51 protein-coding genes and 8 pseudogenes (2 of these 59 running past the window's edge) are annotated in these 56,247 nt (G+C 70.7%); 31 read left to right on the top strand and 28 right to left on the bottom strand.

Annotation, left to right across the window (positions count from 1 at the left end):
• Both AB0I23_RS11595 and AB0I23_RS11590 read right to left on the bottom strand, forming a co-directional pair.
• Nucleotides 1-178, bottom strand: the 5' end (the start) of a protein-coding gene (locus tag AB0I23_RS11595) for a FadR/GntR family transcriptional regulator (protein ID WP_359109037.1). It extends 476 nt beyond the left edge of the window; 178 of the gene's 654 nt are visible here — the first part of the coding sequence; its start codon is at nt 176-178; its stop codon lies off the left edge, out of view.
• 128 nt (nt 179-306) lie between these two features.
• Nucleotides 307-960: a TetR/AcrR family transcriptional regulator gene (locus AB0I23_RS11590; RefSeq protein ID WP_359109036.1), complete on the bottom strand. Its 654-nt coding sequence runs from the start codon at nt 958-960 to the stop codon at nt 307-309.
• Nucleotides 961-1,076: 116 nt separating this feature from the next.
• Between AB0I23_RS11590 and AB0I23_RS11585 the strand changes: the two genes are divergently transcribed.
• Both AB0I23_RS11585 and AB0I23_RS11580 read left to right on the top strand, forming a co-directional pair.
• Entirely contained in the window at nt 1,077-2,087 is a 1,011-nt protein-coding gene (locus tag AB0I23_RS11585) for a hypothetical protein (RefSeq protein WP_359109099.1), read from the top strand.
• Nucleotides 2,036-3,100: pseudogene (locus AB0I23_RS11580) on the top strand (IS701 family transposase); the annotation flags it as partial. The gene AB0I23_RS11585 and the pseudogene AB0I23_RS11580, both read left to right, overlap by 52 nt.
• A gap of 114 nt (nt 3,101-3,214) precedes the next feature.
• Here the strand turns inward: AB0I23_RS11580 and AB0I23_RS11575 are convergent.
• A pseudogene (locus AB0I23_RS11575) lies at nt 3,215-3,469 on the bottom strand (recombinase family protein); the annotation flags it as partial.
• On the opposite strand from AB0I23_RS11575, the gene AB0I23_RS11570 reads away from it, so the two are divergent.
• Together AB0I23_RS11570 and AB0I23_RS11565 are read left to right on the top strand one after the other, a co-directional pair.
• Nucleotides 3,470-3,802 carry an antibiotic biosynthesis monooxygenase family protein gene (locus tag AB0I23_RS11570; RefSeq protein ID WP_359109035.1) on the top strand — a complete coding sequence of 111 codons (333 nt, stop codon included), beginning with the start codon at nt 3,470-3,472 and terminating at the stop codon, nt 3,800-3,802.
• 75 nt (nt 3,803-3,877) lie between these two features.
• Entirely contained in the window at nt 3,878-4,027 is a 150-nt protein-coding gene (locus AB0I23_RS11565) for a hypothetical protein (protein WP_359109034.1), read from the top strand.
• Nucleotides 4,028-4,216: 189 nt separating this feature from the next.
• Here the strand turns inward: AB0I23_RS11565 and AB0I23_RS11560 are convergent, their stop codons facing one another.
• The gene (locus tag AB0I23_RS11560) at nt 4,217-4,867 is read right to left on the bottom strand and encodes a GntR family transcriptional regulator (protein WP_359109033.1); all 651 of its coding nucleotides are present in this window, start codon (nt 4,865-4,867) and stop codon (nt 4,217-4,219) included.
• Between the two features lie 152 nt (nt 4,868-5,019).
• On the opposite strand from AB0I23_RS11560, the pseudogene AB0I23_RS11555 reads away from it, so the two are divergent.
• Together AB0I23_RS11555 and cynS are read left to right on the top strand one after the other, a co-directional pair.
• Nucleotides 5,020-5,503: pseudogene (locus tag AB0I23_RS11555) on the top strand (carbonic anhydrase); the annotation flags it as partial.
• Nucleotides 5,504-5,515: 12 nt separating this feature from the next.
• A pseudogene (gene cynS, locus AB0I23_RS11550) lies at nt 5,516-5,869 on the top strand (cyanase); the annotation flags it as partial.
• A 374-nt stretch (nt 5,870-6,243) separates the two neighbouring features.
• Here the strand turns inward: cynS and AB0I23_RS11540 are convergent.
• The 4 genes and pseudogenes from AB0I23_RS11540 to AB0I23_RS11520 all read right to left on the bottom strand — a co-directional run.
• Complete coding sequence (locus AB0I23_RS11540) at nt 6,244-7,509, bottom strand: amidohydrolase (RefSeq protein WP_359109032.1); 1,266 nt, start codon at nt 7,507-7,509, stop codon at nt 6,244-6,246.
• Between the two features lie 38 nt (nt 7,510-7,547).
• A complete protein-coding gene (locus AB0I23_RS11535) occupies nt 7,548-8,819 on the bottom strand; it encodes an amidohydrolase family protein (RefSeq protein ID WP_359109031.1) in 1,272 nt (423 codons plus the stop codon).
• Between the two features lie 510 nt (nt 8,820-9,329).
• On the bottom strand, nt 9,330-9,788 hold the full coding sequence (locus tag AB0I23_RS11525) for a YchJ family protein (protein WP_359109029.1): 459 nt from the start codon (nt 9,786-9,788) through the stop codon (nt 9,330-9,332).
• A 30-nt stretch (nt 9,789-9,818) separates the two neighbouring features.
• Nucleotides 9,819-9,965, bottom strand: a pseudogene (locus AB0I23_RS11520) (AraC family transcriptional regulator); the annotation flags it as partial.
• A gap of 70 nt (nt 9,966-10,035) precedes the next feature.
• Here AB0I23_RS11520 and AB0I23_RS11515 point away from each other — a divergent pair.
• Nucleotides 10,036-10,452 (top strand): cupin domain-containing protein, encoded by a 417-nt coding sequence (locus AB0I23_RS11515; protein ID WP_359109028.1) that lies wholly within the window; start codon nt 10,036-10,038, stop codon nt 10,450-10,452.
• A 60-nt stretch (nt 10,453-10,512) separates the two neighbouring features.
• Nucleotides 10,513-12,000, top strand: coding sequence for a membrane-associated oxidoreductase (locus tag AB0I23_RS11510; protein ID WP_359109027.1), 1,488 nt, complete (start codon nt 10,513-10,515; stop codon nt 11,998-12,000).
• Nucleotides 12,001-12,173: 173 nt separating this feature from the next.
• Here the strand turns inward: AB0I23_RS11510 and AB0I23_RS11505 are convergent, their stop codons facing one another.
• Nucleotides 12,174-12,416, bottom strand: a complete 243-nt coding sequence (locus AB0I23_RS11505; RefSeq protein ID WP_359109026.1) for a DUF397 domain-containing protein — start codon at nt 12,414-12,416, stop codon at nt 12,174-12,176.
• A 3-nt stretch (nt 12,417-12,419) separates the two neighbouring features.
• A complete protein-coding gene (locus AB0I23_RS11500; protein WP_359109025.1) occupies nt 12,420-13,280 on the bottom strand; it encodes a helix-turn-helix domain-containing protein in 861 nt (286 codons plus the stop codon).
• A gap of 204 nt (nt 13,281-13,484) precedes the next feature.
• Here AB0I23_RS11500 and AB0I23_RS11495 point away from each other — a divergent pair, with 204 nt between their 5' ends.
• Both AB0I23_RS11495 and AB0I23_RS11490 read left to right on the top strand, forming a co-directional pair.
• Complete coding sequence (locus tag AB0I23_RS11495) at nt 13,485-13,943, top strand: ATP-binding protein (protein WP_359109024.1); 459 nt, start codon at nt 13,485-13,487, stop codon at nt 13,941-13,943.
• On the top strand, nt 13,937-14,380 hold the full coding sequence (locus AB0I23_RS11490; RefSeq protein ID WP_359109023.1) for a hypothetical protein: 444 nt from the start codon (nt 13,937-13,939) through the stop codon (nt 14,378-14,380). The genes AB0I23_RS11495 and AB0I23_RS11490 overlap by 7 nt, the downstream gene beginning before the upstream one ends.
• A gap of 191 nt (nt 14,381-14,571) precedes the next feature.
• On the opposite strand, the pseudogene AB0I23_RS11485 reads toward AB0I23_RS11490, so the two are convergent.
• From AB0I23_RS11485 to AB0I23_RS11450, 8 genes and pseudogenes are all read right to left on the bottom strand, one after another.
• Nucleotides 14,572-14,811 (bottom strand): annotated as a pseudogene (locus tag AB0I23_RS11485) (carbohydrate-binding protein); the annotation flags it as partial.
• Nucleotides 14,812-15,428: 617 nt separating this feature from the next.
• Nucleotides 15,429-17,522 carry an elongation factor G gene (fusA, locus tag AB0I23_RS11480; protein ID WP_359109022.1) on the bottom strand — a complete coding sequence of 698 codons (2,094 nt, stop codon included), beginning with the start codon at nt 17,520-17,522 and terminating at the stop codon, nt 15,429-15,431.
• A gap of 836 nt (nt 17,523-18,358) precedes the next feature.
• Nucleotides 18,359-19,705, bottom strand: coding sequence for a 6-phospho-beta-glucosidase (locus tag AB0I23_RS11475; protein ID WP_359109021.1), 1,347 nt, complete (start codon nt 19,703-19,705; stop codon nt 18,359-18,361).
• Between the two features lie 80 nt (nt 19,706-19,785).
• Nucleotides 19,786-21,393 carry a cytochrome P450 gene (locus AB0I23_RS11470; protein WP_359109020.1) on the bottom strand — a complete coding sequence of 536 codons (1,608 nt, stop codon included), beginning with the start codon at nt 21,391-21,393 and terminating at the stop codon, nt 19,786-19,788.
• Between the two features lie 68 nt (nt 21,394-21,461).
• Nucleotides 21,462-22,076, bottom strand: coding sequence for a GTP-binding protein (locus AB0I23_RS11465; RefSeq protein WP_359109019.1), 615 nt, complete (start codon nt 22,074-22,076; stop codon nt 21,462-21,464).
• Entirely contained in the window at nt 22,057-22,428 is a 372-nt protein-coding gene (locus AB0I23_RS11460) for a DUF742 domain-containing protein (protein ID WP_359109018.1), read from the bottom strand. The genes AB0I23_RS11465 and AB0I23_RS11460 overlap by 20 nt, the downstream gene beginning before the upstream one ends.
• Complete coding sequence (locus tag AB0I23_RS11455) at nt 22,425-22,832, bottom strand: roadblock/LC7 domain-containing protein (protein WP_359109017.1); 408 nt, start codon at nt 22,830-22,832, stop codon at nt 22,425-22,427. Before AB0I23_RS11455 ends, AB0I23_RS11460 begins: the two co-directional genes overlap by 4 nt.
• The gene (locus AB0I23_RS11450; RefSeq protein ID WP_359109016.1) at nt 22,829-24,457 is read right to left on the bottom strand and encodes a sensor histidine kinase; all 1,629 of its coding nucleotides are present in this window, start codon (nt 24,455-24,457) and stop codon (nt 22,829-22,831) included. The genes AB0I23_RS11455 and AB0I23_RS11450 overlap by 4 nt, the downstream gene beginning before the upstream one ends.
• A 260-nt stretch (nt 24,458-24,717) precedes the next feature.
• On the opposite strand from AB0I23_RS11450, the gene AB0I23_RS11445 reads away from it, so the two are divergent.
• The gene (locus tag AB0I23_RS11445) at nt 24,718-25,278 is read left to right on the top strand and encodes an SDR family NAD(P)-dependent oxidoreductase (RefSeq protein ID WP_359109015.1); all 561 of its coding nucleotides are present in this window, start codon (nt 24,718-24,720) and stop codon (nt 25,276-25,278) included.
• 68 nt (nt 25,279-25,346) lie between these two features.
• Nucleotides 25,347-25,568, top strand: coding sequence for a hypothetical protein (locus AB0I23_RS11440; RefSeq protein WP_359109014.1), 222 nt, complete (start codon nt 25,347-25,349; stop codon nt 25,566-25,568).
• Between the two features lie 40 nt (nt 25,569-25,608).
• Here the strand turns inward: AB0I23_RS11440 and AB0I23_RS11435 are convergent, their stop codons facing one another.
• The gene (locus AB0I23_RS11435) at nt 25,609-26,115 is read right to left on the bottom strand and encodes a MarR family winged helix-turn-helix transcriptional regulator (protein ID WP_359109013.1); all 507 of its coding nucleotides are present in this window, start codon (nt 26,113-26,115) and stop codon (nt 25,609-25,611) included.
• Nucleotides 26,112-27,797 (bottom strand): FUSC family protein, encoded by a 1,686-nt coding sequence (locus AB0I23_RS11430; protein ID WP_436846922.1) that lies wholly within the window; start codon nt 27,795-27,797, stop codon nt 26,112-26,114. Before AB0I23_RS11430 ends, AB0I23_RS11435 begins: the two co-directional genes overlap by 4 nt.
• 154 nt (nt 27,798-27,951) lie before the next feature.
• On the opposite strand from AB0I23_RS11430, the gene AB0I23_RS11425 reads away from it, so the two are divergent.
• A complete protein-coding gene (locus tag AB0I23_RS11425; protein ID WP_359109011.1) occupies nt 27,952-28,716 on the top strand; it encodes a VOC family protein in 765 nt (254 codons plus the stop codon).
• Nucleotides 28,717-28,826: 110 nt separating this feature from the next.
• Here AB0I23_RS11425 and AB0I23_RS11420 read toward each other — a convergent pair whose 3' ends face one another.
• The gene (locus AB0I23_RS11420; protein WP_359109010.1) at nt 28,827-29,300 is read right to left on the bottom strand and encodes a MarR family winged helix-turn-helix transcriptional regulator; all 474 of its coding nucleotides are present in this window, start codon (nt 29,298-29,300) and stop codon (nt 28,827-28,829) included.
• A gap of 406 nt (nt 29,301-29,706) precedes the next feature.
• Between AB0I23_RS11420 and pcaH the strand changes: the two genes are divergently transcribed.
• The 4 genes and pseudogenes from pcaH (at nt 29,707) to pcaDC (ending at nt 33,578) form a co-directional block, all read left to right on the top strand.
• Complete coding sequence (gene pcaH / locus AB0I23_RS11415; RefSeq protein ID WP_359109009.1) at nt 29,707-30,489, top strand: protocatechuate 3,4-dioxygenase subunit beta; 783 nt, start codon at nt 29,707-29,709, stop codon at nt 30,487-30,489.
• Nucleotides 30,489-31,057 (top strand): annotated as a pseudogene (gene pcaG, locus AB0I23_RS11410) (protocatechuate 3,4-dioxygenase subunit alpha). Before pcaH ends, pcaG begins: the two are co-directional and overlap by 1 nt.
• Entirely contained in the window at nt 31,054-32,406 is a 1,353-nt protein-coding gene (gene pcaB, locus AB0I23_RS11405) for a 3-carboxy-cis,cis-muconate cycloisomerase (protein WP_359109008.1), read from the top strand. The pseudogene pcaG and the gene pcaB overlap by 4 nt, the downstream one beginning before the upstream one ends.
• Nucleotides 32,403-33,578 carry a bifunctional 3-oxoadipate enol-lactonase/4-carboxymuconolactone decarboxylase PcaDC gene (gene pcaDC / locus AB0I23_RS11400; RefSeq protein ID WP_359109007.1) on the top strand — a complete coding sequence of 392 codons (1,176 nt, stop codon included), beginning with the start codon at nt 32,403-32,405 and terminating at the stop codon, nt 33,576-33,578. The genes pcaB and pcaDC overlap by 4 nt, the downstream gene beginning before the upstream one ends.
• A gap of 5 nt (nt 33,579-33,583) precedes the next feature.
• Here the strand turns inward: pcaDC and AB0I23_RS11395 are convergent, their stop codons facing one another.
• Both AB0I23_RS11395 and AB0I23_RS11390 read right to left on the bottom strand, forming a co-directional pair.
• Nucleotides 33,584-33,763 (bottom strand): hypothetical protein, encoded by a 180-nt coding sequence (locus AB0I23_RS11395; protein ID WP_359109006.1) that lies wholly within the window; start codon nt 33,761-33,763, stop codon nt 33,584-33,586.
• Between the two features lie 48 nt (nt 33,764-33,811).
• Entirely contained in the window at nt 33,812-34,069 is a 258-nt protein-coding gene (locus tag AB0I23_RS11390; protein ID WP_359109005.1) for a hypothetical protein, read from the bottom strand.
• 103 nt (nt 34,070-34,172) lie between these two features.
• Between AB0I23_RS11390 and AB0I23_RS11385 the strand changes: the two are divergent.
• Nucleotides 34,173-34,520: pseudogene (locus AB0I23_RS11385) on the top strand (transposase); the annotation flags it as partial.
• 2 nt (nt 34,521-34,522) lie between these two features.
• On the opposite strand, the gene AB0I23_RS11380 reads toward AB0I23_RS11385, so the two are convergent.
• Nucleotides 34,523-35,128: a TetR/AcrR family transcriptional regulator gene (locus AB0I23_RS11380; RefSeq protein ID WP_359109004.1), complete on the bottom strand. Its 606-nt coding sequence runs from the start codon at nt 35,126-35,128 to the stop codon at nt 34,523-34,525.
• 82 nt (nt 35,129-35,210) lie between these two features.
• Between AB0I23_RS11380 and AB0I23_RS11375 the strand changes: the two genes are divergently transcribed.
• Entirely contained in the window at nt 35,211-36,245 is a 1,035-nt protein-coding gene (locus AB0I23_RS11375; protein WP_359109003.1) for a hypothetical protein, read from the top strand.
• Nucleotides 36,245-36,964, top strand: coding sequence for a recombinase family protein (locus tag AB0I23_RS11370; RefSeq protein WP_359109002.1), 720 nt, complete (start codon nt 36,245-36,247; stop codon nt 36,962-36,964). Before AB0I23_RS11375 ends, AB0I23_RS11370 begins: the two co-directional genes overlap by 1 nt.
• Here the strand turns inward: AB0I23_RS11370 and AB0I23_RS11365 are convergent.
• Nucleotides 36,871-37,719, bottom strand: coding sequence for a phospholipid scramblase-related protein (locus tag AB0I23_RS11365; RefSeq protein WP_359109001.1), 849 nt, complete (start codon nt 37,717-37,719; stop codon nt 36,871-36,873). The two genes, AB0I23_RS11370 and AB0I23_RS11365, sit on opposite strands and share 94 nt — an antisense overlap.
• A gap of 103 nt (nt 37,720-37,822) precedes the next feature.
• Between AB0I23_RS11365 and AB0I23_RS11360 the strand changes: the two genes are divergently transcribed.
• From AB0I23_RS11360 to AB0I23_RS11345, 4 genes are all read left to right on the top strand, one after another.
• Nucleotides 37,823-38,251, top strand: coding sequence for a hypothetical protein (locus AB0I23_RS11360; protein WP_359109000.1), 429 nt, complete (start codon nt 37,823-37,825; stop codon nt 38,249-38,251).
• 63 nt (nt 38,252-38,314) lie between these two features.
• A complete protein-coding gene (locus tag AB0I23_RS11355; protein WP_359108999.1) occupies nt 38,315-38,965 on the top strand; it encodes a DUF3105 domain-containing protein in 651 nt (216 codons plus the stop codon).
• A gap of 26 nt (nt 38,966-38,991) precedes the next feature.
• Nucleotides 38,992-39,621, top strand: coding sequence for a DUF305 domain-containing protein (locus AB0I23_RS11350; protein WP_436846923.1), 630 nt, complete (start codon nt 38,992-38,994; stop codon nt 39,619-39,621).
• A 331-nt stretch (nt 39,622-39,952) separates the two neighbouring features.
• Nucleotides 39,953-41,197 carry an ROK family protein gene (locus tag AB0I23_RS11345; protein ID WP_359108997.1) on the top strand — a complete coding sequence of 415 codons (1,245 nt, stop codon included), beginning with the start codon at nt 39,953-39,955 and terminating at the stop codon, nt 41,195-41,197.
• Nucleotides 41,198-41,314: 117 nt separating this feature from the next.
• On the opposite strand, the gene xylA is transcribed toward AB0I23_RS11345, so the two are convergent.
• The gene (xylA, locus tag AB0I23_RS11340; RefSeq protein WP_359108996.1) at nt 41,315-42,484 is read right to left on the bottom strand and encodes a xylose isomerase; all 1,170 of its coding nucleotides are present in this window, start codon (nt 42,482-42,484) and stop codon (nt 41,315-41,317) included.
• A 247-nt stretch (nt 42,485-42,731) separates the two neighbouring features.
• On the opposite strand from xylA, the gene xylB reads away from it, so the two are divergent.
• The 6 genes from xylB (at nt 42,732) to AB0I23_RS11310 (ending at nt 49,774) form a co-directional block, all read left to right on the top strand.
• On the top strand, nt 42,732-44,228 hold the full coding sequence (gene xylB / locus AB0I23_RS11335; RefSeq protein ID WP_359108995.1) for a xylulokinase: 1,497 nt from the start codon (nt 42,732-42,734) through the stop codon (nt 44,226-44,228).
• A gap of 131 nt (nt 44,229-44,359) precedes the next feature.
• Nucleotides 44,360-45,637, top strand: a complete 1,278-nt coding sequence (locus tag AB0I23_RS11330) for a VWA domain-containing protein (RefSeq protein WP_359108994.1) — start codon at nt 44,360-44,362, stop codon at nt 45,635-45,637.
• Nucleotides 45,637-46,482: a hypothetical protein gene (locus tag AB0I23_RS11325; RefSeq protein ID WP_359108993.1), complete on the top strand. Its 846-nt coding sequence runs from the start codon at nt 45,637-45,639 to the stop codon at nt 46,480-46,482. Before AB0I23_RS11330 ends, AB0I23_RS11325 begins: the two co-directional genes overlap by 1 nt.
• A 340-nt stretch (nt 46,483-46,822) precedes the next feature.
• Complete coding sequence (locus AB0I23_RS11320; protein ID WP_359109098.1) at nt 46,823-48,190, top strand: cytochrome P450; 1,368 nt, start codon at nt 46,823-46,825, stop codon at nt 48,188-48,190.
• A 162-nt stretch (nt 48,191-48,352) separates the two neighbouring features.
• Nucleotides 48,353-48,751 carry a DUF6221 family protein gene (locus AB0I23_RS11315; protein WP_359108992.1) on the top strand — a complete coding sequence of 133 codons (399 nt, stop codon included), beginning with the start codon at nt 48,353-48,355 and terminating at the stop codon, nt 48,749-48,751.
• A gap of 474 nt (nt 48,752-49,225) precedes the next feature.
• Nucleotides 49,226-49,774, top strand: a complete 549-nt coding sequence (locus AB0I23_RS11310; protein WP_359108991.1) for a DUF4232 domain-containing protein — start codon at nt 49,226-49,228, stop codon at nt 49,772-49,774.
• Nucleotides 49,775-49,923: 149 nt separating this feature from the next.
• Here AB0I23_RS11310 and AB0I23_RS11305 read toward each other — a convergent pair whose 3' ends face one another.
• Both AB0I23_RS11305 and rph read right to left on the bottom strand, forming a co-directional pair.
• On the bottom strand, nt 49,924-50,265 hold the full coding sequence (locus AB0I23_RS11305; RefSeq protein ID WP_359108990.1) for a hypothetical protein: 342 nt from the start codon (nt 50,263-50,265) through the stop codon (nt 49,924-49,926).
• A 138-nt stretch (nt 50,266-50,403) separates the two neighbouring features.
• Nucleotides 50,404-53,001: a rifamycin-inactivating phosphotransferase gene (gene rph / locus AB0I23_RS11300; RefSeq protein WP_359108989.1), complete on the bottom strand. Its 2,598-nt coding sequence runs from the start codon at nt 52,999-53,001 to the stop codon at nt 50,404-50,406.
• A 1,044-nt stretch (nt 53,002-54,045) separates the two neighbouring features.
• On the opposite strand from rph, the gene AB0I23_RS11295 reads away from it, so the two are divergent.
• A protein-coding gene (locus tag AB0I23_RS11295) for a glycoside hydrolase family 31 protein (protein WP_359108988.1) crosses the window boundary here: on the top strand, nt 54,046-56,247 show its 5' portion. Its footprint extends 471 nt past the window's final position; only the first 2,202 of its 2,673 coding nucleotides appear in the window; it begins with the start codon at nt 54,046-54,048; the stop codon falls past the right edge of the window.

The raw sequence follows: 56,247 nt of genomic DNA, 5'->3' as shown, positions 1-56,247 counted from the left end.
GACGGGCGGTCAGCAGCCGGGCGTGAATGAGCACGCGGACAGCCTCGCGGATCGAGAGCCGGCTTACGCCCAGAGTCTCGGCGAGTTGGCTCTCCGGGGGGATCCGGTCACCGACCTGCCAGGCGCCCCGGGAGATTTCCCTTCGCAGTTCGATGATCAAGGTGTCGACGATCGACACTCGTCGTAGATCGCGACCTGGCACGGCGTCATCTATGTTGAATCGGCTGACGAGGATGATGACGGCCGGATACATCGGCCTGTTCCGAATCTACTGTTTGTCCAGCGGATGCCCCAGTTGGGTCGACTTCAGGGCCGGGTGCGTCGCTCGGCGGCGTCGAACGCGGGCACGAGCGGGAGCAGTGCCGCGCGGAGTTGGTCGGGCAGTGAGCCGGAGGGCACGACCAGTCCTCCGGCGCCGAAACTCCCGGTGGCCCCTGCGTTCCCGGCCGGCCGGAGCCAGCCTTCCAACGCGATGCGAACCGCCGCGGCCACGCTCGCCGCGAGAACGCGGGCTGTGTGCGCTCCGGCGTCACCTAGGCGTTCGGCGATCACCGCCGTGAGAGGGGGCTCGATGCTGGTGGTGGTATCGAGGAACGCGTCGCGCAGCGCGGTCCGGGTGGTAATCAGCAGCAGCGCCTCATGTTCGCGCTCACCGGTGTTCGTGTACTGCTCGACCACTGCTTCGGTGACGGCGTCAGCCAGGCGCACTCCTGCGGGCCGGGCCGCGACCGCCGCCGCGATCCGCGCCTCCCGGTCCGCGGTAACAGCGGAGACGATCGCCTGCTCGCGGCTGGCGAAGTAGTTGTTGTAGGTGCGCGGCGAGACCCCGGCCGCCTCGGCGATGTCCTCGACCCGCACCTGGTCCGGTCCGCGCTCCATGGCCAGGCGCAGGGCCGCCTTGCGTAGCGCCTCGCGCGTGGCCTGCTTCTTCCGTTCCCGCAGCCCTGGTGGTGTCGTCACGGTGTCAGCGTTCCACACAGGGCTGCGTGCGCGCAAACTTGCGTGTACGCACTTTTGATGTCAGCCTCGCCCCGACCGGGACCGACAGAGAGGACGTCACCATGCGAGCAAGAGGAATGACCTACGACACCGGATTCGTCGTGCACGGCCAGATATCCCGCGAGCACTTCGACCCTGCGGTGGTCCGGCGCGAGCTCGCCATCATCCGCGACGACCTGCACTGCAACGCGGTCCAGATCATCGGCGGTGACCCGGACCGAATGGAGCTGGCCGCCGGTGCCGCCGCCGAGCTCGGCCTGGAGGTCTGGTTCTCGCCCTATCCGCTGGAGCTGAATCCGGAGCAGATCCTCACGCTCTTCCGCGACTGCGCCGAGCGAGCGGAACGGCTCCGACAGCAGGGGGCCACAGTTGTGTTCGTCGCAGGGGTCGAGCTGAGCGTGATGAACCGCGGGTTCCTGCCCGGAGAGAGCCCCGAGGAGCGGGTCGAGCAGCTGATGAGCCAACCCGAGCGGCGGGCCGAAGCGATGCGTGAGCTCGGCGTGCGCATCAACGCATTCCTCCGCGACGCCGCGGCCACGGTCCGCGAGCGCTTCCAGGGCAAGCTCACCTACGCATCCATCCAGTTCGAACAGGTCGACTGGACCCCCTTCGACATTGTGACGTTCGAGCTGATCCGCTCCGCCGAGGTCGCCGACCGGTTCCGGGACGCGGTGCGCACCCTGGCCCAAGGCCCGAAGCCGCTCGCCATCACCGGGTTCGGCACCGCGGCCTACCGCGGCGCAGGAGACCGCGGTGGGCGGGTGCTGGAAGTGGTCGAGTACGACCCGGAGACCAAGGCCCCTGTACGGCTGAACGGCATATACGAGCGTGACGAGGCCGGCCAAGCCGCATATCTGAGCGAACTGCTGGAGATCTTCGAGGCCGAGGGTGTGGACAGCTCGTTCGTGTTCTTGTTCGCCTTGCCTGGTTACCCGCACCGCCCGGACGGGGATCCCAGGGACGACTTGGACCGGGCCGGCCTGGGCATCGTCAAACTCCTCGAAGGGCGCCGGGGGCAGACCTACCCCGACATGGAATGGGAACCCAAGGCCGCCTTCGCGGCAGTGGCGCAGCGGTATCGGAGATGACAGGCCCCGCGCACGGTATCCACGCCTCGGGATCTGCACTGCGCCGCAGTGCAGATCCCGAGCAGATGGAAGCGGTATTCGCCGAACTCGCCGCAGACCTCGCGCCGGTCTACCGCCGCCGCGACCTGCGGGCCAACGGCGTGTTGTACCTGCGCGGGTTACTGATGCCGGGCGTTGCGGGCAACTGCTGGTCGATCGCGGAGGCAGTCGGCCTGGACCGACCGTATCGCCTGCACCACCTGCTCGAACGCGCCTGCTGGGAGGAGGACGCCGCGAGAGACATGGTGCGCGCGTTCCTGACCCGCCACCTTGGCGCCGACGGCGGGGTCCTGATCTTCGACGAGACGGGGCAGGCGAAGAAGGGGACGAAGACCGCGGCCGTGGGTCGGCAGTATTCCGGCACGATGGGCCGGGTCGAGAACGTGATCGTCGCGGTGTACACGACGTACGCGACCAAGCGGGGCCACGCCCTCATCGACCGGGACCTGTACGTGCAGGCCGACTGGTTCGCCGATCCGGCGCGGATGGCGACGGCGGGTTTCCCTAAAGATCACGCGTTTGCCACCAAGCCGGCGCTCGCCCTCGCGCAGGCGAAACGGGCGCTGGCCGCCGGGATCAGACCGGAGTGGGCGACCGGGGACGAGGTGTACGGACGCAGCCGGGAGCTGCGCGAGTTCTTGGAAGGCGCCGGCATCGGCTATGTGTTCGCGGTACCCGTCGACCACCAGCTCACCACCTCCGGCGGCGGGCGCATGCGCGCGGACCAGGCACTGCACCTGGTCGAGCCGGACGGGTGGAACCGCCGCTCACGTGGAGCGGGTGCGAAGGGCCAGCGCTCCTACGACTGGGCGTGGATCGCCACCGACCACCCGCGCCGATGGCTGCTCATCCGCCGCTCCATCGCCGATCCGAGCGAAATCGCGTACTTCTACGCCTACACGCCCGAGGGCCATCCCTGCCCCCTGACCGACCTGGTCAAGATCGCCGGGATGAGATGGAAGGTGGAGGACGACTTCCAGGACCTGAGCCCGTCCACCATGGCGGGATGGTGTTTCGACGGACGGTTGTGCGCCACGGCGAGTGAGGCGGGACAGCGAGAAGACGACCACGGCGTCCACGTGCCCGCCGCGCACGGCCGCCATCATCTCCTCGAACCCGGGACGGTGGATGCTCGGGTCCCATCCGGACTTGCCGACGTCCTCCAAGTGGCCCGCGTCGCTCCACCCCTTCGACGCGATCAGCGAGGCGCACCGCTCGCGCTGCGCCACAGGGGATGACTGGGAGTCGTCCTCACGCCGCTTTGACTGACGGATGTAAGAGAATGCACGTACGTGATCAAGGCTCGGCGCAGCGCCCTGCCTGTGCTTCCTGAGAGGTGTCATGTGCCTAGTGTGGTAAAGATCAACGTACTGACCGTCCCCGCCGAGCATCGGGAGACGCTGGAGAAGCGCTTCGTATCCCGTGCCCATGCCGTAGAGAGTTCCGACGGGTTCGAGTGGTTCGAACTCCTCCGCCCCGTCGAAGGCACCGACAACTACCTCGTCTACACGCGGTGGCGTGACGAGGACTCCTTCCAAGCCTGGATGGAGGGCCCTATGAAGGCCGCCCACCAGGGCAGTGGCGCACAGAGCGACGAACATCCCAAGCCGGCGGCAAGCGGGTCCACACTGTGGTCCTTCGAGGTCGTGCAGCAAGCGGCGCCGACAAGCGTGTAGAGAGGCCGTCGCGCGAACGGCTTCGGCATCGCGAGTGAGCGCTTCCGCCCCGAGCCGGCCTTCGCCGAAGGGTCGATGAAGCCGAAGGTGCATGCCGCGGTGCGGGTCGCGAAGGCCGTCGGACGCGCGCTCATCGACCCGCTGGACCGCCTGGACGACCTCCTGTGGCGACGGGTCGGCACGGAGATCCGCTCCGATGTCGCCGATGGGATCGTCTTCGTCTGAGCCGAGGGAGTCGCCTTCGCGTGCGGCTGAGGGATCTCCTTCGTATGCCCGGAGGGGATCACCTTGGCGTGCGGCTGAGGGATCTCCTTCGCGTGCGCCGAGGAAATCACCTTCGTGCATGCGAAGGGGTTCACCTTCGTTCGAGCCGCCGCACGAGCGCCCGCGTGACGCTCAACCGACCTGCTCCGCCTACTCGTTGGAGGACCACAAATGGGCCGCAGCCGCGCTGCGGCCCATCTCCAGGTGCTTCAGCACGAGCTCCTCGACGCGCGGCACGTCCCGCGCCACGATCGCGTCGTAAAGATTCTCGTGCTCCCTCGCCACACCCAGCAGGTCGTCGTGCCGGCTGAGCAGCCAGCGCATGCGGCTGCGAAGGGTGCGCTCCAGCTCGCTCAGCAGCTCGTTCGCGGCCAGTGACGTCACTGTCTCGTGGAAGTCGGCCGCGGCGCGCCTCGCCTGTACGGCGTCTCCGCGCCGCGCCGCCTCCAGCTCGGCATCGAGGTCGGCGCGCAGCTTCTCCAGCCCCGCGCGGGTACGCCGCTGAGCCGCCAGCCGGAACGTCAGCGTCTCCAGCGCGGAACGCACCTCGCCCAGGTCCGAGACGTCGGTGGGGTTGAACTCCCGCACCACCGCCCAGGTCCGCGGCCGGGGCGTCACAAGGCCCTCCGTCACCAGTGCCTTCAGGGCATCGCGGATGGGCAGCCGGCTCACTCCGAGCTCTGCGGCCAGCTCACGCTCGACGAGCTTGCTGCCGGGCCGACGCACACCATCGAGAATGTCGTCGCGCAACTGACGAGTGACCCGATCCGACTCGGGCTCGAAGCCTTCAGAACCTGCCATGTCGCTCATTCTCTCATCACGTCGAGGAACGTCAGGTTTGGTATACCGCGGTCCTCCGCCGACCGCACCCGTCACGGTCAGGCGTGCGCGTAGCCCCGCTCCCGCACCAGGCGGCCGGCGAGCCGGGTGAAGGCCCGAGCCGCCGCGCTCCGGTACGCGCCTACGGGCCTGGCGCGGACGGTGTCGCAGCGAGCATCGAGTACGCCGTTGCCGTACCCGGTGTGACCGGCATCGTCATCTGCGGTCACTCGGCGTGCGGTGCGATGACCGCCCAGGCCGAGGGGCACGACCTGAGCGCGGCCCCGGTGATCGCGGACTGGCTGCGGCATGCGGACGCGGCCCGCGCCATGGCTCGGGAGACCGCGGCTCCCCGCCGCATCGGCCGAGTCCAGGGTGACCACCCTCGTACGCGCGAATGTGGTCGCGCAGCCGCAGAACCTGCGCACCCACCCCTCAGTGGCCCGCGCGCTCGCCGAGCAGCAACTCTCACTGCATGGCTGGATGTTCGACATCGCGTCCGGGGCGGCCCGGACGCTCGACGACATCGATCGCGCCTCCGCGGCGGCCTGGCCCCCGGCCGGTCCGTTCCCGCTCTCCCCCTCACCTGCCGCGCCTCCCCCGGGCCGGCGCCCATGAAAGAAAACCCTCATGATTCATGCCGGGTTCTCCCCCCACCGCCCGTGAGGCCGTGTCCGCGGCCGCTGTTGCGGCCAACACCAGCAAGGACCTGACATGGCAGGAGATCGCTGACGCGGCCGGTCTGTCCGTGGCCTTCGTGACGGCCGCCGTACTGGGCCTGGCACGCGCTGCCCGAGGACTCCGCCAACGCGGTCGGTAGGCTCCTCGGCCTTGACGAGGAAGCGGTGCTGCTCCTGCAGACCACCCCGACCCGTGGCTCCATCCCCCGGCGGCATCCCGACCGACCCGACGATCTACCGCTTCTACGAGATGCTCCAGGTCTACGGCACCACCCTCAAGGCCCTGGTCCACGAGCAGTTCGGCGCCGCCATGGCCCGCACCCTGGCGAAGGCCGACCCCGGCCACACCATCGTCAACCGGTACGGCGGCATGTCCCTCATCCCGGCCGGTGAGCACGGTCACGTCGACTACATCCGGGAGGTCACCACCAACCTGGACATCGTCGTCGACGTCGACGACGTCAACAACTCGGCTGGACCGCCCTCCTGGAGGCCGTCATCCTCGGCGACGGCGGAGAGGACCACCAGGAGTCCGTGAAGCTCCCCCTGGACGGGGGCGGGGACCCGTCCATCGCGGACAAGTCCGGCACGACGGCACTCGAGCACGCCGAGGAGCGCGGCTACGACGAGATCGCCCGGCTGTTGCGGAAGTGACGCACCGCCTGCAGCAGCATGCGACTACAGACGGTCTTGGACCAGCTTTCCGTCGCGGGCGACGACCCGGCCGCCATGGACGACCAGGTCACGGGTGGGCATGTCCACCACGACCTGCGGCAGCCCTTCTCCGCGTACGAGGATGAAGTCGGCCGGCGAGCCGGGCCGCAGGTCGGCCCGGTCCAGACCCATCACCTCGGCGCCGCCGTACGCGCCCGCCTCGAAGCAGTCCGTCAGCTCCTGGTCCAGGCGCACGCCGGTCACCCGGCCCAGGATGTGCGCACGGTGCAGCATGTCAGCGTTCCCGAACGGGCTCCACGAGTCGCGCACCCCGTCCGAGCCCAGACCGACCCGTACACCGTACTCACGGAGCTTGGCGACCGGCAGCACCAGCGACGCACTCGGCGCGACAGTCGTCAGCGAGATGTCGAGGTCGGCCAAGTCCTTTGCAATACCTGCCAGTTCACTGTCGGACAGGGACGGAAGGCAGAAAACATGGCTGACGGTGACCCTGCCGCGCAGGGACAGCGCCCGGGTGCGGTCGATGATGCCGCGCAGGACCGGCACGCCCTTGTCGCCGCGGTCATGGAGGTGGATGTCCACCCCGACGCCGTAGCGGTCGGCGAGACCGAAGACCAGATCCAGCTGCTCGTCCATGGCGTTGTCGAAGCCGATCGGGTCGATGCCGCCGATGAAGTCCACGACCCCGCTGCGGACCGCCTCCTCGAGCAGGTCCGCGGTACCCGGTGTGCGGATGACACCGTGCTGCGGGAACGCCACGGTCTGCACGTCCAGGGCATGCTTCAGGCGCTCACGAGCCTCGGCGAGCCCTTCCACGCAGGCCAGCCCGTAGGCCGGGGCGACATCCGCGTGCGCACGCATCGCGCGGGTGCCTCGAGTCACCGCGTGGGCCATCAGGCCGTACGCCCGCTCCCCCACCGGACGCCGCTGACTGCGGAACAACTCCGCTTCCTGTTCGGCCAGTTCGGCGATCGAATCGGCCGGTTTGCGCGACACCCACTCACCACCCCATGTCGTCTTGTCCGGGTGAATGTGCGCATCCACCAAGGACGGCAGGGCGATCCGGCCGTCACCGTCGATCACATCGGCCCCCGCAGGAGCCGCACCCTCACCGATCCGGCCGTCGACCACGACCAGATCCTCCGGCTCGCGCGCCCCGAAGGGCCGCACATTACGGAAGACCACGTCCCTCAGCGGTCTTGTCCCGGCGTCGGCGCGAGCCGATGTGGATGCCGTGGACGGGTCGGCCGCTGAGCTACGGAACGTCATGTGCGAGGACTCCTTGGGATCGGGTGAGTGCAGCGAGGTCAGAGCGGGAGGCCCTGTCGGACGACGCGGACCGGCGTCTTGAGAAGGGACACATCCTCGTGCGGGTCACCGGACAGGAGGACGGCATCACCGCTGAATCCGGGGGCCAGCCGGCCCAGGGTCCGCTCCTGGCCGAGGAGTCGGGCAGCGGACGTGGTCGCCGTACGGATGGCGTCCAGCGCGGACAGGCCGGACTCCTTCATCAGCTCCACCTCCCGTCCGATGGGGCGGACCCGGCCGCCGGAGGAGTCGGTGCCTGCCGCCAGCGGTACGCCCATCTCGTGCGCGTCAAGCACGGCACGCCTGAGAATCGGCAGGTAGGCGCGCCCACGCTCGGCCAGGATCGGGTTGTCGGAGTCGGCGAGCCCGGCGATGGCCGTGAGGGTGGGGGTGAAGTACGTACCCCGGCGGCGCATTTCGTGGAGGGTGTGCTCCCCGACGAAGACGCCGTGCTCCAGGGAGCGGATGCCCGCGGTCACGGCGTCGTGGCAGCCCTCGCGGCTGTAGCTGTGGCAGAGGACCCCCTTGCCGCCACGGCGTGCGGCGGACACGATCCCGGACAGCTGCTCGTACGAGTACACCTGTGCGAGCGGGTCCTGCTCGGGCAGGCCGGCACGTTCGTTGACGCGGGTCTTGATCACGTCGGCGCCGCGGGAGAGGTTCACCTCGACCACGCGGCGCAGCGCCTCGGCCGACCGCACGCCGTCCTTCAGGCGGGCCAGCGGGGTGAGGTCCGGGTCGGCGAGAATCGTGTCGCCGAGGTCGGGCGTGACGAAGATGCCCGCGGCGCTGAGTCTCGGCGCCGATTCAGGCAGCCGGCGGGCCAACTCCCGTACGGCGATGTCCTGGTAGAAATTGGTGGAGCCACTGCGTGCGCTGGTCGCGCCCTGGCGGACCGCGTCCCGTGCCTCGGCGACGGTGTTGATGTGGATGTGCGCGTCCACCAGACCGGGCAGCACCCAGCGACCCTGTGCGTCGAGGCGCGGCAGGTCGTCCGGCGTGTCCACACGACCGCGGGCCCCGACCGTGCGCACCACTCCGCCACGGATGACGACGACCGCGTCCTCGGTGACCTCACCGGTCTTCGGGTCGAGCAGTGTGCCGCCCTCGATGATCAGGTCCCCGGTGCGCTGGGCGCCCTTCGGGGTGGCACCCAAGGCCTGGGGCGCGGCACCGAGCGCGGCGGCGCTGCCGGCCAGGACGGCGGCACCCGCCAGCACTCCGCGACGGGTGACCCGGCTGGAGGGGGGTGGGACTGACTCGACACACATGGCGGACTCCTGGGCGTTTGATCCATGCCTCCGGCCCACTTTTTGTATACCAAATGAATGAGGCAGACAAGGTGTCGCCTGATTAATCCCGAACAATCCACGTATTGACACCTTCTGCTGGACAGGTATTGGTATACAAAACCTCGGGTGGGCGAACGCGAGCTCACCACGCCTCGTGGATGACGTTCTTGCTCAGCACGAAGTGCGCGCCCTTCACGCCCGTTCACGCCGAGGTGACCAGCATCCGGTGGATACCGCCCTTGTCAGTGGCGGGAGTCGCCATCGGAAGGGGGCTGGACCATGAGTGGCATGGTCGTTTTCGGCGCGGGCGGCCGGCGGGGGCGTACGGTCACCGCCGAGGCGCGTATGCCTGGGCACCACGTCACCGCGGTGGTCAGGGACCCCGAGAAGTACGCCGGGCTCGCGGTGGCGCTGGTCGACGAGGCCGAGAAACCGACGCTCCACCGCACGCGATGTCCGTCTTCGACTGAGCCGGCCGCGGGCCGGCCGTCAGTCGACGAAGACCGCCGTCGCGTAGACCCAGGCGCCCTCGTACCGGACGAACCGGCTCTTCTCATGGAGTGAGTCCGGTCGGCCCTGGTCCGTGTAGTGGGCGCGGAAAGTGACCGTGCCCGTGGTGTGGAAGGCGCTGCCGTCCGTCGTCTCCAGGATCTCCAGGCGCACCCAGCGCATTCCGGGATCGAAGTCGACGACGGGCGGCCGGGTGTCCGGGTGCCAGGTACGGAGGAGATACCCCGCGTCCTGCACGACGAAGGCGGCGTACCGCGAACGCATCAGTGCCTCGCAGGTCGGCGCGGCGGCGGTCCCGGCGTGCAGACGACCGCAGCAGTCGGCGTACGTGGCGAGCAGGCCGCACGGGCACGGTGAGGCCGCAGTGATCGTGGTGGCCGGGGCGGTCCGGGTGCTTGCGGCGGAGGGCTGCCGGGGGCGTGTGCTGCGTCGGGACATGCGTCCATTGTGACCTGCGGCGGGACCGGGTCAGTGCGTCAGGGTGAACCTGCGCCGGTACTCGGTGGGGGTGAGCCCGGTACGGCGGCGCAGCCGGGCGCGCAGGTTCGTCGCCGTAGCGAGTCCGCCGGCTCGGGCGACCACATCGAGGCGTTCCTCGCCGCGCTCCAGCAGACGCGAGGATTCTTGCGCCCTGTGCGATTCATAGCACTTCCCCTTCGTGGGGCCCAGCACCGAGGATGGGATCATGAGCGATGACACGACGAAGGCCGGCCCGGACCCCATCCTGCTGAGCGAGGCCCTCGCGACGTTCGAGACCCTGTGGAGTCCGCGGATCGTGACCCGCGTCAACGACTACGACGTACGGGTCGCGAAGGTCCGGGGCGAGCATGTCTGGCACGTCCATGACGACACCGACGAGTTCTTCCTCGTCCTCGACGGCACACTCGACATCGTCCTGCGCGAGGACGGCGGCGAGCGCACGGTCACGCTCGACCGGGGCGCGGTGTTCGTCGTCCCCCGCTCCACCTGGCACAAGCCGTTCTCGGCGGACGGCGCCTCGCTGCTGCTGTTCGAGCCGTCCGGTACGTCGACGGTGGGCGACCGGCACGACGACGTACCCGGACATGTCGACGCGACGACCGGACACGCCTTGGGAGGCTGAACACGGGTCGGAGCAGCGGGGGGTTGACACTCCGTCGGGCTGCGGGCCAGAGTCCCGCCGATGGAGATCACCGAGCTGACTGTCGCCGAGCGCCGCGTCCGGGACGCCTTCCCGCGCGGCACAGCCGTCGATTTCCGTACGGGGGTGCCGGCCGAGGACGATCCGGAGACCGGGGACACCTGGGGTCCTGAGCGCACGGTACGTGCCGAGGTGCTCAGGGCGCTGCTGGTCGGCGGCCCGCAGGAGGAGGGGCAGGTGCCCGCTCTGCGGGTGCTGGGCGCACGGATCACCGGCGCTCTGAACATCCGGTACGCGACCACGGAGTGCGCGGTCGCGCTGTCCGGATGCCGGTTCGACCAGGTGCCGAACCTGTACGGCGCGCGGCTGCGGCAGCTGGCGCTGAGCGGTTCGGTGCTGCCGGGACTGACCGCGGCGACCGTCCACGTCGACGGCGTGCTGCGGCTCACCGACTGCCGGATCTCCGGCCCGGTCCGGCTCGGCGGTTCGAAGATCGCCCAGGCCCTGTTCTTCGACCGGACCCGCATCGGAGTGAACGCGGACGGTACGACCGCGCCCAGCGGCGAGGCGGTGCTGCAGCTCAATCACGCGGTCGTCGAGGACGACTTGTGGTGGCCCGGTCTCGTCGTGCACGGCGAGACCCGGCTCGGCGGCGCCGCCGTCACCGGCCAGATCCTGCTCGACGACGCCCACCTGTGCAACCCCGGGGCGACCGCACTGCATGCCGAGAATCTCGGTGTCGGCTCCGATCTGCACGGGATGCGGATCCGGGTCCAGGGGCGGGTCGATCTGCGTGGCGCCCGGATACCGGGGCAGCTCAACCTCGCGTACGCCCGGCTGTCCAACCCGGGCGGCGTGGCGCTCCGCGCCAGCAGCAGCACGATCGGCGAACTCTGGCTCCGGGAGGCCGCCCCGATCGACGGCAGGGTGAATCTGCGCCGGGCGAAGGCCGACCTCATCCATGCCACCCCGTCGGTCTGGCCGGAGCAGGTCCGGCTCGACGGGCTGATGTACACCACGCTCCTCCCCCATCTGCCGGCCGAGCGGCGGCTGCCGCTGCTCGAACGGGAGGAGGAGGGCTATGTGCCGTACGCGTACGAGCAGCTGACGGAGGCGTACCGGCGGATCGGCGACGACGACGCCGCGCGCACGGTGCTCCTCGCCAAGCAGCGCAGACACCGCACCACCCTGCCCGCGTACGCACGGCTGTGGGGGCATCTCCAGGATGTCACCGTCGGGTACGGCTTCCGGCCGGTGCGGGCCGCCGCCTGGCTCTTCACGCTGCTGCTGGCCGGGTCGCTGGTGTACGCGGTGCATCATCCGAGCCCGCTGAAGGCGGACGAGGCTCCGCCGTTCAGTCCGTTCGTCTACACACTGGACCTGCTCCTGCCGATCGTCGACTTCGGGCAGGAGCGGGCGTTCAATCCGCAGGGCTGGTACCAGTGGCTGTCGTACCTCCTCATCGCGACCGGGTGGCTGCTCGCGACGACGATCGCCGCGGGCATCACCCGGTCGGTCAGCAGGCAGTGAGCACGCCGGTGACGGCCCGGGGCAGGGTTTGCGGGCCACGCCCGCGTGGCGGGATGCGGCTTGCTGGTGTCGATCTCGATGGGCTGGGGGGTCGTGCCCGGTCATGGCGCGCTCCTGCGGTCCGTGGACCGGCGAACTGAGACTGAGTGCGACAAGGACGGACGCCGGACGCGTCAGATTCCGGTAAGGAGGAAGTCCGCCTGGCCGGCCTTGGCTCCCTGGATGAAGGCGGCGATCTCAAGGTGGGTGTAGATCAGGGCGGGGCCGTCGGGATCCGCGGACTGGCGTACAGCGACTCTGCCGTCGGCCAGCTTCATGGCCTCGACGCAGTTGCCGCCGTTCCCACCGCTCCACGGCTTGTACCAGCCTTCGGAGCCGAGTTCGCCGGCCGGCATGCCGTTGTATATGGAGTCCATCGATCACAGCTCCTTGCGGAAGTCCCGGAGGATTTCCTTCGTGCGTTGTGCAGTTGCGGCCTGAGCCGCCATGCGGTCCATGACTTCGAGGTAGGAGGCCACCTCGGGGCGCGCGTCGAAGTAGACGGCGCCGGTCAGGTACTCGCTGTACACCATGTCGGGCAGTTCGGGGACGGCGAAGCGGAAGAGGACGAACGGGCCGTAGGTGCCAGGGTGATGGCCGGTCGCGAACTCCGCGATCTGCAGTGTCACATGGGGCATCTCGGTGACGTCCAGCAGCCGGTCGGTCTGCGCGCGCATGACATCGACGCTGCCGACGGGGCGGCGCAGGACCGTCTCGTCCATCACCACCCACAGCTTCGGGGCGTCCGGCCGCGTCAGCAGGGACTGCCGCTCCATCCGCAGTGCGACATGGCGCTCGATGTCCTCGGGCCGGGTGTGGCCGACGGCGCCGCTACGCATCACCGATCGGGCGTAGTCCTCGGTCTGCAGGAGTCCGGGGACGAAGTGCGGTTCGTACATGCGCAGGAGGCTCGCTGCGCCCTCCAGGCTGACGTACATGCTGAACCAGTCGGGCAGGACGTCGTGGAACCGCTGCCACCAGCCGGGCTTGTTGGCCTCCTCGGCCAGCTCGACGAAGGATTCGGCCTCCTCGTCGGCGATCCCGTAGGCCTTCAGGAGCAGTTGCACATAGGGGATCTTGAGCGCGACCTCGGCGGTCTCCATCCTGCGTATCGTCGCGGGAGCGACCCGGAGCACCTTGGCAGCCTGGTCACGGCTCAGGCCGACCCGCTCCCGCAGATCCTGCAGGCGCTTGCCGAGAACGACCTGACCCACGGTCGGGGCGGACCGCGGTTCGCTCACTTGAGACCTCCCGATGCACTGTTTGCGAGCAGTGTGCCATGCGTATGCCTCCAAAGACACTGCCACTCTGAAATTTTCAGAGTGCCCCTTGCCAAGTGTTCGTTACAGGGGGAGAGTTGGTGAGTGAACCAGTTCACTCAGTCGTGTCCGCTCCCTGCCCTGAGATGCGAGACGTGACGAAGCCCCCACTGTGAGGAATCGGTCGTGGCACCTGGCAGTGCGCTCATCCCCCGGCTCATCGACCTCAGCCCCGGGACGGAAGCGCTCCGATACTGCTTCGCGCTCCCCGCGCACCCGGAGTCGGTCGCCGGTGCACGGCGGCTGACCCGGACCCGGCTGGACGAGTGGCAGCTGGACGCGGATGCCCACGACGCGGCGATCCTGATCGTGTCGGAACTGGTCACCAACGCGGTGGTGCACACCATGAGCGCGCGCGTCGTGTGCGAGCTGCGCTGCCTCGAGAGACGGCTGCGCATAGCCGTCCAGGACCAGGGGCACCAGCCGGACGGCCCGAAGCTGTGCCGCACCGCCGACGACGAGCACGGACGCGGCCTGCTGCTCGTCGACGCGTTGAGCAGCGCCTGGGGGTCCCGCGACGCGGGCGACGGTTCGGGCCGCATCGTCTGGGCGGAACTGCCGCACGGCACGGAGCAGTCATGTTGAGGAGCGCGATGTCCCATCTGCTCGGATCGCACCGCTCCCGCGAGTCCCGGCCGCCCGGCACCGGGGGTGGCCTCGTGCAGTTGCCGCTGCCTCCCGCGCTGTCGGCGAGCCTGGGCTGCGACGCGGTGGGGGTACCTGCCGGGTACGGCTTCCAGCTCCTGTCCCATCTGCCGCGCACCGGCTGCGTCTTCGCGGACGCCGACCGCTGGTGGTGGATCGTACCGGCGGGCTCGGACCTCGATCTGGACTGGCCGTCGCAGGTCGCTTACGCCAGGGGCGCGTACGTCCCCGCCGTGCGGCCCCGACTGATCCACGCACCCGACAGTCGCACGCCGTACACCCCACCCATCCCGCTCTTCCTGATGGTGTGCCAGGTCACGGGTGTGACGCCGTCCTGGGCGGTGGCCGGTGGTCCGCGCACGGTACCCGCCGGCTGATCCGGCCTGTACGGCCCAGGGGGCCGAGGCGTCGTCACCGCCGCCGCGGCTCCGTCGGGCCTCTCCTTCGGATCATTCCGCGCTCGCGAGCCCGGCGTGATCCCGACGAGAGGCCCTGGCCGTACTCGGCCGCGGAAGGTCAGCCAGTCGACGGCGGCGACGGTGGAGCCACCGGCCGCGACGAGGTAGGCGTCGTGTCGCCCGCTCACCGTGCGCAGCAGCTTCGCCGGCTGTTCCTGCCAGGCGTCCGTACCGCCGGCCGGCCGCACCCGGAGCACGCCCGCGAGCAGCCCGTCCGCATTGTCCGGACGCACCTGGAGCACGCCCTGTGTACCGCGGCCCGGTGCGGCGAGGCGGACCGTCAGGTGCTCGGTGCCCGTGCCGAACTGAACGCTGCGGAACCCGATCCGGTCACCGGAACCGACTACTCCGGGCGCCGCGTCGCCGCGTCCGGTCCCTTTGAGGTCGGTGGCCTGTTCACCCTGGAGGGTGGTGGCGGCATCGTGGCCTGGTCAAGCGCGCCACGAAGGAATTGGACGCGGGCACGGCGCCCGCGCCCACCACCGGGCCCGACACCACCGTGAGCGCTCGCTTCGACGACGGCACCACGACAGTCCTGCCACCCGGCGCCGGTCCGGACGACGGCGGCTGCAGTTGCGCCGCACCGGGCGTGTGCCGCCACCTCATCGCCCTCGTCCTCGCCTGTCAGCGCCACGCCGAGGCCGAGGCGGAAGCCGTCCCCTCCCCCGTCCGTGACCGGTCCCCCGGCAGCATCGACGACCGCGCCCTGACCGAGGCTCTCGGTGCCCGGGCGCTCACCGCGGCCCGTCGCGCGTTCGAGCGCGGCTACGGCGCCCTGGTGCACCGCCCCACCGCCGACCACCCCGAGCCCTGGGTCGAACTGCCCACCTGCACGGCGCCCGATGTCCCGTACGGCCGCCCGGCCGGGCGGCGGAGCGGCGGGGCCGGGCCGGCCCCGCCCGGGTTCGGGCGGGGCCGGCTGAGTTCGGGCAAGGACGGCCCGGTCAGGGCGGGGACGGCCGTGATGTCACCGGGACGGAATCCCGTCGGGCGCCGGGGCGAAGCCGGTGGGACGGGTGGTGAAAGTCCCCCGGCCCTGGGTCCGGCTGCGCAACCGGGTCGCATAACCGAACAACTCGGCCAGCGGCACGGTCGCGGTGATCACCGCCGTACCCGCCCGTGCGACCGAACCCGAGACCCGGCCGCGCCGTGCCGCCAGGTCGCCGAGCACCCCGCCCACGGCGTCATCGGGCACGGTGGCCGTGACCTCGACCACCGGTTCCAGCAGCACCATGACACCGGCGCGCAGAGCCTCGCGAAGCGCGAGCCGGCCCGCCGTCCGGAAGGCCATCTCCGAGGAGTCCTTCGCATGGGTGGCTCCGTCGGTCAGTGTGACCCGCAGCCCGGTCACCGGGTGACCGCCGAGAGGACCCTCGGCAAGAGCATCCCGGCAGCCGGCCTCCACCGCCCGGACGAACTCCTGCGGCACCCTGCCACCGACGACAGTCGACCGGAACACGAAGTCCACCGCCCCGCCGCTGCCGTTGTCACCGGACGTGTCCGCAGCGGACTCCAGCGGCTCCGTGTCGAGGACGACCTGGGCGAACTGGCCGGCGCCTCCGTCCTGTTTGACATGCCGGTACACCAGCCCCGCCACACCGCGCGCGACGGTCTCCCGGTAGGCCACCCTGGGCCAACCGATACCGACGTCCAGTCCATGGGCGCGCCGGATCTTCTCCACCGCTACCTCCAGATGCAATTCGCCCATCCCCGACAGCACCGTCTGTCCCGTCTCGCGGTCGGTCCTGACCGCAAGCGAGGGATCCTCCTCGACCAGCCGCGCCAGCGCCGACACCAGCCGGTCCGTATCGGTGCTCCTGCGGGCCTCGACCGCCACGGAGACCACCGGGTCGGCGACGGTCGGCGGTTCGAGAACCAGAGGAGCCGCGGGTACACACAACGTAGTCCCGGCGCGGGCCGACTTCAGCCCGACCACCGCGACGATGTCCCCGGCCACCGCCCGGTCCGTCTCCGAGTGGTGGTCGGCCTGGACCCGCAGAATCCGTCCGATGCGCTCGGTGCGCCGCGCGCCGACATCCAGCACCGCATCTCCCCTCTCGATCGTTCCGGAATACACGCGCAGGTACGTCAGCCGCCCCGTGGCGGTCGAATTCACCTTGAACACCAGCGCCGCGAACGGCTCCGCCGGATCGGCGGCCCGCTCCTGCACGACGCCGCCGTGGGTACCGCGTACCGCCGGCACGTCCAGCGGCGAGGGCAGATAGGCCACGGCGGCCTCCAGCAGCGGCTCGATCCCGCAGTTGCGGTAGGCCGAGCCGCACAACACCACCACGCCCTCGCCGGTACGGGTCAGGTCGCGCAGCGCGGAGGCCAGAGTCTGCGCGGAGACCGTCGACTCCGCACAGAACTCCTCCAACGCGACCGGGTGGAGTTCCGCCACCGCTTCCTCCAGCAGTCGGCGACGCCGGATCGCCTCGTCGCGCAGCGCTTCCGGCACCGGGCCCTCCTCGAACGTGTCGCGGACCCAGACCAGCGACCGCATACGCAGCAGATCCACCACCCCGGTGAACCCGTCCTCCTCTCCGATCGGCAACTGGACCACCAGCGGCGCCGGATGCAGCCGCGCCCGGATCGACTCGACCGCCGTGTCGAGGTCGGCACCGGCACGGTCCAGCTTGTTGACGAAGGCGATCCGCGGCACCCCGTGCCGATCGGCCTGCCGCCACACCGACTCGCTCTGCGGCTCGACTCCCGCGACAGCGTCGAACACCGCAATCGCGCCGTCCAGCACCCGCAGCGAGCGCTCCACCTCGTCGGAGAAATCGACGTGGCCCGGGGTATCGATCAGATTGATCCGGTGCCCGTCCCAGGCACAGCTCACCGCAGCGGCGAAGATGGTGATCCCACGGTCGCGTTCCTGGGAATCGAAGTCGGTGACGGTCGTCCCGTCATGGACCTCGCCACGCTTGTACGTGGACCCGGTGACGTACAGGATCCGTTCGGTGACAGTGGTCTTGCCGGCATCGACGTGAGCGAGGATGCCGAGGTTGCGGACGCCGGTCAGCGGGCTTGCGAGATGACGGTTCAGGTTGGTGCGCACGGCCCATGGCCTTTCGGGGTGTTCCGGAGCGGGTCAGCGCGATTCCCGGGACGAACGGGCCTGCGGTCAGGCCACGCGGGAACCCCTGATGCGGCGCAACCTTCATCGGGATGTTCCCGACCGGTTGACTCGGCAGCGGGCAGACAGGAGTCAGGTGTTCGTCACGGACATCCGGTTCCGGCCGCGCAGCCGGCACCGGGCGCACGAAGACACCAGAATCACCTCGTACCGCGACCGGGGAACAACAACAGCGGTACGACAGCGCACGGCCGGGCTCCCCTCAACTCGTCACGGCGCGCGCCACGTTGTCGTGGTGGCGCGATTCCCGTCAGTGTAGGGAACCGGGTTCGGGCGGGAAACCGACTTTCCCGCGCGGAAGTTCGACTCCGTGTGCACGCTCGTCGCCATACGCACCGGAGAAAGGTGTGATCCCCGGGTAGGTCCAGGCCAAAGTGTCCGGGCGCGCCACCCGGGTGCAGCACGATCGCATGCTCAGGGACTCGGCGGGCACTCGGGCCCCGCAGTCGCCCGAGGCCGGTCGGCGAACGCCTGCGCCTGCAGCGCGACCACGCACCGCACCACGTCGGCGACGCCGAGCCTTTCACGCCGCACCAGCAACTGCCGAGCCGGCGTGAACCGGCTGACCACGTCGGGTCCGGGGCGTCGGACCGCTTCGACTGCTGATCGCCGACGGGCGGGGCGGGCGCCCGGGGCCGGGGCGGGTGGGTTTCGGTGCACCGGCCGGGGAACCCGCCCTCGTTCCGGGGCCGACATCCGGCTTCGTCTTCGCGTACGTACGAACCCGAAGGCGGGTACCAGGAGCCGGGGGCCGGGCCTCAAGGCCGGTTCAGATAGGCGAGTCCGGGATGGACCTTCGTGTACCCGTCGACCAGCCTGCGGGCGACCGAGACCGAGTCGACGAGGGGATGCAGCGCGAAGGCCTGCACGGCCGTCGCGCGTGAGCCGCTCGCGGCCGCGTCCAGGACGGCGCGTTCGACGGCCTTGACCGCGGCGACCAGTCCTACGGCGTGGTACGGGAGGGGGTCGACGCCGACGGGATGGGCGCCGTTCGCGTCGACGAGGCACGGCACTTCGATGACGGCGTCGGCATCGAACACCGAGAGCGTGGTGCGGTTACGGACATTGAGGATGAGCGAGGTCCTTTCGTTACGGGCGACGGCCCGCATCAGTGCGAGGGCGACCTGCTCGTACCCGCCGGACTCCAGATCGCTCTCGTCGCGCTCGCCGACCCCGGCGACCTCCCTGTTCTCCGACATATAGGTGGCCTCGCGCTCGGCGCGGGTCCGGTCCCAGGCCGGGAACGCGGGAGCGGCCGGGTCCTTCACCCGGGCGTAGAAGCCCTCCTGCTGGTCGCGGAGGTAGGCGCCGCGGGTCTGCTCCGCTTCCTGGTAGGCGCGGACGGCTTCCCGGTTGAAGTAGTAGTAATGCAGGTACTCGTTGGGGATGGCACCGAGTGACTGCAGCCAGTCGGTGCCGAAGAGCTTTCCCTCCTCGAACGAACCGAGCAGGTGCGGGTCGGCGAGCAGACGCGGCAGTTCGTCGCGGCCGTCGACGTGCAGCCCACGGACCCAGCCCAGGTGGTTGAGGCCGACATAGTCGATCGAGGCCCGCTCGGGGTCGACGCCGAGGGTCCGGGCGATCCGGCGGCCCAGGCCCACCGGGGAGTCGCAGATGCCGATGACCCGGTCGCCGAGGTGACGGGACATCGCCTCGGTGACCAGACCCGCCGGGTTGGTGAAGTTGATGACCCAGGCGTGCGGGGCGAGCCGGGCGATGCGGCGGGCGAGGTCGACGGCGACGGGGACGGTCCGCAGTCCGTACGCGATACCGCCCGCGCCGACCGTCTCCTGCCCGAGCACATCTTCGTCGAGGGCCACCCTTTCGTCGGCGGCACGTCCTTCGAGACCGCCGACCCGGATGGCGGAGAAGATGAAGTCGGCACCGCGCAGTGCCTCGTCGAGCTCGGTGGTGCCAAGGACTGCGGGTGCGTCCGGCACTCCCTCGGCCTGATCGGCGAGGACGCGGGCGATGGCGTCGAGCCGGTCGGCGTCCGTGTCGTACAGGGTGACGGCGGTGACACGGCCCTCGGCGTGGTCGGCGAGCAACGCCCCGTACACAAGTGGAACCCGGAATCCGCCGCCGCCCAGAATTGTCAGCTTCACGCTTCCGCATGGTACGGGGGACCTTGTGCCTGCGCTGTGCCCGCCACCACGGCAGCATCGCGCAGAACGGTGGCCCGGGGTCAGAGATCTCGGGCCACCGGCCCGTCACGCACGTCGTCCCGCGGACGGCCCGGTCCGTAGCCGCTCCACCACCGTGTCACCGCGCGCCACAGCCGCGCCGGTGCGGCCGGCCCGCGCTGCTGTGGGATCCGGCCGGAGGGGCCGGCGGACGCACCGTGGGGCGATGTCTCGGTCCGCACCCCGCCGACGGGGCCCTGGCCCTGCCCGGCCTCCGCAGCCACCCCCGCCGGAACGGGCGCGGCGGTCCGGTCCGGCGACTGCACCTCCCAGTCCTCACGCGGCGGTTTGCGCCGTCCCATCGGCGGCGGCTCGTTGTCGTCCTGCGGCAAGCGCGCCGCGAAGCCGGCCGGCAACTCGACCAGATGCCGGGAGATGATGTTCCCGATCCAATTCAACTCACTTTCCTGGACGGCGAGTTCGAGGTCGGGAAGACGCATCAGCAGGGCGTCGACGCCGACATCCGCGATCGCCCGTCCGATGTCCTGACCGGGGCACTCGTGCGGTCCGCCACTGAACGCCAGATGCGCGCGGTTGCCCTCCATGTCGGCGGCCAGGTCGGGCCGAACCACCGGATCCGTATTGGCCGGTGCGATGCCGACGATCAGCGCGTCGCCCGCCCTGATCCGCTGCCCGCCCAGCTCAGTGTCGCCGACCGCCCAACGGCCGAAAACCGCGGTGAACGGCGGCTCGTCCCAGAGGATCTGTTCGACCGCCTCCGGCACTGTCATGTGGCCGCCGCTGAGCCTGGCCCGGAACCGTGGGTCGGTGAGGACCATCCGCAGCACATTGGCGATCAGGTTGGCGGTCGCCTCGTACGCGGCGATGAGGATCAGCCGCAGATGCTCGGTGACCTCGGTGTCGGTCATGCCCTCGGGATGCTCGACGAGCCAGGTGGCGAAGTCGGCGGCGGGTTCGGTCCGGCGGCGCCGGACGAGCCGGTTCAGCGCTGCGACCACGTACGCGTTGCTCGCGACGGCTGTCGCCGTGCCCCGGGTCATGTCGCGGGCGGCGTGCACCATCCGGTCGTTGCACTCCTCGGGCATGCCGAGGATCTCGCACATCACCATCATCGGCAACAACTCGGCGAACTGGCTGACCAGGTCGACACGGCCGTCGTGGCAGAACTCGTCGACGAGCCGATTGCTGTAGCGGTTGATCTGGCGGCGGACGCCGCGGTGGTCGATGCGCTCCAAGCTGTCGGTGACCGCGCCGCGCTGCCGCTCGTGGGTGGCGCCGTCGGCGAAGACGCAGACCGGCTGCCAGGTGAAGATCGGGGCCAGCGGGTGGTCGGGGGCGACGCTGCCGTCACGCAGGGCCCGCCAGTGCCGGGAGTCGCGGGAGAACTGCGAGGGGGTACGGGTCATGTGCAGGTTCTCGCTGTGCCCGAGCACCAGCCAGGCGGGGACGTCTCCGTGCAGCAGGACCGGCGCCACCGTGCCGTGTTCGGCGCGCAGCTTGTCGTACAGCCCTGCCGGGTCCCGCTCGGCCTCGGGGCCATAGAACCGGCGCAGCCCGCCGGGTCCGACACCGAGTCCGTGGGCCGGGCATTCGGGGGGCGGAACCGGCCCCATGGCCGCTCCGGGCTCGTGGTGGAAAGGGGTTGTCACGATCGCTCCAGGGATCAGGCTTCCAAGGATCAGGACGAATGATCAGACGGGGTTCGCGCAGGCGGTGGTCAGGTGAGCGGGACGGCCAGGCTGTGCAGATAGCGCATCAGGGTCATCAGCACATCGCGGCTGGAGCCGCGCAGTCTGGCATCGCAGTCGATCACCGGCACCTCGTCCGGCAGGTCCAGCGCGCCGCGCAACGCCTCGACGGGGTGCTTCGGGGCGTCCGGGAAGGTGTTGACGGCGACGACGAACGGCACACCGCGTTCTTCCAGGCGTCCGATCACGTCGAAGCTGACCTCGAGGCGCCGGGTGTCGATGAGGACGACGGCGCCGAGGGCGCCCTCGAAGAGGCCGTTCCACAGGAACCAGAAGCGTTCCTGGCCCGGGGTGCCGAAGAGGTAGAGGATCAGCTCCTCGCTGATGCTGATCCGGCCGAAGTCCATGGCGACCGTGGTGGCGGTCTTGCTCTCCACCCCGAAGTTGTCGTCCACGCCGACCCCGGCCTGAGTCATGGTCTCTTCGGTGGTCAGGGGCCGGATCTCGCTGACGGACCGGACCATGGTCGTCTTGCCGACCCCGAACCCGCCGACGATGACCACCTTCACGGCGGCGGTGGCCGTGGCCGGAAGGACGTCCTCGGTCCTGGGGCCGGTGATCGTGTCAGAGTTTCTGAAGTCCATGCATCACCGCTTCGAGAAGGGACCTGTCCGGGAGAGCGGCGCGGACGATGGGCGCGCGCGATTCGATCAGTTCGCTCGCGAGGAGTTCGGTGAGGAGCGAGGTCACCACGCTGAACGGCAGACCGAGGTAGGCCGAGATCTCGGCGACGGACAACGGTGCCTGGCAGAGCCGCAGGATCACGGCCTGCTCGGGCTGGACCGTCGGCGTCGGCCGCTCCTTCGCCACGACCATCGTGACCAGGTCGAGCGCCGCCCGTTCGCCGCCGTCGGGATCACCGGTGATGACGTACAGCCGCTCCGGGTCGTTCAGCGCCGGATCGGCCTTCCGGCGTTCTCGTCGGGGAGAGCTCATCCGGCCTGCCCGTCATGGCGCGGCGGGCTCGTGAGATGGGCGCCGATCCGGACGACCATGTCGCGCATCCGCGCTCCGACGAGTCCAGCGTCCACCGTCTCTCCGGCGAGGACGGCGAGGTACGCACCGGTCCCCGCGGCCATCAAGTAGAAGAATCCGCCGGTTACTTCGATGACGACGAGCCGCATCAGGCCGTCGCTGTAAGGGATTTCGGAGGCGACGGCGGCCGCCAGACTCTGCAGTCCGGCGCAGGCCGCCGCCAGGCGGTCGGCGACATCGAGGTCGCCTCCGTGCCGGGCGATGCGCAGGCCGTCCGCGGAGAGCACCACGATCTGATGGATGTCCGGGACGTCGTCGGCCAGTTCCTTGAGCATCCAGTCCATATTTCCCCGCTGCTGGATCACTTCAGGTCTCCTTTGTCCCACACGTCATCGGTGTCTTCGCCGGTCTTCGGCTCCTGCGGCACGCCGTTGACGGCGTTGGTGAAGGCCTCGAGCCAGAGCCCTGGGGGCTGCTCCTTGCCGCTGTCGCTCCCGCTGTCGCTCCCGCTGTCGCTCCCGTTGGCGTGACCGTTGCGCTGTCCCGGGGGCGGGGCGGCGGGCTGCGCGGGAAGGTTGTGCGAGCCCAGTGGCGCGCGGCCGCGGCTGCGGCGCTGCGGGAGTCCGCCCGCGGTCCACTCGGTCACCACGGGGGCGGCGTCCTCCATGGCGGACGACGCGGCAACCGGCCGGGAGTCGGAGGCGACCGGTCCGGTGGCCGGGAGGGATTCCACCGGGAGAGGCTTGCGGCGCTTGCTGCGCGGCGGGACGACGTGGTTCATGTCCGCCAGGTCGATGTCGCTGGTGGGCCTCGACGTGGCGCCGATCCCGTGGGCGATACCGGGGGCGGGACCGGTAGTGATCATGGCGCGGGGCACGATGAGTACGGCGCGGACGCCGCCGTACGCGGACTGCCGCAGCGAGACCTGGAGGTCGTACATCCGGGAGAGCCGGCCGACGACGGCCATGCCGAGCCGGGGGGACTCGCCGAGGTCGTTCATATTGGACCCGGCCTGGGCCCGGGCGAGCATGTTCTCGGCCCGCGCACGGGCCTCCTCGCTGAGGCTGATGCCGCCGTCCTCGATCTCGATGGCGATGCCGGTCTGGACCTCGACCGCGGTGACATGCACGCGGGTCTGCGGCGGCGAGTAGCGGGTGGCGTTGTCGAGGAGCTCGGCGCAGGCGTGGATGAGCGGTTCGACGGCGGTGCCGATGACGGCGACCTTGGCGACCGAGTGCAGGTCGACGCGCGGGTATTCGAGGATCCGGGACATGGCGCCGCGCAACACACTGAACAGCGGTACGGGCTTGGGCCATTGACGGCTGGGGCGGGCGCCTCCGAGTACCGCGATGGAGTCGGCGAGCCGGCCGATCAGCGCGGTGCCGTGGTCGATGCGGAGCAGGTCGTCGAAGACGTCGGGGTTGCGCCCGTGATGCTCCTCCATCTCCCGCAGCTCGCTGGCCTGCCGGTGGACGATCGCCTGGACGCGCCGGGCGACGTTGACGAAGGCGCGCTGCGCGGAGTCGCGCAGCGCCTCTTCGTTGTCGATGATGTCCAGCACCGTGTGGACGAGGGCGCGTTGGGCGTCGGGAAGGTCGCGGTAGACCTCATCGGCATCGACGATGTCGCGCAGCACCTCGTCGGGCGAGTTGCCCACACGGAGCCGGTGGATCGCAGCCGGCAGGAGCTCCTTGTTGATCCGGACGGCCTCTTCGTCATGGGTGGCGAGGCGGCGTTCCAGGACGGCGAGCCTGTGCTCGTACTCCGCTCGCTGCCTGCGCATCGCGCGGGCGCGACGGGCCAGCGCGACGGCGAGCGAGGCGATCACGGCGGTGGCGACCGCACCGCACCAGACGACTGGCATCCGGGCGGCCCCGGAAACCAGCGCCGCGGCCGCGGCCGTCGCGCCGGCCGTCAGGAGCACGGGGAGCAACGCGGCTCGGGCAAGGGGGATTTCTCGGTGGATCGGCGGTGATTCAACACGAGCCATCTAAGACCTCTGGCGGTTGATTCGGGATGTAAGCGCACGTGCAGGGCACGACGGAACAAGTGCTCGAATTCATATCAACTCGACTTCACTGCGCGTGAGCTTAGTCAGATCCAAACAGCGCTTCGGCACATTCATCCAACCGTCTGCGCGAGCGCTCCCGCGGTAATACACTCACGAGTTTTTACACGCACCGCATCCAGTCGCACACAAGGAGTGACTAGCACCGAAGCGTCGCGAAACCCTTCAGGCACATGTGATCGATGCGGATCGAAGGATCGGATATCGGCGCGGAGATCTGCCGGGTCCTCACCTCACTGGGCGCAACCGTCGTCGCCGACAGGGCCCCGGCCGGGACATACACCGGAGGCGCGGACGACTACCGCGAACTGGGCGTCGCCGACGAGCGGGCCGTCGAGCGCGCCTTCGACGACCTCGTCGCGGCGCACGGGCGGATCGACGGCCTGGTCGACAACGCCGGGATCACCGGTCCGATCAAGCCCGCGCACGAGGCGACGGAGAAGGAGTTCGACGCCTTCTTCGCGGTCAACGTCAAGGGCACCTGGCTCTGCACCAAGCACCCCGTGCGCCACATGCTGCCTGCGTGTTCCGGCAGCATCATAGGGGCCCGCTTCGCGACCGGCACCGAACTCGTCGTGGACGGCGGCTATACGGCAGTCCGAGCCGTCACCCCCCGATCATGTCTTCGGGCGCCCACCACGGGACGCACCACCAGCAAAACTGTCAGACGAGGGAGTACGAGCACATCAGGGGACCGACGCGGGGATACACCATCGAATCGCTGGACATCGGATTCCGGCTGACGCAGCCGATTCCTCACGCATGACACAGTCACCGTGTCCGAGGCCGCCGCGCTCAGATCACCGCCGCCGTGTCGGCCGAGGTGCCGGAGGCACGGGGACCCGTCCCGGTGACGTTCTGCACGATCGTCTACGCGGGCCTCGGGCTGCCCGCCGTCGCCGCCGGGCCGCTGGTCACGTACCAGGGGATGGCGCCGGCGATGGACGAGTTCGCGCCGGCCGCCGCGGTGGGGTGTGTGCTGATCCTGGCCGTGCACCCGCGGGTGAGCCGGCGGCCCGAGCAAGCCGTCTGACGGCGATCGTCCAACCGCCGAGCGGGGGCCGGTGCGTGGTTCAGCGCCGGGCCCCGCCGAGGCGTCCCTCCAGCTGGACCAACAACTCGCTGAGCCGGGAGCTGAGTTCGCTGCGGGTCCGCTCGTCGAGACCGGACAGCACCGTGCGTTCGTACGCCAGTTGCCGAGGCAGCAGCTGATCGACCAGGGCGCGCCCCTCGTCGGTGAGACGGACGTGCGCGACGCGGCGGTCCCGGGCGTCGCTGCGGCGGTCGACCAGCCCGCGCTCCTGGAGGACCCGGAGGCGTTTGGTGACGGCGGCGCCGGAGGAGAACGTCTCCCTGGCCACTTCACCGGGGGTGAGTTCACGGTTCGTACGGCGCACCGCGCCGAGCAGGTCGAACTCGGCGCGGGTCAGTCCGGCGGAGCGCAGCGGGGCGTCCTCCGCCTGCTGGAGCAGGGCGGCGCAGCGGTTGATGCGGCCGATGAGTTCCATCGGTCCGGTGTCCAGCTCCGGGTTGACGGCCTGCCACTGCCGTACCACCGAGGCGACGATGTCGTCGGTCACACCGCTCCGTTCTCCTGGGCGGGGACGATCAGCCCCTGCCGTGTTGCTGTCGCCGCGAGCGTACGGTGTCCGGCCTGCTCCGCCGCGAGGACCCGCTCCTCGGGCAGGGCGCGCTGCCACCATTCGCCCGCCGCCGTGTCGCCCGCCTCGCGCAGTTCGACGAGCGATCCCGTCAGCCTGCGGCGCGCGGCGTCGAGCGCGGCGGGTGCGGGCTCCGGGGCGGCGAGGGTCCGTGCGGCGTGGGCGCGGGCCCGGTCGGTGGCGGCAAGAGCCCGTTCCAGACGCCCGGCGGCCCGGCGGTTGGTGACGGCCATGGCGGCGAGCAGCCCGACGGCGGCGCCGATGACGGTGTCCAGGACCCGGTCGCCGATGAGTTCACCGGCGGGGTGCGTCCCGCCGAACTCGATGACGAGGAGGGCCATCGGGGTCACGGCGATGGAGCCGAGCCAGTAGTTGCGGGTGATCAGTGCCTCGGCGGCGAAGTTGAAGAAGAGGCAGCAGCCGATGAGTGCCAGCGGACCCGTCCGGGTGATCGGGAGGACCGCGGCGAAGACGAGCACGCCGAGGAGGTTGCCGAGGGTGCGCTGCAGGGCCCGGTTCCAGGAGAGCGTGACGTTGGCCTGGTAGAGGGAGGCGGCGGTGACGATCGCCCAGTAGGGGCGGCCGACGCCCAGGGCCATGGAGACGTATCCGGCGAGGGCGCAGCCGATGAGGGTACGGGCGGCGATGGGCAGCAGCGGGGAGCCGGGGGCGAGCGCGCGCAGCAGTGCCCGGCGGGCGTCGCGGCGGCTGCCGGTCCGCCGGGCGGCGCGTTCGGCGTCGATCCCGAAGAGTTCCTCGGCGGTGCCGGGGGCGGGCGGCGGGGTGGGGACGGGACCGCGGGCCCGGGTCTGCTCCGCCCAGGCACGCAGTCGGTCGGGGTCGGCGGTGCGGGACCCGAGGGCAGTCTCGGCGAGGGTCGCTTCGGCGTGCACGAGGAGCCGTTCCAGCGCGCGGCGTACGGGGGTGGGGCGTCCGGTGGCGAGCAGCGTCTGCCAGCCGGCGTGCACGGCGGCGGCCGCGGCGTGCCGGGTGCGGTGTCCCGGGTCGGTGGCGTACGCGGCGGCGGCGTTCAGCGCGCGGGCCGTGGCACGGCGCTCCGGGCCCTCCCGGCGGATCAGGGCGGGAACGACGGTGACCAGCCAGGCGACCGCGCCCGCCGCCACGGTGAGCGCGAGGTGCCCGGGCAGCCGGCCGAGGTGCTGCGGGGCGAAGAGGGCGGCCGAGGTGACGAACGTGAAGATCACATGCCCGGGAGGCCCGATGCGGGTGGCGTCGCAGAGCGCCTTCTGCCCGGCCGCGAGGAGTGCGCCGACGGCGATCAGCACGGCCGTCGAGTCGGTGAGCGAGGCCGTGACCAGGGAGATCGCAAAGCCGACGAGCATGCCGAGGACGACTGCGGCGACGGTACGGGAACGGCGGGCGTACGGGAGGCTGTGACCGTACAGCGCACAGAGCGAACCGGCCATCGTGTACATGACGAGGTCGAGCCGGTCGAAGGCGAAGAGCATCAGATTCGGCACGGCGGAGGCGACGACCACGCTCAGCGCCGGTTTGAACCACATGTCCGAGGGGCGGGCCAGGCGCAGGGCGGGGGCCAGCGGAAGTCTGCGGACGAAGGGCTGCCGGGTTCGCGTGGTCATCTCACTCACCGAAACATCTTAGCAGGTGTTACACCTGTAAAACACTTCTCCCGGACCACGGCCCCGTCGCCCGGATGGCCCGGCTCCACTGCCGGTCGTAGGTTGCGAGAAGACCCGCACACCCGCGCGTCCACGGAGAAACAGAGGGAACGGAATGAAGCTCACCGAACCGGTGCCCGGCGGTCCCTGCTGGATCGAGCTGAGCACCCCGGACATCCCGGCGGCCAAGTCGTTCTACGCGGCGCTCTTCGGCTGGCGGTCCGAGACCGATCCGCGCGAGGAGGCCGGCGGCTACACGATGGCGCACCTCGGAGCCGCGCGCGTCGCCGCCCTCAGCCCGGTCTACCAGCCCGGACAGCCGCCCGCCTGGACGGTTTCGTTCGCCACCGAGGACGCGGACGCCACGGTCGAGAAGGTGACGTCGGCGGGCGGCTCCCTGCTGGTCGGCCCGATGGACGTCTTCGATCAGGGAAGATTCGCGGTCGTCACGGACCCGTCCGGCGCGGTGTTCTCTCTGTGGCAGGGCCGGGCCTTCGCGGGCGCCGAGCTTCTCAACACTCCGGGGGCGCTCGGCTGGGTCGAACTCGTCACCCGCGAGGCCGATCCCGCACTCGCCTTCTACCCGGCGGTCTTCGGCTGGACGGTCACCGCGTCGGAGAGCTACCCCCAATGGGGCGTGGCCGGCGCGGACTTCGGCGGCCTGCTGGTGATGGACGACAGGTTCCCGCCCGAGGCACCGCCGAACTGGCTCCCCTATTTCGCCGTGACGGACGTCGAGGCGACCGCGGCCACCGCGCAGGGCGCGGGCGGCGAGCTGATGATGCCGCCTGCGGGCATCCCGGGCGGCCGGCGGATCGCGGTGGTACGTGACCCGCAGGGCGCGGTGTTCGGGATCCACCAGGCAGGCGAAGACGGCTAGGGCCTCACGTTTGGATCATGCCGGGGTCGCGGGGTCCGACCCCGTCCAAACGAAAGACCCTGGGTCCTGTCGGCAGGCTGACGACAGGACCCAGGGTCCGCCGGAAGACGTCAGAGGCTGGACGTTCCGGCGCCGAGGGGCCCCTCAGGATTGCGGAGCCCTTCGGCCGCGTCCGACACCCGGCGCAGCAGATCGAGGAAGACGGCCTGCTCCTCGGCGGAGAGCGGGCCGAGGAAAACCTGATTCATCCGGGCCGCCCGCACGGAGATCCTGCGGTGGGTGCGCACTCCGTCCTCGGTGAGGTGCAGCAGGGAGCGGCGGCCGTCCTTCGGGTCGCGCACCTTGTCCAGCAGCCCGCGTCGCGAGAGCCTGCTGATGACCTCGGCGATGGTGGAACGGTCGAGTCCGACCCGCTCCCCCACCGTGCGCTGATCAAGTCCGGGCTCGGCGATCAGGGCATTGAGCACGGCGAACTGCGGGGAGGTCGTCTCCTCCGAGACCATCGTGTTCCACAGCAGGTAGTGCGCCTGCTGGAGGCGGCGGGCCAGATGCCCGGGGTGGCTGCTCAAGTCGACCGCGGACACGGACACCGTCCTCCCTGCTGCTTCTTCTCGCCAGGATCTCAGTGTACTGAGGGCCTTGACCCCGTTGACCAGGCATGGATAGCTTCTGGCAATCAACGAATGCTCAGTGCACTGAGTAATATGCGGAGGAGAGAGTGATGACCGAGATCCGCGCGCTGCGGGACGCGGTGAACCCTCCGCCGAGACCGGCCACCGCCGAGCCGGTCCGTCCCTGCTGCACCCCGGCGTCACGGCGCAGCAGGGGCGGACCGCCACCGGCCGGGAGTTGCGCACCGCCGACACGATCGGCACCACCGCACCGCCCACGCCCCAGGAGTCCACCGCCCCGGGCGCCCTCACGGCCACGTGATCCGGGCGTCCGGCGCGCCCCGCTCCCGTCAGAATCCCCCGTCTCCGGAGCCGCGACATGACAAGCCATGACATGGCCACCCATCCCCTGCCCGACGGGCTGCGTCAGCGGGACATCGACGCCGAGGTCGCCAAGGTCCACGCCGACGCGCCCGCCGGTGCGCACCATCCGCCGCGCGACTACCCTCCGTACCGCAGCAGCCACTACCGCCATCCGCACCGGCCACTCATCCCGCTGGCCGATCCCGAGGCTGTCGAGCTGTCCGGACCCGCTTTCGGCGTGACGGACGTCACCGCGCTCGACCGCGATCTGACCCGGCAGCACCAGGGCGAGCCGCTCGGTGAACGCATCACCGTCTCCGGCCGGATCCTGGACCGGGAGGGCCGCCCGGTCCGCGGGCAGCTGGTCGAGGTGTGGCAGGCCAACTCCTCCGGGCGGTACGCACACCAGCTCGACCAGCACCCAGCACCCCTGGACCCCAACTTCACCGGCTTCGGCCGCTGCCTGACCGACGACGACGGCGGCTACAGCTTCACCACCGTCAAGCCCGGCGCCTACCCGTGGCGCAACCACGACAACGCCTGGCGCCCCGCGCACATCCACTTCTCGCTCTTCGGAACGGCGTTCACCCAGCGTCTGGTCACCCAGATGTACTTCCCGGGCGACCCGCTCTTCCCGTACGACCCGATTCTCCGGTCCGTCACCGACCCGGCCGCCCGGGAGCGGCTCGTCGCGACGTACGACCACGACCGTTCGGTCGCCGAGTGGTCGCTCGGTTTCCGCTGGGACATCGTTCTCGACGGACCGTCCGCCACCTGGATCGAGGAAGGCCACCACTGATGACCCACGCCCCGACCCCGTCCCAGACCGTCGGCCCGTTCTACGGGTACGCACTGCCGTTCGCCGGTGGCGGCGACATCGCCCCGGCCGGCCATCCGGACACGATCACCGTGCACGGACTGGTGCTCGACGGCAACGGTGACCCGGTCCCGACGCGCTGATCGAGATCTGGCAGCCCGCCCCCGACGGCTCGCGCACGGGCCGCCCCGGCTCGCTGCGGCACGATCCGGTCACCGGCCGGGTCACCGGCCGCGACGGCGTCGGATTCACCGGCTTCGGCCGCGTCCCGACCGACTCCGACGGCCATTGGGCGGTACGGACCCTGCCGCCGGGCGGTGTCCCGTATCTCTCGGTCGCCGTCTTCGCCCGCGGACTGCTCCACCACCTGTACACCCGGATCTACCTGCGGGGTGCGGACGGCACCGTGCCCGCCGGTGACCCGCTGCTGGAGTCGCTGGACGCGGAATGCCGGGCCACACTGATCGCGACGCCCACCGACCGGCGCACCCACCGATTCGACATCCATCTGCAGGGCGCCGGCGAAACGGTCTTCCTGGAGTTCACGTGACGTACGAGAGCGATGCCGGCCTGCTCGCCCCCGGGCGGGCCGGCTCCCCGGCCGAGACCAGCACCGGCGATCGCGCCGTCCTGCAGGCGATGCTCGACGCCGAGGCGGCGCTGACCCGCGCCCAGTCCTCGTGCGGGCTCGCCCCGGCGGACGCCGGGCGGGCGGTGACACAGGCGGCGGTCGCCGACCGCTTCGACGTACGGGACCTGGCGCTCCGGGCGCGCTCCGGCGGCAACCCGGTCATCCCCCTGGTCGCCGACCTCACGGCGGCGGTGCCCGAGGAGGTGCGGCCGTATGTGCACCGGGGTGCGACCAGCCAGGACATCCTGGACACCGCGGCGATGCTCGTCGCCTCACGCACACTGGCCGGGGTGCTCGACGATCTGGTGCGGGCGGCGGACGAGCTGGCGCGGCACGCCGCGGCGCACCGCGACACGCCGATGGCGGGCCGCACGCTCACGCAGCACGCCGTGCCGACCACATTCGGGCTGAAGGCCGCCGGGTGGCGTGCGCTGATCCTCGACGCGCGCGACCGGCTGGCTGCCGTACGGAATTCCCTCCCCGCCCAACTCGGGGGCGCGGCAGGGACCCTGGCCGCTTTCACCGCCTTCTCCTTCGAGGAGAGGAGCGCGGACGGACTCGCGCTCGTCGCCGCGTACGCACGTGAACTCGGTCTGACGGAACCCCTGTTGCCCTGGCACACGCTGCGCACCCCGGTCGCCGATCTCGCCGGGGCACTCGCCTTCGCCGCGGGCGCGCTCGGCAAGACGGCGGTCGATGTGCTCACGCTGTCCCGTACCGAGATCGGCGAGGTCGAGGAGGGCCGGGTCGGCGGTTCGTCCGCGATGCCGCACAAGGCGAATCCGGTGCGCGCCACGCTGATCGCGGCTGCCGCCCGCCGGGCGCCCGGCCTGGCGGCGACGCTGTACGGCTCGCTGACCGCCGAGGACGAGCGGCCCGCCGGGGCGTGGCACGCCGAGTGGGAGCCGCTGCGTGACCTGCTGCGGCTGGTCGGCGGCGCCGCGCGGGACGGCGCCGAACTCGCGGCGGGGCTGCGGATCATCCCGTACGCCATGCTGGAGAACCTCCACCTCACCGACGGTCTGATCGTCTCGGAGCGGCTGGCCGCCGTCTTCGCCGGACGGATCGGCCGGACCCGGGCCAAGGAAGTCCTGGCGGTCGCGGCGGACCGGGCCCGGTCCGAGACGACCGACCTGTCCGATGTGCTCTTCGATGTCCTGGACGAGGAGCCGGAGCTCGCCGGCCTCGATCTGGCCGAACTGACCGACCCCGCCCGGTACACCGGAACCGCGGGCCCCCTCACCGACCGCGCACTGGACCGCCGATGACGTACCCGCCCGACCGCCTTCTGCACCACCGTACGGAGGGCCCGGCCGCCGCTCCCCCGCTGCAGCTCGGACCCTCGCTGGGTACGTCGACCGGGCTCTGGGACGCCGTCGCGCCCGAACTCTCCGCCGCCCACCGGGTCGTGCGGTGGGACCTTCCCGGACACGGGAAATCGGCCGCCGACCTGATCAGGGCGGGCGCCACGGTCGCTGATCTCGCCTCACTGGTCATGAAGTTGGCCGACTCGCTGTCCCTGGACCGGTTCTCGTACGCGGGGGTGTCGCTGGGCGGCGCGGTCGGCCTCTGGCTCGCCGTCCACCACCCGGAGCGCATCGACCGGCTCGCCGTCGTCTGCTCCTCCGCCCACTTCGGCGAGCCCGGGCCGTGGCAGGAGCGGGCGGCGCTGGTCCGGCGGGACGGGATGGCACCGGTCGCGGCCGGGGCCGCGGCGCGCTGGTTCACACCCGGTTTCACCGCGCCGGAGCTGCTCGACGATCTCCGGGCCACAGAACCTTCCTCCTACGCCGCCTGTTGCGACGCCCTCGCCGCGTACGATCTGCGGCCCCGGCTCCCGGAGATCCGGGCGGCGACGCTGGTGATCGCGGGGCGCGAGGACCCGGCGACACCCCCCGCGCACGCCCGGGAGCTCGCCGACGCGATCCCCGGCGCCACGCTCACCGAACTTGCGGCGACCTCGCATCTGGCGCCCGCCGAGAACCCCGAGGCGGTGCGGGTGGCACTGCGGGACCACTTCGGTGCGTACGGGAACGGGAGCAGGAGCGGGCGCAGCGGCATGGCCGTGCGGCGGGAGGTGCTCGGCGATGCGCACGTGGACCGGGCACAGGCCGGCACGACCGGATTCACCGCCCGTTTCCAGGACTTCATCGCGCGGTACGCCTGGGGCGAGATCTGGACCGACCCCACGCTGTCGCGCCGCGAGCGCAGCCTGATCACGCTCACGGCACTCGTCGCGCACGGACACCACGACGAACTGGCGATGCATGTCCGGGCGGCGCTGCGCAACGGTCTGACGCCGGAGGAGATCGGCGCGGCGCTGCTGCAGACCGGGGTCTACTGCGGTGTTCCTGCCGCGAATTCGGCGTTCGCGGTGGCCCGCCGGGTCCTGGCGGAGGTACAGGAGACCGACGGGCCGGACGCCTCTCTGCCGAAATGACCGTCTCAGACCAGTCGGCCGTCGCAGGCGATGGGCCGGCCGGCCCGTACCACCATGGCCGGGACCGGCCGGTCCACCACGGCCTCCGGTAGCGAACCGGGGGCGAGAAGTACGAAGTCGGCCGGGTCGCCGACCTCCAGCCGGGAGGCGGGCAGACCCAGCAGGGCCGCGCCGCCCTGGTCCACGACCTCGTAGCAGGCGGGGAGTCGGGCATCAGTGCGGGCGCCGGTGCGCTACGCCAGCAAGTGGGCCAGGGTCATCATGGAGCCGTCACCGAACGGCGTCCACGCGTCGCGCACGCCGTCGGAGCCCGCGGCCAGCAGCACCCCGCTCCTGGTGAGCTGCGCGGTGGGCATGACCGGCCCGCCGCCCACGGCGCAGGTGACAAGTGAGACGCCCAAAGCCGCCAACAGAGCTGCGGTCACATCGAGTTCCTCGCCGCGGAGCTCGGCGACGGCGAAAGCGTGACTCAGTGTGACGCGCCCCTGCATACCGGCGGCTACGGTGCGGCGGCGACCTCGGTGACCTGACGCATACCGACGGCGCCGCCGTCGTGGAGAAGGCCGGACTGATCTACACCGACAAGGGCTACGGCTGTCGCTGGTGGGTGAACACCGCCGCGGTCACGGCGGGCTCTACGCGGCTGTGGCCCACGGTCGGGTGGATACGATCCGGCTGCGCCGAGCGCTGGCCGAAGTGCCGCTGCCGCGGGCCGCCGACGGTCGGCCGGTCCTGGCCGTCGACGTCACCTGCTGGCTGCGGCCCGACGCCCACACCTCACCCCAGCGGATCCTGTGCCACACCTACGGACGGGGCAAGGACCAGCACATCCCCGTCCCCGGCTGGCCGTACTCGATCGTCTGCGCGCTCGAGCCCGGCCGCAGCTCGTGGACCGCACCGCTGGACGCACTGCGTCTGGCGCCGGGGGATGACACCGCCACCGCCTAGGGTGGCGTCGGCGCGTCAGTGGTCCGTGCAGCTCGCAGCTCGGCCAGGTGATCGGCGACAACGGCGCGCAGCGCGTCGGGGGTGTCGACGTCCGGGCGCATGGCGGCGTGCACGGCGAGCCCGTCCAGCAGGGCGTGCAGCCGGGCGGCCTCCCGCTCCGGGTCGCGGCCGGGACCGATGAGGCCGGCCACGAGTCCGCGGCAGCCCGCGCGGAGCATGTCGTACCCCTCGTCGCGCAGGGCCCGCAGCTCGGGGTCCGTCATGGCGCGGGCGGTGAAGGCCAGCCACACCTCGTTCTCCGCTCGCCGCTGGTCGTCCAGCGGCAGCAACTCCGCGAGTACACGCGCGGCACGCTGCCGCGGGTCGCCGTCCGAGGGCAGTGCCGCGACCCGCTGCTCGATCCCGTCGATGACCATCCGCAGCGCGAAGGTCATCAGCTCGGACTGGCTCGCGAAGTAGTGCCTCAGTGAGCCCATCGAGAGTCCTGCCTCCCGGGCCACGTTGCGGACCGAGGCGTGCTCCAGGCCGTCGCGCCGGACCACCCGCCATACCGCTTCAGCCAGCTCTCTGCGACGGATCCGAGGATCGACCACCTTAGGCATGGACCTTTTATAGCACAGTCGTGCTACATTTGACCCGGACGCTTCATGGCACGGTCGTGCTAAATAAATCGCGGAGGCTCCCATGCAGCTCACCCGCCCCACCACCACCCCTGAATCCGACTCGGCCCACCGCAAGCCCTTGCTGCGCTCACGGGCCCTATGGGCAGCCGCCCTCGGCTGGCTGGCCGTCAACGCGCTCGTCGTCGCCGTCGCAGGAGACCGACTGCCCTTCACCTGGGCATCCAGCACCGGGCAGAAGACCGCGGACCACCTCCTGGAAGCCAACGCCGGTCTCGTCGAGGTTCTGCTGCTGATCGCCCTCGTCGGTCTGCTCACTCGCCGACGGCCCCGGCCCGACCTCGCCGCCCGAACTCCCGAGCACGCCCAGGCGCTGCGCGAAACCCTCCTGCTGCTGGCCTACGGAGCAGCCGGACTCGCCTTCGGATACGTCCTCGCCCGCTCTCTCGGCTGGCACCCCTTCGGCTTTCACCTCGCCGGCACGCTCTACGGCACCCTTGAACACGTCACCCCGACCGAGGCCGTCACCTGGGCGCTCTACAACGTGATCGTGTACGCCCTCCTACCTCTGCTCTACTTCCGCCGTCGCTATACCGCCGAACAGCTCTTCCTGCGCTCAGCCGACCGCAGGGCCGACACCGTCCTGATCGCCGTCGTGCTGGTCGTCGAGTCGGTGGTGCAGTACCTGGTACTCGAACCCGAGACCCTCGAACTGGGCGGCCGCCGACTGCTCGTGGGCCTGCCACTCACCTTCACGCTCTACCTCGCCGGCGCGGTGCTCCCCGCCATGATCTTCATCTACGCGATCCTGCTCCCCCGCGTGCTCAAGCTCACCGGCTCGACCGCCGCCACCGTGGTCGCGGGCGGCCTCGCCTACGCCGCCTTCCACCTGTGGGACGCCTGGACGCGGTTCGGCTCGCTCGAAGACGCGCTGCTGTCGGGGGCCTTCCTGCTTCTCACCTATTTCGCCCCAGGCATGATGAAGGCGGTGCTCACCCTGCGCACGGGCAACGCCTGGGTCCACGTCTGGGCATACCACGCCCTGGCCCCGCACACCCTGGCGGACACCCCTCATGTGGTGCACATCTTCCGCGTCTAGTGCCCCTCCCGGCAAGCTTTGCCCCGTCGCGCCGCCCAGCACGCACGCTCGCCGCGTTGGCCAAAAGCCCTGGTAGCTCCGCTACAAGGACTTCCGGCCGCCTTGCGATCGCACGCACCGGACGACGCTCCTTCCGGGCAAACATTGCCGGTCACGGCACTAGCGCGACGTCCGCGCGGGCTGTGTCCAAGACAAGTGGTGATCTTCGCGATGGCTTCGAAGGCGTCCACCTCCGCGAAGGCGACATCCTCGTCGTCCCCTCCCTCAACCGGCTCGGGCGCTCCGTCCAGGCCCCCATCACCATCGTCTCCGGCCTGCGCAGGTGCGACATCGACTGCACCTCACTGCTCGATCCACTCGACACCACCACCCCCGGCGGGCGGCTGGTCTTCCACGTCTTCGCCGCCTCGCCGTCATCTCAGGCTCGCCGATCAACCAGGGCTGTGACCTGGGCGGCCAGGTCGAGGACAGTGTCTTCGACCCGGCCGCCCAACGAGCGGCCCGCCCGGCACCCTCCCACCGGGAGATCGACGTGGGGCAGCGCCGTCCGACGGCATGTGTACACGCCTGCGCCCCCGTACGCGAACGTACGGGGGCGCAGGCTGCTGCGTGCGGCAGGAACCCGTCAGCCGAGGCCGCGGGCGTCCTGCTTCAGGGCCGTGTCCACGGTCAGGGCCGTCGCCACGACGAGGCTGAGCAGCGGTTCGGGCAGCTGGTAGTGGATCTGCAGCACGTAGTTGTCCGCCGTCGTGAACATCGTCTTCGCGAGGCCTTCCCAGGTCTTGGTGATCCTGGCGATCTCTGCGTCGTTGTGGTCGACGATCGCGAAGTTCCAGGCGCGCCAGTTCTCCGCCTTGATGGCACCGACCTGCTGACCGTCCACCATGATGGCGAAGTTGATCTTGCCTATGGCGTTCTGCTGCACGATCTCGCCGACCGGCTGCCCGTCCGGGCGCCGCACGATGACCCGGGACTTGATGAACTTCGCCGGCCGGGTCAGCAGCAGCTGCGGCTGCCCGTACGCGTCACGGATCTCCAGCCTGTGGGTCAGATACTGATCGATGCTGGAGACGAACCGCAGCACCTTGCGCAGCGCGCTCTGGCCGACCTGGATGACCGAGCCGATCGTGTTGCCCTGCTGATCGAAGACGCGGTACTCGTTCGTCACCTCGATCAGCTTGGCCTTCTGGTTCACGACCAGGACCTGCTGATTGAAGAGCGTGGCGCCGCCGGGAGCCGCGCCCTGCTGCTGAGGGACGGCCTGCTGGTGCTGGGGGGCCGCCTGCTGGTGGGGCACCTGGACCTGAGCGGGGGCCTGCGCGGGCGCCTGGGGCCGAGCGGAAGCCTGGGGCTGCTGTCCGCCCGCCGGGTTCGTGTGCTCGGTCCACTGGGAACCGTCCCAGTAGCGCAGCAACTGGGGCGCGCCGTGCGGATCCGGATACCAGCCCGCAGATACGTTCGAGTGCGTTGTCACCGGGGCACACTATCCCGCCGATCCGACCGGGCAAGCCCCGTTCGTCACATCAATAGCATCCCCACACTCGTTGAAACTTCACACACCGCGTACGATGTCAGGAATGATCAGGCTCAGTGAACGGACCGACCGACGACGGGACGGCGCCCGCGCGTCGGCCGTTCTCGGTTGGCTGCTCATCCTGCTGGCCATGGTCTCGTGCTGTTCGCTCGCCGAGACGGGCGCGGCCGCACACCACGCCGCAGTCCGAACCGCGGCCGCGACGCCTGCCCTGACTCCGCCCCCGGCCTCTGCCACGCGGATCGTCGTGGCCGTCGCACGGGACGACCGGGGCGTCAGCAGCTCCTGCCACGGTGTCTCGGAGCACGCGACACCCGTCGTGCTGCCCGCCCAGGCCGCACCTGTCGCGCTCCCCGGCCCGGCGGTCACCGCTCCGGTCGGCCGGCTCGTCGGCGCCGCCGGTATCCGCGGCCCCTCCAACGACGCCGTGGGCGCCGTCGACCATCTCCGTCTTCAGGTTCAACGGATCTAGAAGCAGGGCCCGTTCTCCCGCCCTGCCCTCTTTCCGTACATCATGTCGACCCGAGGACTCTCCATGGCTTCCGCCAAGAAGCAGAACACCCCTGCCGCCGCACGCCGCGCCAAGCTCGATGAGGCCCGCCGCAAGGAGCGGGCCCGCGAGCGCAGGAACCGCATCATCACCATCTCCGCCTCCGTCGCCGTCGTCGCCGCACTCGTCGCGGGCGGCGGCTATCTGATGTCCGCGGCCGACAAGCAGGACCGGGCCGAGGAGAAGGCCAAGTCCTCCCCCGTCCAGGGCGAGCGGAGCTGGGACAAGCTCACCCAGAACCATGTCGAGAAGCCGGTCGACTACCCGATGAACCCGCCGGTCGGCGGCGACCACAACCCGGCCTGGATGAACTGCGACTCCGACGTCTACACCGAAGCGATCCCGAACGAGAACGCCGTCCACTCGCTGGAGCACGGCGCCGTCTGGGTCACGTACAACGACAAGGCGCAGCCCGCCGACATCAAGAAGCTCACGGACCGCGTCGCCAAGACCCCGTACTCGCTCATGAGCCCCGTGAAGGACCAGGACGCCCCGCTCATCCTCAGCGCCTGGGGCAAGCAGGTCACGGTGAAGAGCGCGACCGACGCGCGCGTGGCGCAGTTCTTCACCAGGTACGTCCAGGGTCCGCAGACACCGGAGCCTGGCGCCGCCTGCACCGGCGGGATCGCCAAGTGACGTCCTCGGTCCGCGCGCCGCGGCCGATGGTGCTGGCGGGCGCCGCGGTGCTGTTGCTGGCCCTGGGGCTGGTGGCACTCATGCTCGTACGGCCGTCGTCCGCCCGGCAGGAGGCACCCCCACAGGGAGCGGCCCGGTCGGCCGTGCCCGCGGAGACATCGGTCGATGTGGGGTTCGCGCGTGACATGTCGATCCACCATCAGCAGGCGGTCGAGATGTCGTTCATCGTCCGGGACCGGACGTCCGACGAGGACGTGCGGCGGCTCGCGTACGACATCATCAACACGCAGGCCAATCAGCGCGGCATGATGCTCGGCTGGCTGGACATGTGGGGCCGCGCCAAGAGCTCCGGCCGCCCGCCGATGGAATGGATGGGCCACACGGTCGCCTCCCGGGGCGACGGTTCACTGATGCCGGACATGGCGACCGACACCGAGCTGGACGCGCTGCGGGCGGCGAAGGGCAAGGACGCCGAGGTGCGGTTTCTCCGGCTGATGACCGTGCACCACCGGGCCGGTGCGGAGATGGCGCAGGCGGCGGCCGACGCGGCGGGCACGGACGAGATCAGGAATCTGGCTGCCGGCATGGTCCTGGGCCAGCAGTCGGAGATCAGGCTGATGGCCGACATGCTGAAGGAGCGCGGCGCCACGGCATGAAGTCGGCGGGCCGGGGCGTGGTGGTCCCGTAGGTACGTACGGGACCACCGCGCGCTGCCGATGCGGTCCGTCGGACGACGACCACCTGTACCCACGCAGGGGTCGGCGTCGTTCCGTCGGCGAGGCTGAGGCCGAGCGTGAATTCGTAGCCGCGGCACGGCGGCGAACGGCACGTCGGCGCCCACGCCCGGGTCGCCACCGGGTCGCGGCCCGCGCCTCGAGCACCCCGACAGCGCGACGGGACACGACGGTTCCGGCGCCCGCCGCGAGGGGAACCGGCGCCCGCTCCGGACCGTACTGACGTGCGGGATCGCATAGGCTCGGCAGCGATATGAAGAACAACCTCACGACGCTGGGGCCCAAGGCCGACAAGGACACCGTGCGACGGAGCAACCTCAGCCTGGTGCTGCGGGCCGTCCGTGACGAGGGCGAGCGCGAGGCGACCAGGGCCGGGGTGGCCGCACGCGTGGGGCTGACCCGTGCCGCCGTGTCCTCGCTGGTCGAGCAGCTGCTCGACAGCGGGTTCCTCACCGAGTCCGGCAAGACGTTCAGCGGGCAGGCCGGGCGCCCCGGCACCGCGCTCAAGGTGGCGCGCACCGGCCCCGCCGGGCTCGGCGTCGAGGTCAACATCGACTACGTCTCGGTCTGTGTCGTGGACCTGGCCGGCACCGGCCGGGTCCGGCTGACGGAACACCTCGACAACCGGGGCGCTCCACCCGCCGAGGTGCTGGCACGGGCGGCCCGGATCGCGGCCCGCACCCTGGATTCGGCGGCCGAACAGGAGCTGTTCCCGGTCGGGGTGGCCCTGGCGCTGCCCGGACTGGTGTCCGGCGGCGCGGTGCGCCAGGCGCCCAACCTGGGCTGGAACCAGGTCCCGGCGGAGGCACTCTTCGCCGCGTCGCTCGCCGCACTGCGCCCCGGCCGCCCGGAACTGCCGGTGAGTTCGGAGAACGAGGCCAATCTGGCGGCGCTGGCCGAGCTCTGGTTCGGCGGGCTCGACGAGATCCGCAGCTTTCTGTATCTGACCGGCGAGATCGGCGTCGGTGGCGCCCTGGTCATCGACGGTGAACTGCTGCGCGGTGCACACGGGTTCGCCGGCGAGATCGGGCATGTGATGGTGGACGCGGACGGGCCGGAGTGCCGGTGCGGTTCGCGCGGCTGTCTGGAGCAGTACGCGGGACAGGCGGCGCTGCTGCGGGCGGCCGGGATCGACGAGACCGGCAGCGGCATCGGGGTGGCCGAGCTGGAGCGGCGCACCCGGGCCGGGGACGAGCGGGCCGTCGCCGCGGTGGTGGAGGCGGGCCGGATGCTGGGGCGGGTGCTGTCCGGGGCGGTGAATCTGCTCGACCCGGACGCGGTGGTGCTCGGCGGGATATACCGGGGCCTGATGCCGTGGCTGTCGCCGCCCGTCGACGAGGAGCTGACGGGCCGGGTGGTGTCCGGGCTGTGGTCCCCGCGCGGCGGCCGGCTGCGCGCCTCGTCGGTCGCGGGCGACGCGGCGCGGGGTGCGGCGGCGCTGGTGATGCAGGACGTACTGGCCGACCCGGTGGCGTACGCGGCCCGGGTTGCCGGCTGAAACGGGGGCCGGGCCGCACCTGCCTGACACAGGTACGACCCGGATTCGAATGCGAGGGCGGGGGCGGGGGCGGACCTGCCTGACCCAGGTACGGCCCCGCACCGTCCGGCCGCGCTGTCAGCGGACCCCGAGCAGGTGGTCCATCGCCAGCTGGTCCAGCACCTCGAACGCCATGCCGCGCTCGGCCGCCGCGTTCACGTCGAAGTCCTCGAACGCCGAGCGGTCGGCCAGCACCCCCGCCAAGCCGTCCTCGGCCGTCGGCCGGGCCAGCTCGTCGAGCCGGGACGCGCGCAGCGCCTCCTGGACCGCCGGGTCGGCGCGGAAGGCGGCGGCGCGCTCCTTGAGGATGAGGTAGTTGCGCATGCAGCCCGCGGCCGACGCCCAGACACCGTCGTCGTCCTCGGTCCGCGGCGGCTTGAAGTCGAAGTGGCGCGGGCCCTCGTAACCGGCGGTCTCCAGCAGGTCGACGAGCCAGAACGCCTGGCGCAGGTCACCGGCGCCGAAGCGCAGGTCCTGGTCGTACTTGATGCCGGACTGGCCGTTGAGGTCGATGTGGAAGAGCTTGCCCGCCCAGATGGCCTGCGCGATGCCGTGCGGGAAGTTCAGCCCGGCCATCTGCTCGTGGCCGGTCTCCGGGTTGACGCCGACGAGTTCCGGGCGCTCCAGGCGCTCGATGAAGGCGAGGGCGTGGCCGATGGTCGGCAGCAGGATGTCGCCACGCGGCTCGTTCGGCTTGGGCTCGATGGCGAACTTCAGGTCGTAGCCCTGCTCGACGACGTAGTCACCGAGCAGGTCGAAGGCCTCCTTCATCCGGTCGAGGGCGACCCGGATGTCCTTCGCTCCGCCCGACTCGGCGCCCTCGCGGCCGCCCCACGCCACATAGGTGGTGGCGCCGAGCTCGACGGCGAGGTCGATGTTGCGGAGGGTCTTGCGCAGCGCGTACCGGCGCACGTCCCGGTCGTTGGCGGTGAACCCACCGTCCTTGAAGACGGGGTGGGTGAAGAGGTTCGTCGTCGCCATGGGCACGACGAGCCCGGCCGCGTCCAGCGTCTGCCGGAACCGCTTCACGATGCTCTCGCGCTCGGTGTCCGACGAGCCGAACGGGATCAGGTCGTCGTCGTGGAAGGTCACCCCGTACGCACCCAGTTCGGCGAGGCGCTGCACGGTCTCGACGGGGTCGATCGCCGCGCGGGTCGCGTCGCCGAACGGGTCGCGCCCCTGCCAGCCCACGGTCCACAGGCCGAAGGTGAACTTGTCCCCCGGGGTGGGCTTGAAGCGTTCCGTCATGGTCTGACCACCTTCGGTGCCGTCGGGTCCGCGGCCGGTGGAGGCCGCCGAGCCCCTATTTGTTCAGTGTCATGACTAATCATGCACGGTGCCCCGCGGAGACGTAAACCCCCCACCACCGGGAATCAGGGACGACCCCTGTTCCGAACGGGACCGATCGCGTAATTTGTTTTCCGTACGATCAAATAGATCGCCCCAGCCCTCCGGCCCTCCGTGGCCCCCTGCACCGCGAGAATGAGGTAACCCCATGCCGCCGCGTACCGTCGTCATCGGCGTGGACAGCTCCACCCAGTCCACCAAGGCCGCCTTCGTCGACGCCGCAACCGGCCGGCTGCTCGCCGTCGGACGTGCCCCGCATGTCGTCAGGGGTGAGGCGGGGGCCCGCGAGACCGACCCCGAGGTGTGGTGGCAGGCGCTGCGCACCGCCGTCGCCGCCGGACTGAAGGAGTCCGGCGTGCCCGCCGCGGCCGTCACCGGCATCGCGGTCGCCGGTCAGCAGCACGGCCTGGTCGTCCTCGACCGTGACGGCCGCCCGCTGCGCCCGGCCCTGTTGTGGAACGACACCCGCTCCGCCCCGCAGGCCGCCGCCCTCACCGCCGCGCTGGGCGGCGCGGACGCCTGGACAGCCCGCACCGGGTCGGTTCCGGTGGCCGCGATGACCGCGTCGAAGTGGCAGTGGCTGCGTGAGAACGAGCCGGAGACCGCCGCCGCGACCGCCGCGATCCGTCTCCCCCACGACTTCCTCACCGAACGGCTGACTGGTGCGGCCGTCACCGACCCCGGCGACGCGTCGGGCACCTGTTGGTACTCCACCGCCACCGGCACGTACGACCCCGAGCTGCTCGAACTGCTCGGCCTGGACGCCGCGTCGCTGCCCGAGGTGGCCGAGACGGGTGCGTCCCGCGCCGGTTCCCTGACCGAGGAGGCGGCGCGGGCGCTCGGCCTGCCGGCCGGGATCGCCGTGGCGGCGGGCACGGGCGACAACATGAGCGCCGCCGTCGGCCTCGGCCTCGGCGGCGCAGGACTGCTGGACCACCCCGTTCTCAGCCTCGGCACCTCGGGTACGGTCTTCGCCGCCTCCCGGACCCGGCCCGCGTCGGCGGCGCTCTCCGGATTCGCCGCGGCCGACGGTACGTACCTCCCGCTGGCCTGCACGCTCAACTGCACGCTCGCCGTGGACAAGGTCGCCGCCCTGCTCGGCCTGGACCGCAACGACGCGGCGCCCGGTGGCGAGGCGGTGCTCCTCCCCTATCTCGACGGCGAGCGGACCCCCGATCTGCCCACCGCCTCCGGTCTGCTCACCGGCCTCCGGCACGACACCACCCCCCAGCAACTCCTCGGCGCCGCCTACGAGGGCGCGGTCGTCACCGTGCTGCGCGCCCTGGACGAGCTGCTCCGGGCCTGCGGGCTCGACCCGGCCGACCCCGAGGTCGCCGCCCGCCCGCTGCACCTGATCGGCGGCGGCGCGCAGGGGCGCACCTGGGTCGAGACGGTACGACGGCTCTCGGGGCGGCCCGTGATCGTGCCCGGCAGCGGCGAACTGGTGGCCCTGGGAGCTGCCGCGCTCGCCGCGGCGGCGGCCTGCGGCGAGGACCCCGTCGCGATCGTCACCGGCTGGAATGCCGGCGGGGGATCCGAGGCGGACACCGAACTGCCGCCCATGGAACGGGACATGGACACCTGGAACCGGGTCGACTCGGTGCTGGAGCGGGTCGCCGGCCCCCTGCTCGGCGGGGACCGGTAGCCATCCCGTCGCCACATCCTGCAACCACCGCTGACTGACTGTCACTCGCCCCCACCGGCCCGGGACAACGGCATCCCGGCAGCCCCCGGACCGGTTTGGGGGTGGCATGTGATCTTCACTAGTATCCGGCGATGATCATAAGAAGAAGGCTGACGGTCGGGGTGGGCATTCTGCTCGCCACCCTGACCGCCGGGCTCGGCACGGCCCTCCCCGCCGCCGCCGATGAAACCCCCACCAAAGCCTCCCCCAAGGTCGAGCTGGTGCTCGACGTCAGCGGTTCCATGCGGACCCGTGACATCGACGGCCAGTCCCGGATGGCCGCGGCGAAGCAGGCGTTCAACGAGGTCCTGGACGCGGTGCCGGAGCAGGTGCAGCTCGGCATCCGGACCCTCGGCGCCGACTACCCGGGCGACGACCGGAAGGTCGGCTGCAAGGACACCAAGCAGCTCTACCCGGTCGGCCCGCTCGACCGGGTGGAAGCGAAGACCGCGGTCGCGACGCTGGCCCCCACCGGCTGGACTCCGATCGGGCCCGCCCTGCTGGGCGCCGCCGACGATCTCGAAGGCGGCGACTCCACCCGCCGGATCGTGCTGATCAGCGACGGCGAGGACACCTGCGGCCCGCTCGACCCGTGCGAGGTGGCGCGCGACATCGCCGCCCGCGGCATCCACCTCGTCATCGACACGCTGGGCCTGGTGCCGAACGCCAAGATCCGCGAGCAGCTGACCTGTATCGCCGAGGCGACCGGCGGCACCTACACCGCCGTGCAGCACACCGATGAACTCTCCGGCCGCGTCAAGCAGCTGGTGGACCGGGCGGCCGAGCCCGTCGTCACCCCCGTGGCCACCGAGGGCGCGGACAGCTGCTCCGCCGCGCCTCAGCTCAAGGCGGGTCTCTACACCGACCGTGAGAAGTTCGGCGAGCACCGCTGGTACCGGGTGGATGTACTGCCCGGCCAGGAACTGCGCGCCTCGGTGAGCGTGTCCGCGGACCGCGCCGTCAACAACGACTACGGCGTGCTGCTGCGCGCGGTGACCGTGCACGGCCGCGAGATCGTCAGGGGCTCGGAGTCCGGCACCGGTCGCACCGACGCGATCTCGTCCGGGCTCCGCTACCCCAAGCCCGAGCAGGACAGCACGGACAGCGGGGACGAGCCGGTCGCGGAGACCGTCTGTCTGCAGCTCAGCAACTCCTTCTCGGCCCCGGCATCGGTGAAGACCTCACCGGGCATGCCGGTCGAGTTGACCGTCGACGTGGTGGACGCGCCGGACGACGCGGCCGATGCCGCCGCCTTCGGTCTCGGCCGCGGCTGGTGGCTCCTGGGCGTACTCGTCCTGACCGGACTGATCGCGGGTCTGCTCTTCGGCTGGATCTCGCGCTGGCGCGTCGCCGTATGGAGGACCAACTGATGGTACGTACACGACGGGTACTCGCGGGTGCCCTGCTGGCCGGAGTGGCCCTGCTGACGTCTGCGGGGTCGGCCACGGCCGACGACCCGTCGGCGAGCCCGAGCCCGAGCGCCTCCGACGGCGGTTCGGGACCCACCGAGGCGGGCACCACCTTCCGTACCGCGACGGCGATCCAGCAGAACCAGCACGCCACCGCCGGGGCGTCCACGGGTGACTACCTGTACTGGGTGTTCCCGGCAGACGCGGGACAGCGCGCCACCGTCAAGGCGACGGTCACCCTGCCCAAGACCGACACCCGGCACGGCGCCTCGACCTGGCAGGTCGATGTGTACGACGGGCTGCGGCGCCGACAGGCCTGCATGTACGGCCACCAGACCAGGAAGGCGGCCGCCGACGCGTCGGCCGTCGAACTCTCCTGCGTCCTGCGCACCGTCCGCGCCTGGTCCGAGCCGTGGGCGAACGACCCACTGCCGGGCAGCTACTACGTGCGCCTGACGGTCGTCGACCTCCCGTCGGCCGACCTCGGTCAGCCGGTGCAGACCGCCGTCGAGGTGACGGCGGCCGACAAGGGCGGCGCCCATGACGTCGACGGCACGCTGAGCGAGCCGCTGGTGCCCGGCGCGTCCTCGGTGCAGCAGACGGCGGACGACACCTCGTCGGACGGCGGCTCCACGACCCGGGTCCCGCTCGGCAGTGAGCCGGACGACGGCTGGGCCTCAGGCTGGTGGACGGACCGCTGGATCTGGACCGTCGGCGGCGGCGTACTCGGTGCGCTCGCGGCCGTGTTCGGCTACTCCCTCACCCGCGGCAACGGCCGCCCGTCCCGGGTCCCGCCGGGCGCCTGACCCGCCCCGGCCGCGAACCGGCCCTCATGCACGGCGCCTTCGCCCCACACCGATGGGGCGAAGGCGCCGCGGCGTTTCCCGTGGCCGAGCCGTCCGGTGCACGTCGGCGTCCGGACGGTCGCCCCCATCTCCCGGCCCGTGCGGACGGGACAGCACGCGGGATCCCGGTCCGCGGTACCGCCCTGCCGACCACACTCCCGTGACGAGACCCGGATACCCTCGACAACTCACGTACTCCGCAAGGCCGATGAGGTTCACCGACCCTGCCGGCACTCCGGAGTCCAGCCATGTCGCCGCGTACCGGATGCCGGTGCGCGCCACCAGCGAGCGGAGACCTTTCATGTCCACGGAGACCGGCCCGGCCGCCGATGCCGAGCGGCGCGGCCACGTGACCGTACCGGGCCCGAAGGGGCTGCCGTTCCTCGGGAATCTGCCGCAGTTCGGGAAGAACCCGCTGGAGTTCTTCGAGCGGCTGCGCGGGTACGGGGACATGGTGCGGTGGCGCTACGGCCCCAACCCCTGTGTGTTCATAGCCGATCCGGAGTGCATAGGCGAGCTGCTCACCGAGACGGAACGCACCTTCGACCAGCCGGCGCTGGGCATCGCGTTCCGTACCGTGATGGGCAACGGCGTGGTGGTCGCGCGTGGTCCGGACTGGCGGCGGAAGCGGTCGCTGGTCCAGCCCTCGGTACGGCCGAAGCAGGTGCGGTCGTACGCGGCGACGATGGCGGGCAGCACGGTGGAGCTCGCGGACACCTGGTCCGGTGGTGAACGCATCGACATCAAGCGGGAGATGGCCGCGCTGACGCAGAAGATCGCGGTCCGCACCATCTTCGGGGTGGACACCCCGGCGGACACCGAGACGATGGGCCGGGCGATGGATGTCGCCCAGCAGGAGATCGGCAAGGAGTTCAGCGGCATCGGTGCCCTGCTCCCCGACTGGGTGCCGACGCCCGGCCGCGCCCGGATCAAGAAGGCCGCCGCGGTCATCGGCGCCGAGGTGGGCCGCGTCGTGGCCCGGCACCGCGACGGCGACGGCGAGCGTCCCGACCTGCTGAGCCGGCTGCTGACCGCGGTGGACGAGACCGGCGCGCACCTCACGGACGAGGAGATCCGCGACGAGACCGTCACCCTGTACATCGGCGGGCACGAGACGACCAGTTCCACGCTGGTGTGGGCGTGGTACCTGCTGTCGCGCAATCCTCGAACGCGCGCGGCGCTCACCGAGGAACTGGACCGTGTCCTCGGCGACCGGGAGCCGGAGTTCGACGACTACGCGCGGCTGACGTACACCCAGGCAGTGGTCAAGGAGACGCTGCGGCTGTACCCGACGATCTGGCTGGTGACCGGAGTCGCCAAGGACGGGGCGCGGATCGGCGGTGTGGACATGCCGAAGGGGACGAGGGTGTGGACCAGCCAGTGGGCGACGCACCGCGACGAGCGGTGGTTCCCGGAGCCCGAGGCGTTCCGCCCGGAGCGCTGGGACGCCGACAACGGCGACGACATCGCGGAGTACGCCTGGTTCCCGTTCGGCGGCGGACCCCGGGTCTGCCTCGGTACGCGGTTCGCGATGGTCGAGGCGGTGCTGATCCTGGCGGTGCTCGCGCGCCGGTTCGAACTGGACGTGGACCCGGGTGACGTCAACCCCGTGCCGACGCTGACCCTGCAGCCCGACCGGCAGGTGCTGGCCACCGTGCGGGCGCGGTAACTCGGCGGGGAGCGTGTCCGTATGGCGGAACACGCGCGGGCACGATGTGCTCTCGCCTTCCGCCGTACGGCATCCTCGTGCTGAACGAACAGCGCGGCCCCGGAGCGGCGAGTGATCTTGCCGGTGCGGGGCCCTACCCGACGGTGGAGGATGCGGAACCCGATGACCGACAACTCCGAGATCGTGGCCTTTGTCCGGGCCCGCCTGGCCGAGGAGGAACAAGTCGCGCGAGCAGCCGGCGGCGAGAGCTGGCGGTGCCCGGCCGAGGTGCCGGGCGAGGTCCACGACCGGACCGGCGCCATCGCGTTCAGCCTGCGGACGCATGGCTACGACGACCACATCGCCCTGCAGGATCCCGCACGCACGCTCCGCCGCATCGAAACGAGCAGGGTTCTCCTGGACGAGTACGAGGAGGTCGCCGCCCTGGACACCGACCGCCCGCACCACGACTTCCCCTCGGGCCGCGCGGTCGGGCTCGGATTCGTCGTCCGGCAGATGGCGGCGGAGGATGCCGGCCACCCCGACTACCAGGCCAAGTGGCTGCCGCGGTTCACCCACTGACGAGGCCCCCGCACGGAGTGTGACCGGGTTGCGGGCCCGTGCGCCGTACGCGACCGGCTTCCTGTCGGGCCGAGGAGGGCCGACACCAGGTGCGCGCGCCGCCGCACGGCGGACGGCCCCGCCGCCGACGGCGGGTAGCCGCGCACCGGCCGGTTGGGGGTCATGGGCCGCGGCGCGCCAGGGGGGTGTCCGGCGGATCGGGGTCGGACAGGGCGCGGCGTCCGGTGCGGTGCGTCGCAGGGCGTCGGAGCGTCCTGACAGCGGAGCTGTCCGGGCGTTTCGGCAACGCCGCGAGGTGCCGCGCCGGGCGTCGCGGCCCCGGCCGTGATCCGCTGGACACCCCCTGGCCGTCACAGCGGGCAGGTCGCAACAGGACGGCAGATACTGATCTGGTCCGTCCGCACCGGCCCTTCGCGGGGACACACCGGCCACGCTGCCGCGATCACCGGCCGTCGAGCATCCGGGAGAGACACCGTGCGTCTGTGCCCCACCATCGCCTCCGCGCTCACCGTCCCGGCCGCCGCTGCGGCCGCAGTGGTTCTGGCGGCCACCGGCGCTTCGGCCACCATCGGCACCGCACACTCCGCAGAGGTCAGCCGGCTCGGTACATGTCAGGAAAAGGCCCTCAGGGTGAAGGCCGCACCCGACGGCGGGCAGAACGTCGTGGGCGTCAGCGTCACCAACCACGGTGGGCGGAGCTGCGTCGTGGACAGGATCCCGACGATCACCTTCAGAGGGCTCGACGGCTCCGCCCAGACGGTGCCGCCGGTCGACCACGGCCCCTACGTCCTCGCACGCGGCGGGCGGGCGTACGCCGCGGTCCGCACCGCGGACCCTGCGGGTACCGTCGGGCATGTCGTCGGCAGCGTGAGTGTGGCGAGCGACCCGTCTCACTACGGGGTCACCTTCAGCAAGAACACCGTGGGCATGCCCCAGGGGATCCGCGTCTGGGAGCCGGTCACCACGCTGTGGCAGGGATCGGCGGCCGCTGCCCGCTCGGCGCTGACGGACGCCCTGGGCTGATCGACGCGGTCCGCTACGTCGGGTCCGGCCGCAGTCACCGACGCGGACGTGGGCGAACGGGAAGCCGCACAGCCGCTCCCCGAGGCCTCGCCGACCGTCTTGACCAGCAGCGCGGCCCGGTCTGCGAGACCGCCCCGCGCCTCGGGTGGCTACCGCTTCCTGGTGAACTTCACATCGAGGCCGCACGGCGCGTCCCGGTCGTCCGTCGCGCACAGGGCCTTGCCCTTGTCCACCACGGCGAGGTCGATGCGGCAGTCCTCGGCCGCACCGTGGAAGGAAAGGCCGGTCCAGGAACCGGACTTGGCGGCCTTCTCCGTGATCTCGGTGCTCTTTCCGCCCTCGGCGACATAGAAAGCCCAGCCCCCTTCGGATGCCTTTCCGGGACACATCGCGGGGGCGAGATTCTTCGAGTCGAGACCGGAGGCGGTAAATGTCCGGTCGGCGGCAAACGTGAAATTTTCACCGTGTGGGCCGGCCCAACTCCCGGTCATGCGGTCGGCCGTGACCTTGGCGGTGGGCTCGGCCCCCGCACACGCGGTGAGCAGCAGGAACGGCAGTGGGCGTCCCGGGGGCGGGTGCGGGCACGGCGGATGCCGGCAGCTACGGCTGGGCCTTCTCGGTATGGTCGGTCAAGGCAGGATCTCGACGTACCCGTCGATTCCGTGCACGCGGATCCGCTGCCCGTCCCGGATCAGCCGGGTGGCCTGCTCCACGCCCACGACGGCCGGCAAGCCGTACTCCCGGGCAATCACTGCGCCATGGGTCATCAGGCCGCCCACCTCCGTCACCAGGCCCGCGATTCCGACGAACAGCGGCGACCAGCTGGGGTCCGTGAAGGTCGTGACCAGGATGTCGCCCGCTTCGAGATCGGCCTCCGCCATGTCAAGGATGACGCGGGCCCTCCCCTCGATGGTCCCGGCGGACACCGGGAGGCCGATCAGGGCGCCGGCCGGCACGTCGTCGCGCCGGTACGCCCCGGCGACGGCCTCACCATCCGATGTGAGCACCCGGGGCGGTGTGAGCGCGTGGTACGACCGGAACGCGTCCTTGCGCCGCTGGATGAGCTGGCCATCCACCTGGTTCGAGCGCACGACGTCGTGGAGTTCCTGGAACGTGAGGTAGAAGATGTCCTCCTTCTCAGGAAGCACGTCAGCCCGCACGAGGCGCTCGGCCTCTTCCAGCAGGGCCCGCTTGTAGACGAAGGAGCGGCTGACGATGCCGTACTTCGGGTACTCCCGGTACCCGATGAAGGTTCGGACCCGGTCGATCATCCGCTTGGCCTCGTCGGCTTTCTGGTCCCCGTCCGGCAGGGCCCGCAAGCGTGACAGCACGTCCTGTTCCTTCTTCTGCGCCTTCTGCCGCCCTTGCTCGAAGCGCCGCTCGGCGGCGCCCGGCTCGAAGTTCCTGACGTTGTCGAGGATCACGGGCACGAGCGTGGTGGGGCGCTCGCGCCAACGTGGCCTCGTGATGTCGATCTCGCCGACGCAGCGCATGCCGTACCGGTCGAGGTAGGCCTCCATGGCGTCGCGCGCTTCGGTCCCGCCCGCGAGCTTCGCAAGCTCGTCCAGGAAGCCCTCGTCCTCGACGCCCTGCAGGAACGCCACCACCTCCGACTGCGGGCGGATCACGTCCGCGACGTCGAGCAGCGCCAGTCCCATCTCCGACGTGACGTTGTCGGGGGCGGACAGCGTGAGCGTGTCAGCCGCGTTCTTCTCGCCCAGCCACTCCTGCAGCTTGTCGTTGAGCCACCACGTGGCCTCCATCCCCGCCGTGATCGCCTGAAGGTTCAGCGGATCACTGAGGACTCGCTTGTGCTCCTCGAAGGCCTCCAGCAGGAAGTCGAACAGCGCCGGTCCGGTCTTCGTCCGGATGTCGCGCTCCAGGGCGGCGATGGACACCTGGCTGCGCTCGATCAGCTCGGTGACGATGGCCGGATCGGTCTCGATCGGGGCGGACGCACCGCCGGCCGGCGGCCCGCCGGGACCCGAGTCCGGGAGCGACGGGACGAAATCGTCGCGGTCGAGGACGGTCTCCAGAGCGTCCCTGATCAGCGGATCGCCTCTCCCCATGACGTCCAGGAGGCCGGCGCGGCTCGCGGGCGAGGCCAGGCGCCGGGTGACGTCGACGAACAGCCTCCCGCCGGCCTCGTGCATCGGCACCATGGCCGTCAGCTGCCACATGGAGAGCCCCAGGGGCTTCATGGGGTCGGTCATCATCTGCCCATGACCAACGGAGACGTAGACGTGATTCTCCTGGTCCCCGGTCTCGGGGATGGGGAACAGCGTCGTGACCGGCCGGCTCTGAACGATCTGGAAGCCATCATCGACCAGGCACCATTCGATGTCCTGCGGGCGGCCGAAGTGCGCTTCGATCCGCCGCCCGAGCTGCACGAGCCGCACGACCTGCGCATCCGTCAGCGTCGGCTCCTCCTGCCGCTGCGAGTCGATCGCCACTTCCTGCGTACCGCCGGCCGGCAGGGCGTGAACGGCACGCTGTTTGGCGGCGATCGCCCTGGCGACGACTTCGCCGTGTCGCACCTTGAAGACGTCCGGGTTCACCAGGCCGGAGACCAGGGCCTCGCCGAGGCCGAAGCCGGCGTCCACGGTGGCGACCTTCCGGTTGCCCGTGACGGGGTCGGCCGTGAACAGGATGCCGGCCGCATGCGGGAAGACCATCTGCTGCACGACCACGGCCATGTGGACCGTACGGTGGTCGATGCCGCTCCGCCGGCGGTAGGTCACGGCCCGCTCGGTGAACAGCGAGGCCCAGCACCGGCGGACGTGCCGGAGGATCGCCGCCGGCCCCACGACGTTCAAATACGTGTCCTGCTGGCCGGCGAAGGACGCCGTCGGCAGGTCCTCTGCCGTCGCGCTGGACCGGACGGCGTAGGCGGCCTGCTCGCCAAGCCGGGCGAGCGCGCGGGTGATCGCCTCCACGAGATCGCCCGGGATGGCGATCCCTTCGATGGTCCGGCGGATCTCCGCGCTGAGCGTGCGGATCGCCTCCCGGTCGTCCGGGTTCAGGCGCGACAGCTGATCGAGCCGATCGTCGATCGACGGCGCTTCCGCCATGATCCGCCGGAAGGCGTCCGTCGTCACGCAGAAGCCGGCCGGCACCCGGATGCCTTCGATCCGCGACAGCCCGCCCAGGTGCGCGCCCTTGCCGCCGACAACCGCGACCTGCGTCTCGTCAACCTCTTGAAGATCCCACACGTACTGCTCGATCATCGCGATACCTCCGAGGCAGTCGTGTCCCGCTGCACTGCACTGGCCGATCGAATCACCGGCGCCTCCAGCTCTGTCGAACCTCTTGTCAGGCACGTCGTCGTCTCTGACTGCCCTCCCTCGGACGAGTCTGCCGACCGCTCATCCCAGTCGGGCGGCGCGCACACCCGCACCACCGCCGCGAGCCCTCGCGACCGCACTGCCGGTCCCACCAATGATTCGACGTCACCGCGTCCCCCATACGTCGACAACACACGCACGTCGTGCCCCCTTTCCGCAGGTTGTGGCCTCGGCCGACGATTTTGTGCCACCACCCGGGTCTTGCCGCAAGCCCCCCAGTGCGCTATACGTTAAGAGAGGCAGGGAGAGATCTCCTTGCCTTTGTCTTTGCCTTTTGCCGTCCGCTGGGACTGACAAGCTTCTCGCGAAGTGGCGGCGCGCCGCTTACGGCGGTACGCGTCGTTGGCCCAGGCGGATGTCCCATCGGCCCACGGATGCAGCCGCGGAACCAAAAGTTCTTTCCCTTGTCGGCAAGTCCCGAACTCCGTCGAGCGCGTCGCCATCTCCCCGAGGTCGTCGCGCCACGCGAGTGCTGGGCCGAGCTCGCCAGACGGACGCCTGACGGTCGCCGTAGCTCAAATCGGCCGGCACCCAAGCGAACAGCCCCACGCCGCCCCGACCGGATCGTGGCCCGACTGTCCCGCCGCACCACCCAGATCGTGGCCCGACTGTCCCGCCGCACCGACCGGATCCTCCTCCTGCGCGCCACACACCGACGGGCCGTCACGACAGATCGGGGTCAAGGCGCCCATCACAACCGTTCTCGACACTTCGGTGACCACAAGAAGCGGACAGCGAGGCCTGTTTGATCACGAGGGTCGCGAACTCCCGCTGCGTACCGCTTCTTCACCGCCGCCGACCGTCCCACCCCCGAACCGTTGACATGCACCTGCATGAGGGTGAATCCTCGCGCGAGAAGTTGCGCGATCTCGCGCATGTTCAAGCATTTGCAAACATCCAGTGCTTGGTTCGAAAGGGATGCATCCCGTGCGAAGACTTCCACAGCGGTCCCGCTGGACCGCCCTGGCCACGGCGGGGCTCGTCGCCGCCCTGGCCGCCGCCCTGCTCGGCGCCCCGGCCGAGCCCGCCCACGCGGCGACCCCCGCGAGCGCCGTGCTCGACGGGGCCCACAAGAGCGTCACCTGGCAGAGCCCCGTCTACCCCAAGGGGACGGTCGGCGGCCCCAAGGAGTGTCCGTCCGCCGCCGAGGACCCGGACAACAAAGTCTGCGACCGCTTCGACCTCACCGTGTCGACACCCGAGGGCTACTGGGACGACAACCCGGAGGGTGGGGTGCCGATCTCCATCGAGTGGCAGAAGCCCGCCGAGGACTTCGACATGTACATCTACGACTCCGTCGGCAAGCAGGTCGCCTCCAGCGCGGGCACGGCCGACCCCGAGGCCACGGTGATCCCCCGGGCCAACGGGACGTACCACGTGATCGTCGTTCCGTACGACGTCACCGACAACTCCTTCACCGGCAAGGCGTACCTGCCGGAGACGACCGACTCGGGGAACCTGACCTCCTTCGGCGGGAGCAACGGCAGCTATTCCATCGAGGCCGGAGAACTCAAGGCGAAGGCCGACTTCCTGACCGGCGGTCAACTACGCCTCCAGGCCACGCCCTCCGGGGAGTTCACCGACCCGGCCGGCTCAGCGATCATCCGCAAGCAACCCACGCTGCAAAAGCACACCAGCACCTTCGACAAGGGCGACTACTACGGGATCCGCTCCCCCGACGCCGTACTCCGCGTCTACAAGAAGCCGCTGCGCTTCGGTCTCTACAAGGCCGACAACCGCACCCGTATCTGGCAGGAGGACAAGCCCCTGCGCTGGTCCACCGGGGGAATGCGGCAGAGCCTGGAGCGCGGCGCCGACGAGCAGTTCTTCGGCGGCGGCGAGCAGAACGGCAGCTTCTCGCACCGTGACAAGACGGTGTTCGTCGCCAACAACACCAACTGGAACGAGGGCGGTTACAACAACTCCCAGCCCTTCTACCTCTCCAGTGCCGGCTACGGCGTCTACCGCAACACCTTCGCGCCCGGCGTCTACCACTTCGGCTCCCCGGTCCAGACCGGTCAGCAGGAACGGCGCCTCGACGCGTACTACTTCATCGGGGACGCGAAGGAGGTGATCGGCAAGTACACCGGCCTGGTCGGCAAACCGTTCATGCCGCCGGTGTACGGCCTCGAACCCGGTGACGCCGACTGCTATCTGCACAACGCCAACCAGGGCGAGCGCCACACCCTGGACGCGCTGAAGGTCGCCGACGGCTACACGCAGAACCAGATGCCGCTGGGCTGGATGCTCGTCAACGACGGCTACGGCTGCGGTTACGAGAACCTGCCGGAGACCGCCAAGGGCCTCCAGGACCACAACGCCCAGCTGGGCCTGTGGACCCAGAACGGCCTGGACAAGCTCGCCGACCAGGTGAAGGCGGGCCAGCGGGTCGCGAAGCTGGATGTCGCCTGGGTCGGCCAGGGGTACGGCATGGCGCTCGACGCCTGCGACAAGGCCAAGTCCGGCATCGAGGAGAACAGTGACGCCCGCGGCTTCGTCTGGCTGCCCGTCTCCTGGGCCGGTGCGCAGCGCTGCGGCGTGCTGTGGAGCGGCGACCAGTCCCTGTCCTGGGACTTCGTACGCTGGCAGATCCCGACGTACGCCGGCGCCACCATGTCCGGCATCGCGTACAACACCGGTGACGTCGGCAGCATCTACCGCCACGACGCCAAGATGTACGCCCGCGACCTCCAGGCCAAGTCGTTCCTCCCGGCCCTGATGACCATGGACGGCTGGGCAACCGACCTCACCACCAAGAAGAAGATCAACCAGCAGCCGTGGGTGGACGGCGAGCCGTACACCTCCATCAACCGCACGTACCTCCAGCTGCGGGAGCGGCTGCTGCCGTATCTGTACACCCTGTCCGCCGAGGCCGCGAAGACCGGCGTGGGCTCGGTACGCCCGCTGTGGCTGGAGTTCCCGGACGACCCCGAGACCCTGGGCGCGAACGCCAAGTACGAGTACCTGGCGGGCTCCGACTTCCTGGTGGCCCCGGTCTACGAGGACTCCGACACCCGTAACGGCATCTACCTGCCCAAGGGCACCTGGACCGACTACTGGACGGGGAAGACGTACGAGGGCCCGACCACGGTCAACGGCTACCACGCCCCCATCGACACCCTGCCCCTG

It is taken from the genome of Streptomyces atratus (assembly GCF_040655115.1).
GTDB lineage: Bacteria > Actinomycetota > Actinomycetes > Streptomycetales > Streptomycetaceae > Streptomyces > Streptomyces atratus_D.
This window is presented reverse-complemented; position numbering and strand designations above follow the sequence as displayed.

Bases quoted from the DNA above. Each gene is read 5' to 3' on its own strand.
- AB0I23_RS11585 (WP_359109099.1), top strand. From the start codon at position 1,077: ATGACCTACGACACCGGATTCGTCGTGCACGGCCAGATATCCCGCGAG.
- AB0I23_RS11565 (WP_359109034.1), top strand. From the start codon at position 3,878: ATGAAGCCGAAGGTGCATGCCGCGGTGCGGGTCGCGAAGGCCGTCGGA.
- AB0I23_RS11560 (WP_359109033.1), bottom strand. From the start codon at position 4,867: ATGGCAGGTTCTGAAGGCTTCGAGCCCGAGTCGGATCGGGTCACTCGT.
- AB0I23_RS11540 (WP_359109032.1), bottom strand. From the start codon at position 7,509: ATGACGTTCCGTAGCTCAGCGGCCGACCCGTCCACGGCATCCACATCG.
- AB0I23_RS11535 (WP_359109031.1), bottom strand. From the start codon at position 8,819: ATGTGTGTCGAGTCAGTCCCACCCCCCTCCAGCCGGGTCACCCGTCGC.
- AB0I23_RS11525 (WP_359109029.1), bottom strand. From the start codon at position 9,788: ATGTCCCGACGCAGCACACGCCCCCGGCAGCCCTCCGCCGCAAGCACC.
- AB0I23_RS11515 (WP_359109028.1), top strand. From the start codon at position 10,036: ATGAGCGATGACACGACGAAGGCCGGCCCGGACCCCATCCTGCTGAGC.
- AB0I23_RS11510 (WP_359109027.1), top strand. From the start codon at position 10,513: ATGGAGATCACCGAGCTGACTGTCGCCGAGCGCCGCGTCCGGGACGCC.
- AB0I23_RS11505 (WP_359109026.1), bottom strand. From the start codon at position 12,416: ATGGACTCCATATACAACGGCATGCCGGCCGGCGAACTCGGCTCCGAA.
- AB0I23_RS11490 (WP_359109023.1), top strand. From the start codon at position 13,937: ATGTTGAGGAGCGCGATGTCCCATCTGCTCGGATCGCACCGCTCCCGC.
- AB0I23_RS11465 (WP_359109019.1), bottom strand. From the start codon at position 22,076: ATGGACTTCAGAAACTCTGACACGATCACCGGCCCCAGGACCGAGGAC.
- AB0I23_RS11460 (WP_359109018.1), bottom strand. From the start codon at position 22,428: ATGAGCTCTCCCCGACGAGAACGCCGGAAGGCCGATCCGGCGCTGAAC.
- AB0I23_RS11450 (WP_359109016.1), bottom strand. From the start codon at position 24,457: ATGGCTCGTGTTGAATCACCGCCGATCCACCGAGAAATCCCCCTTGCC.
- AB0I23_RS11445 (WP_359109015.1), top strand. From the start codon at position 24,718: ATGCGGATCGAAGGATCGGATATCGGCGCGGAGATCTGCCGGGTCCTC.
- AB0I23_RS11430 (WP_436846922.1), bottom strand. From the start codon at position 27,797: ATGACCACGCGAACCCGGCAGCCCTTCGTCCGCAGACTTCCGCTGGCC.
- AB0I23_RS11425 (WP_359109011.1), top strand. From the start codon at position 27,952: ATGAAGCTCACCGAACCGGTGCCCGGCGGTCCCTGCTGGATCGAGCTG.
- pcaH (WP_359109009.1), top strand. From the start codon at position 29,707: ATGACAAGCCATGACATGGCCACCCATCCCCTGCCCGACGGGCTGCGT.
- pcaDC (WP_359109007.1), top strand. From the start codon at position 32,403: ATGACGTACCCGCCCGACCGCCTTCTGCACCACCGTACGGAGGGCCCG.
- AB0I23_RS11390 (WP_359109005.1), bottom strand. From the start codon at position 34,069: ATGCAGGGGCGCGTCACACTGAGTCACGCTTTCGCCGTCGCCGAGCTC.
- AB0I23_RS11380 (WP_359109004.1), bottom strand. From the start codon at position 35,128: ATGCCTAAGGTGGTCGATCCTCGGATCCGTCGCAGAGAGCTGGCTGAA.
- AB0I23_RS11375 (WP_359109003.1), top strand. From the start codon at position 35,211: ATGCAGCTCACCCGCCCCACCACCACCCCTGAATCCGACTCGGCCCAC.
- AB0I23_RS11360 (WP_359109000.1), top strand. From the start codon at position 37,823: ATGATCAGGCTCAGTGAACGGACCGACCGACGACGGGACGGCGCCCGC.
- AB0I23_RS11355 (WP_359108999.1), top strand. From the start codon at position 38,315: ATGGCTTCCGCCAAGAAGCAGAACACCCCTGCCGCCGCACGCCGCGCC.
- AB0I23_RS11350 (WP_436846923.1), top strand. From the start codon at position 38,992: ATGGTGCTGGCGGGCGCCGCGGTGCTGTTGCTGGCCCTGGGGCTGGTG.
- AB0I23_RS11345 (WP_359108997.1), top strand. From the start codon at position 39,953: ATGAAGAACAACCTCACGACGCTGGGGCCCAAGGCCGACAAGGACACC.
- xylA (WP_359108996.1), bottom strand. From the start codon at position 42,484: ATGACGGAACGCTTCAAGCCCACCCCGGGGGACAAGTTCACCTTCGGC.
- xylB (WP_359108995.1), top strand. From the start codon at position 42,732: ATGCCGCCGCGTACCGTCGTCATCGGCGTGGACAGCTCCACCCAGTCC.
- AB0I23_RS11330 (WP_359108994.1), top strand. From the start codon at position 44,360: ATGATCATAAGAAGAAGGCTGACGGTCGGGGTGGGCATTCTGCTCGCC.
- AB0I23_RS11325 (WP_359108993.1), top strand. From the start codon at position 45,637: ATGGTACGTACACGACGGGTACTCGCGGGTGCCCTGCTGGCCGGAGTG.
- AB0I23_RS11320 (WP_359109098.1), top strand. From the start codon at position 46,823: ATGTCCACGGAGACCGGCCCGGCCGCCGATGCCGAGCGGCGCGGCCAC.
- AB0I23_RS11315 (WP_359108992.1), top strand. From the start codon at position 48,353: ATGACCGACAACTCCGAGATCGTGGCCTTTGTCCGGGCCCGCCTGGCC.
- AB0I23_RS11305 (WP_359108990.1), bottom strand. From the start codon at position 50,265: ATGACCGGGAGTTGGGCCGGCCCACACGGTGAAAATTTCACGTTTGCC.
- rph (WP_359108989.1), bottom strand. From the start codon at position 53,001: ATGATCGAGCAGTACGTGTGGGATCTTCAAGAGGTTGACGAGACGCAG.